Source organism: Amycolatopsis sp. NPDC088138 (genome assembly GCF_044741685.1).
Lineage (GTDB): Bacteria > Actinomycetota > Actinomycetes > Mycobacteriales > Pseudonocardiaceae > Amycolatopsis.
On sequence record NZ_JBIUTB010000002.1, the window covers coordinates 1,487,207 to 1,543,173 of the forward strand.

Sequence of the window (55,967 nt, forward strand, 5' to 3'; positions counted from 1 at the left end):
TATCGCGGGACCTGTACTGGTCCGGCGAGCGGAGGCGATCTAGGTTGGTGCCGGGAACCGCAGTCGGACGACCTCCGCGCTCGGTCCCGCCACCCCATCGAAGCGCGTCCCGGCCACGAACCGGACGCGGGAGACAAAGGAGTCACCACCGTGACCGAAGGAGTGTTCGCCCGGAGCTCCGGGCACGAACAGGTCGTGTACTGCCACGACGAAGCCAGTGGCCTGAAGGCCATCATCGGCATCTACTCCACGGCGCTCGGCCCCGCCTTGGGCGGGACGCGCTTCCACCCCTACGCCACCGAATCCGACGCACTCGACGACGTGCTCGCGCTGTCGAAGGGCATGGCGTACAAGAACGCGCTGGCCGGGCTCGACCTCGGCGGCGGCAAGGCCGTCATCATCGGCGACCCGAAGACGCTCAAGTCCGAAGCGCTGCTGCGCGCGTACGGGCGCTTCGTGCAGTCCCTCGGCGGCCGCTACATCACCGCTTGCGACGTGGGCACGTTCGTGCACGACATGGACGTCGTGGCCCGCGAATCCCGCTTCGTCACCGGCCGCTCGCCCGAGGACGGTGGCGCCGGCGACTCGTCCGTGCTGACCGCGTTCGGCGTCTTCCAGGGCATGCGCGCCTCGGCCGAGCACCTCTGGGGCAGCCCGGACCTGGCCGGCAAGCGCGTCGGCGTGGCCGGTGTCGGCAAGGTCGGGCACATTCTCGTGGGGCACCTGGTCGAGGCCGGGGCGCAGGTGACGATCACCGACGTCTACGCACCGGCGATTTCCCGCACGCTCTCGATCTACCCGACTGTGCAGGTCGCGTCCGATGTGGACACCCTGCTGCGCACCGAGCTGGACGTCTTCGCGCCGTGCGCGCTCGGCGGCGTGCTGAACGACGAGACCGTGCCGGTGCTCGGCGCCCGCATCGTGTGCGGCGCGGCGAACAACCAGCTCGCGCACGTGGGCGTCGACAAGCAGCTCGCCGACCGCGGGATCCTGTACGCGCCGGACTACCTGGTCAACGCCGGTGGCGTGATCCAGGTCGACGACGAGCGCCACGGTTTCGACTTCGCGCGCGCCAAGCGCAAGACGACCGCGATCTTCGACACGACGAAGGCCGTGTTCGCGCTGGCCGACGCCGACGGCGTGCCCCCGGCGACGGCGGCCGACCGGCTCGCCGAGCGCCGGATGGCGGAGGTCGGGCGGCTGCGGTCCATCATGACCGTGTGAGTCTTCCCGCTTTGTTCGAGGCGGTGGGCGTGCGGGGCTTCCTGCACGTCCGCCGGCTCGGTACGTCCGACTGTGTGAGTGTGGACGCCGACGAGCCGGTGGTGCTGGCGTCCGTGGTGAAGGTGGCGCTGGCGTTCGAGTTCGCCCGCCAGGTCGCGGCGGGCCTGCTCGACCCGGCGGACCGGGTCCGTGCCACGGCCGCCGACCGGCTCGGCGGCAGCGGCTCGGCCGGCTTCGCCGACGACGTTTCGTACAGCTTGCGGGACGCGGCCTTGCTGGCGTTGTCGGTGTCCGACAACACGGCCGCGGACCTGCTGTTCGACCGCGTCGGCGTGGAGAACGTCCGCTCGCTGCTGGCCGAGCTGGGCCTGACCCGCACGACGATCATCGGCGCCCCGCGCGACCTGCTGCGCACGATCATGGAGGACACGGCTTCCGGCGTTCCGTTGCGCGCCCTGGATCCGCTGCGCACCACGGCGAGCACCCCACGGGAGATGACGGGTCTCCTGTCGGCGATCTGGAGTGACGACGTCGCCGGCCCGCAGGTCCTCGGCTGGCTTTCGGCCCAGGTCAGCTGGCACCGCCTCACGGCGGGCTTCCCACCGGAGGTCACGGTCGCGGCCAAGACGGGCACGATGCCGGGCATCCGCAACGAGATCGGCATCGCAACCTACCCGGACGGCACGTCGTACGCGATCGCGGTGTTCACGGTCGGCGGCGCGGAAACGTTGCGGCGCCCGGACATCGACCGCGCGATCGGCGACGCGGCGCGGGCAGCGGTGGATCAGCTGCGCTCGTAGCCGGCGGTTGTCCACAGCCCCCTCGTGATGTGGACAACCCGGCTGCCCAGCGGCTCTCCGGGCGGTCTTGTCGGTGGGCGCCGATAGACTGGACAGGGGACGCCCCCCAGGGATGGGCGGGGGCACGCCGCAGATCAGCTGCGCTCGTAGAAGACGTCCCACGGCCGGGCCCCGCTCGGATCCGGTGGCACGATCCGCGAGACACCGTCGCCGCGCAGGACTTCCGCGGCGATCGCGGCCAGGGTCGCCGCCTGCGGGTGCGGGCTCGACGACGGCCACGCGAACGCCATCCGCGCGTCCAGCTGGTCCTTCAGCGGGCGCCAGACGACCCGGGGTTCCTTGCGGGCCGCCGGTTCGAACGCGACGCCGTGCCCGGCCAGGACCAGGCCCAGCGCGAACTCGGGGTTGCGGGCGTGGCGCACCGCCGCCGGGCGGAAGCCGTGCTCCCAGCAGGTGCGCAGCAGCGCGTCGTAGCTGCCGGGCGCGGCCGCGCGCGGGGCGTGGACCAGGCCTTCACCTGCCAAATCGGCCAGGGCGAGTGAAGCGCGGCGGGCGAGCGGCGAGTCGCGGGGGAGCACCACGCCCAGCGGTGTGTCGATCGCGGGCCCGAGGTCGAGCCCGACGATGTCCACCGGCAGTTGCAGCAACCCGGCGTCCAGCTCGCGGTCGGCCAGCAACCGGGTCTGTTCCGCGGTGGTCAGCTCCTGCAGGTCCAGGCGAACGCCCGGGCTCTGCTCGGCGAACGCCGTCAGGATCGCGGCCAGCACCCGGCCGGGCAGCTCCGGCGGCACCCCCGCGCGCAGCGCGTCCATCTCGCCGCGCTCGGCCTTCGCGACCAGCGCCGTCATCCGGTCCCAGCGAGCGAGGAGGTCGCGAGCCTCGGTCCGCAGCACCTCGCCGGCTTCGGTCAGCGTGACGCGGCGGCCGCGGTCGAACAGCTTCGCACCCAGCTCGGCTTCGAGCCGTTTGATCCGCTGGCTCAACGGCGGCTGCGCGATGCCGAGCCGGTCGGCGGCGTGACCGAAGTGCAGTTCCTCGGCGACCACGAGGAAGTAGCGCAGCGAGCGAAGGTGGTCCACGCTGCGACAATAGCCGTTTACATATCGACATGCCGACGTGCCGATCTTGGACAGCCGCGCCGGACTCGTGATCGGGTGGCGGCCATGAACACAGGACTCAGCAGGCGCGGGCTGTTCGGCGCGGGCGCGGCGGCGGCCACGATCCTGGCGGGGATGTCCACCGCTTCGGCGACCACGCGGGGGACGTCGCAGATGACGTTGCGGTGGTGGGGGAACAACGGCTGGGAGGTCCGCGTGCCGGGCTCGACCGGCACCAGGACGATCCTGATCGACCCGTGGCTGACCCGGTTCAAGACCGGGACCTACACGCCGGCGGGCGCGGACCCCAAGACACCGCTCTCGGTGAACAAGGCGCTGATCGACGGTTACGTCGACCGCGGCGAGCTGCGCGCGGACCACATCCTCGTCACCCACGGCCACTACGACCACCTGACCGACGTCCCCTACCTGGCGAAACGCACCGGAGCGACGGTGTTCGGGACCGAGACCCATTTGAGTCTCATGGCCGCGCTCGGCGCGCCGGAGGACCAGCTCGCGATCGCGAGCGGCGGCGAGGACCTGACCTTCGACGGCTACTCGATCCGGATCTTCCGGTCCCTGCACTCGGCGACGGGCGAGCGGGCGCGGGTACCGTTCCCCGGCTCACGGCCGCTGTCCCGGCGGGACAAGCCGAAGGTCATCGAGGACCTGTACGAGGGCGGCACGCTGGCCTACCAGGTGACCGGCGGCGGGGCGAGCGTGCTGGACTTCGGCGGCTCGAACTACGTCGAGTCCGAGCTGGCCGGCCTGCGCCCGGACGTCGTCCTGGTCCCGGCGGGCGGCGCGAAGGTGACGCAGTACGTGCCGCGGCTGCTGCGCACGCTGGGCAACCCGCGCTACGTGGCGGCGACCCACTGGGACGACTTCGACCTCCCGCTGGGCCAGGAGAAGGACCCCAACGGCGGCCTGGCGACCCTGCGCGCCGCGGTGGCGGCGGCGAGCCCGGCCAGCGAGTTCGTGGCCCTGGACCACCTGGGCACGTTGGTCCCGTAGCCGTTGTCCACAGCCTTGTCGTGATGTGGACAGCCGGCCTGCCCAGCGGCTTTCCGACCGGTTCCGTCGGTGGCCGCCGATAGACTGGACAGGGGACGCCCCCCAGGGACGGGCGGGGGCTGCTCGTCGCTATCTCTCTCTCCTGAACACACCGAAGGCCCCCATCGCGGGCGATGGGGGCCTTCGCAGTCGGGGAGTGCTCAGCCGCTCTTGCGGCGGAAGGTCCGCTTGTTCGCGGCCGGACCGTGGGCGTGCTGGTTCTTGCCGCCGCCGCTCTCGTGCGACGCTCCCGATCGGGCGTGCGCCTGCTTGCGCTCCAGCGCCTCGCGGAACTTGCGCTTGACGTCGTCCTCCTCCTCGCCGCTGGGCGAGGGATTCGGTTCACTCATGCTTACCTCCGGAACTGACGACGTGTGACCCCTCCAGCCTGGCAGTGGGAGGGGCCCTTGGCGAGTCGATTTGGTCACGCGGTCAGCGTTTGGGCGTGGGCACCCCGCCGAACTGCACGGACTTGCGGGTCAGCGGGCGGCCGCAGTGGTCGCACAGGAGGATCGGCTGCAGCCGGTTGCCGCATTCGACGTGGCTCAGCGTGATGTCGGGCTCCTGGCCGGCGACCTCGAAGCCGCGCGACCACTCGGCGATGAACGCCAGCGCCGGGAAGAACGCCAGGCCCTTCGCCGTCATCCGGTAGTCGCGGGCGTCCGTGCGGGTCTGCGCCGTGCCGGTGCGCAGCACGCCGACCTCGACGAGCTTGCTCAGCCGGGCCGAAAGCACGCTCGGCCCGATGCCCAGCTCGCGCTCGAACTCCGAGAAGTGGTGGCAGCCGAGCAGGGCTGAGACCAGCAGGCCGGTCGACCAGCGGTCGCCGAGCAGCTCCATCGTGTCCGGGAAGAACATCATCGGGTCGCCGGCCAGCGATTCGGCGTCCTTGCGGCGGAAGCGCTTGGACGCCGTCGCCGCCGCGACGCCGGTCGAGTCCAGCCGCGACGCCCGGACGTCACGCGCGTCGACCCGGCGGCCGCAGGCGCCGCAGCCGAGTGGCGCTGATGTAGCCAGCTCGCAGTCGAGGTGGATCAGCGTCGGCAGCACCTCACGGCGGCCGTCGACCCACTCGCGTTCCCAGGCCCAGATCGAAATCAGCAGCGGCCACAGCTCCAGGCCGCGCTCGGTGAGCCGGTACTCGTGCCGCGTGCGGCGGGCGTCCCGGTAGGGCACGCGCGTGAGCATGCCCGCCTCCACCATGTCCCGCAGGCGCCCGGACAGCGCGGTCGGCGAGATGCCCAGGCGCAGGCGCAGCTCCTCGTAGCGCCGGAAACGCAGGAAGAGGCTCTGCAGGATCAGCAGCGTCCACTGGTCGCCGACCAGTTCGAGCGCCCGGCGGAGGGGATCCCCCGCGGGCCTGACCCGCTGTGCAGTCGCTTCCGTCACCTAATTCCCCCTTGTTACTTCGTCGCCCAGCGTACACCTGGCTACAGTAAAAGAAGCCTATTGACACCTGGCTACACAAATCATAGTCTCGTCTCCATCAGCCAGCGCGGTGAGCCCGAGATCCAGGGAGAAGCCCGATGACCAGCACCTCCGAACAGCCGCTGATGGTGGCCCGTACGGCGGACGCGGACGAGGCCAACCCTTACCTCCTGGGGGTCTACGCCCCGGTCGGCACCGAGATCGACGCGGAAGACCTGCAGGTCATCGGTGAGATCCCGAAGGACCTCAACGGCGTCTACCTGCGCAACGGCCCCAACCCGCGGTTCGCCCCGGAAGGCCGCTACCACTGGTTCGACGGCGACGGCATGATCCACGCCGTCCACCTGGAGAACGGCAAGGCCCGCTACCGCAACCGCTGGGTCCGCACCAAGGCCTTCGAGGCCGAGTCCGAAGCCGGCAAGGGCCTCTGGACCGGCGTCATGGAGAACCCGAAGGGCAACCCGTTCGGCAACGGCCACGGCCTGGGGCTGAAGGACAACGCCAACACCGACGTCGTCTTCCACCGCGGCCGCGTCCTCGCGACCTGGTACCTGTGCGGCTCGCCGTACGGGATCGACCCGCTCTCCCTGGAGACGCTGGGTGCCGAGGACTTCCTCGGCACGCTGGTCGGCGACATGATGGCCCACCCCAAGGTGGACGAGGCCACCGGCGAGCTGTTCTGGTTCGACTACGGCCCGCGCCCGCCGTACCTGCGCTACGGCGTGATCAGCGCGGACGGCCAGGTCGTCAAGACCACCGAGATCGAGCTGCCGGGCCCGCGCCTGCCGCACGACATGGCCATCACCGAGCACTACGCGGTGCTGATGGACCTGCCGCTGGTCCAGGACCTGCAGGCCGCGAAACAGGGCCGGCACAAGCTGCACTTCGACCGCTCGATGCCGAGCCGGTTCGGCGTGATGCCACGCTACGGGAACGGTAGCCAGATCCGCTGGTTCGAGGCCAGCCCGTGCTACATCTACCACGTCGTCAACGCCTGGGAAGAGGGCGACGAAGTCGTCCTCGACGTCTGCCGCGTGAGCAAGCCGCAACCGCGGGCCGACGCCCACACACCGCTCGCGAAGATGCTCTCCTACCTGCGGCTGGACGCTCAGCTGCACCGCTACCGCTTCAACCTGCGGACCGGCGCGTGCCACGAGACGCCGCTCGACGACGACAACACCGAGTTCCCGACCGTCGACTCCCGAGGTGTCGGCGCGCGGAACCGGTACTCCTACACGGTGCACATCTCGCCCGAGTCGACGCTGAAGTTCGACGGGCTCGTGCGCTACGACAATCTTGCCGGCTCCAAGACCGAATACCGGTTCGGTCCCGGCCGGTGGGGCAGTGAGGCGCCTTTCGCACCCCGCGATGGCGCATCCGTCGACTCGGCGGACGGTTATCTGGTGACGTTCGTGCAGGACGAGCGTGAGGGACGCTCGGAACTGGACATCTTCGACGCCGCCGATCTCGCTGCCGGACCCGTGGCCAGGGTCCTGCTTCCCCAGCGTGTCCCGCTCGGTTTTCACGCGACCTGGGTCCGGGCGGACCAGCTGGAAAATCTCCGTTCATGAGATGCCATCGAGAGGGTCGTGCCCGGGATCTCCGGGCACGGGGATGGTGGAGTGCGGAGACGATCGACCGGCTCGTGAAGGAGCGGGTAGGTGCCGACCCGGAGGGTCTCGCGCTGGTCGATCCACCGAACACCACCGCACTGGTCGGACGCGACCCGGTGCGGTGGACCTGGAGCCGGCTCGACGAACGTGTCGACGTCCTGGCCGCTTTCCTGCTCGCCAGAGGGGTGCGAGCAGGTGACGTGGTGGCCGTGCAGTTGCCGAACTGCTCGGCCTTGGTCCAGGCGTTCCTCGCGATCGTGCGGATCGGCGCGATCGTCACCCCGTTCCCGGTGTCCTACCGGGAGCACGAGATGGGCCCGATGTGCCGGCGCACCGGGGCTGTCGGGGTGGTGACCGCATCCAGATACGGCGAGCACGAGCTCGCCGGGGCGGCCCTTGGGCTAGGCGCTTCGGCGCCGTCGGTCCGGTTCGTCGTCGCCCGGGGGGACGACGAACCGGCCGGCGCCCTGGCCTGGCCCGAAGAACCACTGTCCACGGCGGACAAGTCCGTATTGGACGAATACCTGTCCACACTGGACGTCGACGTCAACGACTGCGTGACGATCTGCTGGACGTCCGGCACCGAAGCCGAACCCAAGGCGGTGCCACGCTGTCACGGCGACTGGCTCGCCACTGCGGGCGGCTGCACGCAGGCCGCCGGCATCACGAGCGACGACGTCCTGCTGTCGCCGTTCCCGATGACGAACATGGCCGGCATCGGCGGGATGTTCCTGCCGTGGCTGCAGACCGGCGCGGTGTTCGTACCGCACCACCCGTTCGACCTGCCCGTGTTCCTCGGCCAGCTCGCGGCCGAGCGCGTGACCTACACGCTCGCGCCGCCCGCGCTGCTGACCATGTTGCTGCACAACGAGAAGATCCTGTCCGGAGTGGACATCTCCGCCCTGCGGAAGATCGGGTCCGGGTCGGCGCCGCTCTCGCCGTGGCTGGTGCGCACCTGGGCCGAGCGGTACGGGATCGACATCATCAACTTCTTCGGCTCGAACGAAGGCACCGCGCTGCTGTCCGGCCCGATCGACATGCCGGACCCCGGGCAGCGCGCGAGCTTCTTCCCGAACTACGCCTCCGACGTCACCTGGTCGACCCCGGTCGCCGGCTGGACGTCGGTGCGGCTGCACGACCCGGTGACCGGTGAGCACGTGACCGAACCCGGGCACCCCGGCGTGCTGCACATCGCCGGGCCGACCGTCTTCGCCGGATACCTCAAGCAGCTGGGCGAACCGCTCGACACCTCGGCCTTCGACGACGACGGGCACTTCCGCACCGGCGACGTCTTCGAGGTCGCCGGTGAACGCGGCGAATTCCTGCGGTACGTCGACCGCGCGAAGGACCTGGTCATCCGGGGCGGGATGAACATCTCGCCCGCCGAGGTCGAGGGCCTGCTGGCCGGGCACCCGGACGTCGCCGACGTCGGTGTCGTCGGCGTGCCCGACGACGTGATGGGCGAACGCGTGTGCGCGGTCGTCGTGCCGGGCGAGCGCAAGCCGTCGCTCGAGGACCTGGTGGCCTACCTGCGCGAGCGGAAGGTCGCCGCGTTCAAGCTGCCGGAACGCCTGGAGTACGCGGACGCCTTGCCCCGCAACCCGGTGGGGAAGATCCTGAAACGGCAGCTGCGGGAGAGTCTGGAGTGAGGCCATGACGGTGTTCGTGCTGGGCGGGGCGCAGACCGACTTCGCGCGCAACTTCGCGAAGGAGGGGCGCGGGATCCTCGAGATGTTCGCCGAGGTCGTGCCGGCCGCCCTCGCGGACGCCGGTGTGTCGGCGGCGGACGTCGGCGTCGCGCACGTCGGCAACCTCGCCGCGGAGCTGTTCACCGGGCAAGCGCAGCTGGGCGGGCTGCTGGTGGCGGCCGTCCCGGAGCTGGACGGCGTGCCCAGCACCCGGCACGAAGCCGCGTGCGCGTCCGGCAGCACGGCGGTGCTCGCCGCCTGCGCCGACCTGGAGTCCGGCCGGTACGACCTCGCGCTGGTCGTCGGCGTCGAGCTGATGCGCAACACCGACGGGCAGAGCGCCGCCGAACACCTCGGTTCCGCCGCGTGGGCCGGTCACGAAGCCGTCGACGCGAAGTTCCCGTGGCCCGCGCTGTTCGCCGACGTCGCCACCGCCTACGACGCGCGGTACGGACTCGACCCCGCGCACCTAGGCCTGTTCGCCGAGCACGCTTTCGCTTGTGCGGGGCGGAATCCGCTGGCGCAGGCGCGGGACTGGAAGTTCCCGGACGGCGCCTTCGGACCGGACGACGAGCTGAACCCGGTGATCGAGGGCAGCCTGCGCAAGCAGGACTGCGGCCGGATCACCGACGGCGCCGCGGCCGTCCTGCTGGCCTCGCCGGCGTTCGCCGAACGCCTCGGCGGCGACTTCCCGCGCATCGCCGGGTTCGGCCACCGCACCGCGCACATCGGGCTCACCGAGAAGCTCTCCACCGGCGGCGAGTACCTGTTCCCGCAGCTGCGCGGCGCCGTCGTCGACGCCTACCGGCGCGCGGACGTGGCCGGGCCGGACGCGCTCGACGTCGTCGAACTGCACGACTGCTTCACGATCACCGGGCTCGTCGCGCTGGAACACCTCGGCGTCGCACCGCCGGGTGGCGGCGGCCGGTTCATCGCCGACGGCGGCCTCGACACCGCCGGGATCAACCCGAGCGGCGGCCTGCTCGGGCTCGGCCACCCGGTCGGCGCCACCGGCGTCCGCATGCTGCACGACGCGGCGCGCCAGGTCACCGGGACGGCCGGGGAGACCCAGGTCGAGGGCGCGCGGACGGCGTTGACGTTGAACGTCGGCGGCTCGTTCACCACGGTCGTCACGACCATCGTGACCCGATGACGGCTTCGGTACTGCTGACCGTGCGCACGCCGCGCGGCAAGGCTTCCCCACGCGGCGGCCTGGCTTCGGTGCCGCCGCTGGACCTGGTCACCACGCTTCTGGACGCCCTGGTCGCGCGCGGTCTTGATCCCGCCGCGGTCGATCAGGTGATCCTGGGTTGTGCCTCCCAGACCGGCGAGCAGGGTGCGAACCTGGCGCGGACGGCCGTGCTGGCCGCGGACTGGCCGGTGTCGGTGGCCGGGATGACGGTCAACCGGTTCTGTTCGTCCGGTTTGGACGCGGTCGCCCTGGGTGCGGCGCTGATCCGCGCGGGCGAAGCCGAGGTCGTGGTGGCGGGCGGGGTCGAGTCCGTCTCGCGCGTCCCGATGTTCACCGATGGTGGTCCACTGTGGACCGAGGAACGGTTCGGTGCGGGCAACATGGGCATCGCGGCCGACCTGGTGGCGGCCGACGAAGACTTCGCGCGTGACGAACTCGACGCTTACGGCCTCCGTACACAGCAACGAGCCGCCGCGGCTTGGAAGGACGGCCGCTACGACGCGTCGCTCGTCCCGGTGGCCGGGCTGACGCACGACGAGCACGTCCGGCCGTCGACGTCCGCCGAAGCGCTGGCCGAGCTGCCGTCGTCGTTCGGCGGGCTGCACACACGCGGGACGTCACCTTCGCTGGCCGACGGCGCCGGGCTGGTCCTGCTGGCCTCCGACGCGGCCGCGTCGCGCCTGGGGCTGGCGCCGCGAGCGAGCGTGCTGGGTTCGGTGACCGCGGGCAGCGACCCGATCCGGATGCTGCTGTCGGGGCAGCTGGCCGTCTCGCGGCTGCTGGAGCGGCACGGCGTGCGACCGTCCGAAGTGGACGTCGTCGAGTTCGCCGAGGCGTTCGCCGCGCTGTGCCTGAAGATCCAGCGCGACCTCGGCTTCGGCGACGACGTCTTCAACGTCAACGGCGGCACGATCGCGATGGGGCACGCGTTCGGTGCCACCGGCGCGATCGTGCTGGCGGGTTGCGTCGACGAGCTGGCGCGCCGCGGCGGGCGTTACGGTGTCACGGCGGTCAGCGGAGCCGCGGGATCGGGAACGGCGGTACTCGTGGAGCGTGCGGCGTGAGGCTTTCGGTGTCACTCGGCCTGTGGCAGGACCGCCCGCCGGAGGAGGCCCTCGACACGGCGCGCGCGGCGGACGCGGCCGGGTACCCGGAGCTGTGGATCGGCGAGATGGCGACGTGGGACGCGTTCGCCCTGGGCACGGCGATCGGGTCGGCCACTTCTCTTGCGCTGACGTTCGGGCCGCTCGCGGTGACGGTGCGGGACCCGGCGACGATCGCGATGGGCGTCGCCTCGGTCGCGGCGCTGACCGGGCGTGACACCGGTGTCGCGCTCGGGACGTCCAGTGACGTCGTGGTGCGCGGCTGGCACGGGCGCTCCCGCGACCGCGCGGCGACGGCGCTGGAGGAGTCCGCGGTGGCGGTCCGCCAGCTGATCGGCGGCGCCAAGTCCGCGGTGGACGGCTCGGTGGTCGGCTCACAGGGTTACCGGCTGCGGTTGCCCGCGCCGAAGTCGTCGTTGACGATCGCCGCGTTCGGCCCGCGCGCGTTGGACGTCGCGGCCCGGCACGCCGACCGGATGGTGATCAACCTGGTCAGCCCGGCGGCCGCGGCCTCGCTCGTCCAGGGACTGCACGCGGCGTGTGAGCGGGCGGGGACCACGCCGCCGCCGGTGGCCGCCTGGGTGGTCGGCGCGGTGGACCCGTCGGAGGCCGCGATCGAGCAGCTCCGGCGGGGTGTCGTCGGGTACCTCGCCGCGCCGGGCTACGCGGACATGTTCCGCGCGGAGGGGTTCGGCGACCTGGTCGACTTCGCGCGGACGCGCCCGCACCCGCGTGAGCTGCTGGCGGCCGTGCCGGCGGAGGCGATCGCGGCGGTCGGCCTGCTCGGTTCGCGGGACGCCGTCGCACGGAAGATCGCCGACTTCGCCGCGGCGGGCGTCGACGAACTGGCGATCGTCCCGGCGGCTTCGGACGACGATCCCGGCGGCGCCCGGACCCTCACCGAAATTTTCTCGGCGGTTCGTGTCGATCCGGCGTCACGTCGTTCGACGCGTAGTCATGACTGAGCCGACGAAGACCAAGAACCTCGCCCAGGGCGGCTTCGCTCCGCTGGAGTGGAGCCGCGCCCGCGACATCCTCGCCACCGACAGCCCGACCGCCGACCTGACCTTCTTCGTGGCGACCGTCCGCCCCGACGGGCGGCCGCACTCCGCGGGTGTCGGCGGCGTGTGGGTCGACGACGCCCTGTACTTCAAGGCCGGGCCGGGCACCCGCCGGGCCAAGAACCTGGCCGGGAACCCGGCCTGCGTCGTTTCGGTGCGCCTGCGCGGCATGGACCTGACGCTGGAAGGCGAGGCCGTCCGCGTGACCGACCCCGCCACCGTCGAGCGCGTGGCGGCGGCCTACGCCGAGGGCGGCTGGCCCGCCACCGCGGTGGACGACACCCTCACCGCGCCGTACAGCGCGCCGAGCGCGGGCGCGCCGCCCTGGCACCTCTACCGCCTCACCCTGCACCGGGCCATCGCCGTCGCTTCCGCCGAACCCAACGGCGCCACCCGCTGGGACTTCGCGCACTGAGGGATTCGCCGACCCGACACCGTGTCGTCCCTCCCATCACGCGTGTCGACCCCCCAATCACGCGTGTCGACCGTCCGATCACGGGAGCCGGCGCCGGGATCACGACCTGCGGGTGCCGGTGTGGCGAATTCGCGTGACGGAGGAGTCAACTCGCGTGATTGAAGGGTCGACACGCGTGATCGGGAGGACGACACGGCGTCGTCAGGTGGGTGATGGGGAGCCGGGGACCAGTGCGGGCCGGGGCTCGGCTGCGGCCTCCGGGCGGCGGGGTGCCGGGATCCGCACCGGTGTCCGGGAGAGGACGGCCGTGAGGTGACCCAGGGCCAGAGACCCGGCCAGGATGAGCGCGGACCAGGCCGAGGCGGCGTCGAAAGCCAGCTCGCCGAAATGGCCCAGGATGAACCCCGCGTCCAGCGCCCAGGCGACCGCGAGCACGCCGAGGGCGGCCGGGAGAGTCGTCCAGCGGGCCGTCGCCAGCACCACCAGACCCAGCGTGACCAGCGCGTACCACGGACTCGGGCCGGCGATGTGCGCCGCGATCACGGCGGCCACCGCGGCCACGCAGCCGAACGGGAACCCGAAACCACCTGTCATGCCGCCAGTGCACCGCCGCCGGCGGCCGGCAAGAGGACTCAGGACGCGTTCCCTACGCCCTGACCACCCGTTTTTGACGCCTTATTGACCCGTCACGCGCCCGATCGCCTCGGCCAGCTCCGGCCAGACCACGCGCGGCAGGTTGTGGCCCATCCCGGGGATCACGAGCAGCTCCGCGCCCGGGATCGCCGCCGCCGTCGCCTTGCCGCCGCTGACGTTGATCAGCGGGTCGGCGTCGCCGTGGACGACCAGGGCCGGCAGGCGGACGTCGTGCAGCCCGGACGTCCGGTCGCCCGAGGCCATCACCGCCGCCGCGTGGCGCAGGGTGCCCACCGGGTGGCGGGCGCGGTCGAAGTGCAGGGTCGCCTTGGCCAGCAGGAACGCCTCGTCGTCCGGGTAACCGGGGGAGCCGAGGCGCCGGTAGCCCTCGACGCTGTCGGCCAGCGCCTGCTCGCGGGTGGTGGCCGGCGGCCGGGTCAGCACCGCCAGCGCCCACGGCTCGGCCTGCCCGACCGCCGGGTCGCCGGTGGTCGACATGATCGACGTGACGCTCAGCAGCCGGTCCGGGTGGTCGATCGCCAGCTGCTGCACGATCATCCCGCCCATCGACGCGCCCACGACGTGCGCCTTCGCGATGCCGAGCGCGTCGAACAGCCCGACGGCGTCGTCCGCGAGGTCCGAGAGCCGGTACGGCGCCGTCGACAGATCGCCGGCGAAGAGCGCGCCCAGGTCCGGCGCGGGCAGGTCGTCGAGGTACGTCGAGAGCCCGACGTCCCGGTTGTCGTAGCGCACCACGAAAAAACCGCGGTCCGCGAGCAACCGGCAGAAATCGTCCTCCCAGGTGATCATCTGGGCACCCAGGCCCATCACCAGGACCAGGGGCGGAGCCGCCGGATCGCCGAAGGTGCCGTACTCGAGCTCGAGACCGTTGGCCTGTGCGCGTGCCATGCCCCGATCTTGCCCCAGACTTGCGTCGCTGGCATCGCCCCGCCCCGTGCGGTTACCGTAACGCCCCATGCCGACCACATCGGGTACCGGAGAACGTCCCCGGTCGAGGGCCGCGGCGGGACTGCCGGCGATCACCGCCGAAAAGGTCGTCAGCGCGGCGACGCAACTGACCGCCGAAGCCGGCCTCGACAACTGGACGCTGCGGCAGCTCGCGAGAGCCGTCGACGCCTACCCGGCGGTCATCTACCACCACGTGGGCGACCGGGACGCGGTGGTCAACGCCGTGGTCGACCGGGTCGTCGGCCTCCTGCGGCTGCCGGACCCGGAGCTGCCGTGGCAGGAGTGGTTCAAGGACCTGCTCGCCGAGCTGCGCCGGGTGCTGCGGACCTACCCGGGCTGCGCGCGGCGGCTCGCGCTGTTCGGCCCGTCGGTCGACGCGGCCACCCGCAGCATCGACGCCGGGGTCGGGGTGCTGCTGGCCGCCGGCTTCGGCCGCGAGAGCGTGCTCGCCTACAACACGCTGGTGATGACGGCCTGCCAGTTCGTCGCGATGGAGGACGACCGCGAGTCGGCGCTCGCGCTGCGGATCGACAACACCGAGACGTACGCGACCTACCGCGAGCGCGCCGACCTGCCGGGGATGGCCGAACTGGGCTCGGCGATGCACGACCTGATGGGCGACCCGGACCTCGCGGCGGGGTACTACGAGCAGCTCTACGACTACGCCGTGCACCGCTGCCTCGACGGGCTCGCGCACCGGCTGGAAGAGCTGCGTGACCAGGGCTCCAACGGGTTGACAGCGACTTGACAGAGCCCCGGCGTACCGTGAGCTTGCGTCGGTGGTTCGTCCATCGACCCGAAGCCCCCGGCGCCCTCCTCCCCCTCGTGGCGCCGGGGGCTTCGGTCTGCCTGTGAGCCGGCCGTGACGTCAGCCGGGCTCGCCCCGGCGCGGGGCCGGCGGCTGCTGCTGGATCGCCGGGAAGATCTCGCCCACCAGCGTCACCAGTGACTTCGACAGCAGCAGGTGCACCTGCTCCCGGGTCAGCGAGCCGCGCACGAGCCATTCCCGCCCGGCCGACTTCACCATCCCGCCGAACGCGCGCACGAGCGCGTTCAGCTCGGGTCCGTGCTCGCTCTCGCTGGACAGCCCGACGGCTTCGAGCACCCGGTCGGCCGATTCCCGGTCGGCCTCTTCGAGGATCCGCTCCACCTCGAGGTCACGGCCGATGCCTTCGGGCGCGATCGCGGCCAGCCACATCCGCTCCTGGCTGGTGACCATGTCGAGGAACCAGTCGATCGCGACGTCGGCCCGCAGTTCGAGCGGCCCTTCGGGCAGGATTTCGACGGCCAGCCGCGGCACGGTCAGCGCGCGGCGGATGATTTCCAGGTACAGCTCGCGTTTGGTGCCGAAGTAGTGGTTGATCAGTCCGCGCGCCACACCCGCCGCGGCCGCGATGTCCGAAGTGGACACTTCCGAGTAGGGGCGGTCACCGAACAGCCGTGCCGCGCAGGTGAAGATCTGTTCCTTCCGTTCGTCCGGTTCCAGTCTTCGCCATCGCGGCGCCGGCTCGGTGTTCATGCGTCCTATCGTCGCATGACCCGTTGAGCCAGGCAGTTCAATCTCCGGCGATGGCAGATGGGGGACCACGATCGGGGCACGTCAGTCCGGCAGCGTGAGGGGCGCGATGTCGGCGAAGCCGTCGCCCGGGCCGGGGTTCGCCGGGTCCGTTTCGCCGCCGAAGTGGTGCAGCACGCCCCACACCGCGTTCAGCGCCGTCTGCACCGCGCCTTCGGCCCAGCCCGCCGTCCACGAGACGTCGTCGCCGGCCAGGAACAGGCCGCGGTAGCGCTCCGGGAGCTCGTCCTGCATGAAGTGGGTGAAGAGCCGGTGCTGGTAGCGGTAGTGCCCGGGCAGGTTGGCTTTGAACGCACCCATGAAGTGCGGCTCGGCCTCCCACGACACGGTCACCGGGTCGCCGATGATGTGCCGCCGGACGTCGACGCCCGGGTAGATCTCGCGCAGCGACTGCAGCATCACCTCGACGCGCTCGCCGACGGTCAGCGGCAGCCACTTCAATGAGTCGTCCGCCCAGGTGTAGGACAGGCAGATGACCGCGGGGGACGCCGGGTCGTCGCCGAGCAGGTAGGTGCCGCGCGGCATCCGGTCGGTGAGCGTCATGCTCATCGTGTCGCGCCCGGTCACCGGGTCCGGGTCCAGCCAGAACGGCCGGTCCACCGGCACGAACACCTTCGACGACTCCATGTAGTGCGTACGCTCGATCGCCGTCCAGTGGTCGATCGGGAACAGCGCTTCGTCGCATTCGATCTTCGACAGCAGCATCCAGCTCTGCGCGGTGAACACGGCGGCGGGGAACGTCCGGATGTGGCCCTCGGTGTCGGTCACGGTGATGTTGTTCGGCGCGGTGCGGTGCAGCCGCGTGACGCCGGGGTTCGGCCGGCCGCCGTGCAGCGTGCTCAGGCTGGTGCCCGCGGGCCAGAAAGCGATCTCCGCCGGCACGTGCTCCCACAGCCGGACCGGCAGCTGCCGGCTGCCGCCGACGATGCTGCGGTGCTCGTCATCGGCGCCGGTGTAGACCACGCGCAGGATCTCCAGGATGGAGTTCGGGAAGTCGGTGTCCCAGCCGCCGGTGCCGAAGCCGACCTGGCCGAAGATCTCGCGGTTGCGGAACGAGGCGAACGCGGGGGAGTCGCACAGGAAGCCGTAGAACGTCTGGTTGTCCAGCTTCGGGACGAGCTCGTTCCACAGCCGCTTGATCGTCTTCGCGTCGCGGTCGCGGATCGCCGTCTGCATCTCGGCGAACGACGCGTGCTCGGCCAGCGTCCGGTCCCAGGCCGCGGCGACCTCGCCGAACACCGCGGGCAGGTCGGCCGGCGTCCGCGCGTAGTGGCTCTGCCCCTTGAGGTCGACGACGGTGCTCGGCGTCCCCGGCGCGAGCGGGTTCGGGAACGGCGTCGTCGTCAGCCCGACCTTGTCGATGTAGTGGAAGAGCGCGGTCGAGGCGGGCGGGAAGCGCATCGCGCCCATCTCCGCGACGACGTCGTCGGGGCAGCCCGGGAACCGCACGGTGCGCAGCCGGCCGCCGATTTCGTCGATCTCGTAGACGACCGGCCGCAGGCCCAGCTTCATCAGCTCGTACGCCGTGACGATGCCGGAGAGGCCGCCGCCGATCACGGCCACCTCGGTGCCGTGGCGTTCGGGCGGCACCGAGCCCAGCCCGGCCGGGTGGGCGAGGTGGTCGTCGTAGGCGAACGGGAAGTCGGGGCCGAACATCGTGATCGGGCGGCCCGCCGGTTCGTCGTGGTGGATCGCGGTCGGGACGGCGGAGGTCATGCGGTGGTTCCCCGGTACAGGTCGGGCCGTCGGTCGGCCAGGTGGGTGTTTTCGAGCCGGGACGCGACGAGCGCGTCCCGGGTGATTTCGGCGTGGACGAGCGCGGGCCCGGCACCGGCGCGGGCCAGCACTTCGCCGGTCGGCGCGACCACGCAGGACCGGCCGCAGTAGGTGAGTTCCCGCTCGGTGTCGCACCGGTTCGCGTAGGCCACGAACAGCTGGCTTTCGTAGGCGCGGGCGGGCACCAGCGTGTCGGCGACCAGCTCGTACGGGCTCATCAGCGCGGTCGGCACGACCAGCAGCTCGGTGCCGCCGAGTGCGTGCGCCCGTACCATCTCCGGGAACTCGACGTCGTAGCAGATCAGCAGCCCGACCCGGACGCCGCCGAGGTCGGCCTGCACGACGGCTTCGGTACCCGGGGTGAACCAGTCCTTGTCGATCGCGCCGAAGAGGTGCGTCTTGCGGTAGTTCGCCAGGCGCCGTCCGGTGTTGTCGATCAGCTGGACGCTGTTGAAGACGTGGTCGCCGTCGGCCTCGGGATAACCGTAGGCCAGCGCGGCGCCGGTTTCCCGGGCCAGCGCGGACATCCGGGCCGCGGTGGGCCCGTCGGCGGGTTCGGCGAGTGCGTGCGTGCGCGCGCCGATGTGGTAGCCGGTGGTGATCATTTCGGCCGCGACGACGAGGTCGGCGCGGGACGCCGCGACGGCGTCAGGCAGCTCGGCGAACGGGCCCTGGTGGACGGCGACCCTCATGACAGCCGCGACTTCCGGATGCCGTAACCGAAGTAGATCAGCAGGCCCACGGCCATCCAGGCGCCGAAGACGACCCAGGTGGCGCCGTCGAGGCTGAACATCATGTAACCGCAGCACAGCACCCCGAGGATCGGGGTGACCGGCGAGAACGGCACGCGGAACGTGCGCGGGGTGTCCGGCTGGCGGCGTCGCAACAGCAGGACGGCCACGTTGACCAGGCCGAACGCGAAGAGCGTGCCGATGCTGGTGGCGTCGGCGAGCTTCCCCAGCGGGATGAACGCCGCGAGCACGGCGACGAACCCGGAGACGACCAGGGTGTTGGTCCGCGGCGCTCCGGTCTTGGCGTCCACAGTGGACAGCGCCTTCGGGACGAGCCCGTCGCGGGACATCGCGAACAGGATGCGTGTCTGTCCGTAGAGGACGGTCAGGACGACGCTGGAGATCGCCACGATCGCGCCGACGGCCAGCAGCGCGGCCCACAGCTTGTTGTCCGACACCGCCGCGAGCACGTGCGAGAGCGCGGCTTCCTGGCCGTCGAACTGCTGCCACGGCAGCGCGCCGACCGCGGCCACGGCGACCAGGCAGTACAGCACCGTGACGATGCCGAGCGAGAGCAGGATCGCCCGCGGCAGGTCGCGCTGCGGGTTCTTCGCCTCCTCGCCGGCGGTCGACGCCGCGTCGAAGCCGATGTAGGAGAAGAACAGCTTCGCCCCGCCAGCGCTCATCCCGGCCAGGCCGAGCGGCAGGAACGGCGAGTAGTTCTGCGCCCGCACGGCCGTGAACGCGATCGCGCAGAACAGCACCAGCGTGGCGATCTTGACCACGACCATGATCGTGTTGGCTCGCGCGCTCTCCTTCGCGCCCGAGAGCAGCAGCACCATCGCGAGCAGCACGACGGCGATGGCCGGCACGTTGACGATCCCGCCCGAGCCCGGCGGCTGGCTCAGCGCGTCCGGGATGGCGATCCCGAAGACGAGCCGCAGGAGTTCGTTGAGGTACTGGCCCCAGCCGACGGCCACCGACGCCACCGAGACGCCGTATTCGAGGATCAGGCACCACCCGCAGACCCAGGCGACGAGCTCGCCGAGCGTGGCGTAGGCGTAGGAGTAGGACGAACCGGACAGCGGGATCATGCCGGCGAGCTCGGCGTAGGACAGGGCGGAGAAGAGCGCGGTGATCCCGGCGAGCACGAACGACAGCACGACCGCGGGCCCGGCCACCGGGACCGCTTCGCCCAATACGACGAAGATGCCGCTTCCCAGCGTCGCGCCGATGCTCAGTGTGGTGAGCTGGCCCAGGCCGAGCGAGCGCTTCAACGTGCCATGATCACCTTCGGCGATCAGGTCGGCGACCGGTTTCCGCCGCACCGTCGCGGCTCGCAGAGTCATGCCGACGACCGTATCCGCCGTCGTGGGAGCGCATAACAGGGGAACATTGCGCGTAAAGATGAATCACAGGTGATTCATTGCACAACGCGGTCCATTCGTGGCGAATCATTCCATCGGGTTCGGTGTGCTGAGACGGGCATCACGCGTGCCTCGATGGGCATCACCCGTGATTGGCGAGGCATCACGCGTGACTGGGAGGGCATCACGTGATTGGAGGGGCATCACGTGTGTCTGGAGGGGCATCACGTGTGATTGAAGGGCCATCACGTGTGATTGGGAGGGCATCGCCCGTGATTGCGGAGACGACACGCCGATGCCCCTCGGATCACGAGTGATGCCCGGTGGATCACGGGTGATGCCTGGTCGGGCACGAGTGATGCCTGCCGGATCACGGGTGATGCTCGGCAGGGCGAGGTGCTGCCAGGCGAGGCGCGGGAGCGTGGCTGGTGGGGCGCGGGTGCCCCGTTCCGTCAGGGTGGGGTGGCGGCGGGGAGGAGCAGGGTGAACGTCGGCGGGGACGGGCGGCTCAGGCGCAGCCGGCCGCCCTCGGCTTCGGCGAGGCTGCGGGCCAGGCGCAGGCCGATGCCGTGGCCGCCGGCCGCCGTCGCGAACGGGTCCGTTTCGCCGAGGCCGGGGCCCTCGTCGGCGACGTCGATGGCCAGCGCGTCCCCGGCGTCGCGCGCCAGCACCGTGACCGTGCCGCGCCCGTGCGTCGCGGCGTTGTCCAGCAGCACGCCGAGCACCTGGCGGACCGCGGCGGCGGCCGCGCGGGCCGGCGGCGGGTCCTCCCGGGTGATCCGCATCGCCCGCCCGTGCGGCGCGAGCAGCGCCTCCCCGGCCTGCCGGACCTCTTCGAGCAGGACGTCGAGCGCCAGCTCGGCCCGCGGCGCCCGGCGTTCGCGGCCCAGGGCCAGGAGGTCCTCGATGGTGCGTTCCAGCCGGTCGGCGGACGCGATCCCGGCGCGGATCGCCGCGTGCGGGTCGCTCCCCGGGGTCTCCAGCGCGGCTTCGAGCTGCAGCCGCAGCCCGGTCAGGGGCGTTCGCAGCTGGTGGGACGCCACCGCGGAGAACGCGCGCTCGCGCTCGAGCGTCTCGCCGATCCGCGTCGCCGTGGCGTCGAGAGCCTCGCCCACCTGGTCGATCTCGGCGATGCCGGCTCGGGGGCCGCGGGCGGTGAAGTCGCCATCGCCGAGCCGCTCCGCCGCCGCGGCGAGCTCCTCCAGCGGCCGGACCAGCCGGGACGTCGACCGCCGGGCCATCAGCCAGCTCGCGCCGATCGCGGCCACCGCCAGCGCGGCCATGGTGAGCCAGGTCAGCCCGATCCGCAGGTAGAGGTCGGACACCGGCAGCGCGGCACGCACCACGCCGATCGTGCGCGCCCCGTTGACCACCGGGACGGCCAGGACCAGCTCGTCGCCCTGGCGGCCGGTCACGACGTCCTGGGTGCCCCTGGCCGCCTGCAGCTCGATCGCGCCGCCGGCGGACGGCCCCTGCCCGGCGAGCAGGCGTCCGTCCGGGGCGTAGACCCCGACCGTCCCCTCGCCTTCGTCGCCGTCGAGCGGCGGGACGACCGGGGGCAGCCCGGCGGTCAGCTCGTGGGCGACGGCCAGCGCGGCGGCGTCCGCGGCACGCTCCAGGTCCGACGTCGTGTCGTCGCGGTAGTACCGCATCACGGCCAGGCCCAGCGGGAGTGCGAACAGGACGGTCGCCACCAGCGCGGCCAGCACCGTCAGGGAGATGATCCGGCGGCGCACGGCTACCTTTCGGCCACGGTCCGGGCGGGGTCCTCCAGGCGGTAGCCGTGCCCGCGCAGGGTGGCGATCCGCGGGGCCTCGGCTCCGGCGCCGGCCGCCGCGCCGAGCTTGCGGCGCACCGCCGCGATGTGCACGTCCAGCGTCTTCGTCGAGCCGTACCAGTGCGCGTCCCAGACCTCGGCCATCAGCGTCTCGCGGCTGACCGCGACGCCGGGCTGCTCGGCCAGCCGGGCCAGCAGGTCGAACTCCTTCGCACGCAGGACGACCTCCTGGCCGTTGACGCTGGCGCGGCGGCTCGCGACGTCGACGGTCAGCCCGCCGACGGTCACCGGCGGCCGGGCCGTGACCGGCGCGCCGCGGCGCAGGTGCGCGCGCACCCTGGCCAGCAGCTCGCCCAGCCGGATCGGCTTGGTGAGGTAGTCGTCGGCGCCGGCGTCCAGGCCGACGACGACGTCCATCTCCTCCTGCCGGGCGGTCAGGATGACCAGCACCGTGGCGGGCAGCGCGACCCGCAGCAGGCGGCAGACCTCGACGCCGTCCAGGTCGGGCAGGCCCAGGTCGAGCAGGACGAGGTCGTACTCGCCGTGCCCGGCGGCCTCCAGCGCCGTCCGGCCGTCACGCCGCCAGGACACCTGGTAGCCGTGCAGGCGCAGGGTCGAGTCGAGCACGCTGCCGATCGCCGCGTCGTCTTCCACCACCAGCAGGTTCGGCATGCAGGGCAGCCTAACCGGACCGCCGCCAATCCACGTCAGGGCTGGTCGGGACGGGTGCCGAAGCCGATCCGGGAGACGCGCCGCGCGGCGCCGGTCACGGCCGCGGCGAACCCGTCGGCTCGCGGCCCGGTGAACCGCGTGGTCGGCCCGGTGATCGCGAGCGCGGCGAGCACCCGCCCCTCGCCGTCGTGCACCGGGGCGGCGACGCTGGACGCCCCGGCCTCCGGTTCGCCGTGGCTGGTCTCGGCGCCCCCGGTCGCGGCCGGGGCGAGCACCAGGCCCACCGCGCCGCAGGTCAGGGGCAGCTCGTCACCCACGCGGCCGACGTGCCGGATGGCCTGCGGGCCCTCCTGCTGGGCGACGCAGACGAGCACCTCGGTGCTGCGGACGTAGAGCCCGGTCGTTTCGCCGCACTCCAGCGCCAGCTCGCGCAGGACCTGGCGCACCGGTTCGGGCAGCTGCCACGCGGTGTTCGCCAGCTGGGCCCAGCGCAGCAGGCCCGGGCCGACGGTGACCCGCCCGTCCGGGCGCGTCCAGAGCAGGCCGCGCTGCTCGCAGGTGGCGACCAGCCGCAGCACGGTGGTCTTGGCCAGGCCGCTCGCCGCGGTGAGGTCCTTCACGGCCCAGGTCCGGCGGTGTTCGGTGAAGAGCGCGAGCAGGTCGAAGGTGCGCAGCACGCTGCGGACCGCGCCGTCGTCGTCCGTCTTCACCCAGCGACCCCCCCGTCCGCCTGACGGCTTCAGGGTATCCACGGACGGGGGTGTTCAAGCCACGTGTCGCTCGAACGCCACGAGGGTCTCGGCCAGCACGTCCGCGCCGGGCCGGGCCCACAGGTCGCCGTTGAACACCTCGACCTCGATCGGGCCGGTGTACCCGGCGGCCTCGACGCGGGCGCGCAGGTGCCGGTGGTCGATCGGGCCGTCGCCCGGCAGCGCCCGGCCCAGCAGCGGGTCGGGCAGCGGCACGAGGACGTCGCACACGTGGAACCCGGCGATCCGCCCGGCGGCCGCGGCGATCGACTCCTCGATCCGCGGGTCCCACCACACGTGGAACTCGTCGACGATCACCCCGACCTGCTCCACCGGGTGCTCGAGCGCGATGGCCAGCGCCTGGTCCACTGTGGACAGTACGGACCGGTCCGCGCACTGCATCGGGTGCAGCGGTTCCAGGCCGAGCCGCACCCCGCGTTCCCCGGCGTAGGGCGCCAGCTCGCCGACGGCGTCCGCGACCCGCTGCCGGGACGCCTTGAGGTTGTTGCCCGCGACCCCGCCGACCACCAGGACGAGGACGTCGGCACCCAGCGCGGCGGCTTCGTCGATCGCCTCCCGGGTCTGCGCCACACCGTCCACAGGGGACCCTTCGGGCGTCACGCCGGTGAAGAACCCGCCGCGGCACAGGGAAGAGACGTGGACACCGTGCTCCTTCAGCAGGCGCGCGGCCTCGTCGACGCCGGTCTCGGCGACCTTGTCGCGCCACAACCCGATCCACCCGACACCCGCTTCGGCGCACCCGGCCACCGCCTCGGGCAGCGACCAGGCCTTGGTGGTGATCTGGTTGAGGCTGAACCGGGGATCCATCACGCCACCCCGGCGGCCAGCAGCAGCGGCCGCATCCGGGCGACGGCCAGGTCCGGGTCGGCCAGCACCCCGGCCTCGTCGGCGAGCCGCAGCAGGGTGGCGAGGTGCGTGATCGTGCGCGCCGACTCCTGGCCCGCGATCATCCGGAAGTGCTCCTGGTGCCCGTTGAGGTAGGCGAGGAAGACGACGCCGGTCTTGTAGTGCCGGGTCGGCGCGCGGAAGATCTCCCTGGCCAGCGGCACGGTCGGGTCGAGCAGCGCGGCGAACCCGGCGCGGTCGCCGTCGTCGAGACGGGCGAGCGCGGCCCCGGCGACCGGTGCGATCGGGTCGAAGATCCCGAGCAGTGCCTCGCTGTGCCCGTGTTCGTCGCCCGCGATGAGCTCGGGGTAGTGGAAGTCGTCGCCGGTGTAGCACGCGACGCCGCCGGGCAGGGCCCGCCGGAACTCGGTCTCGACGGCGGCGTCGAGCACGGAGACCTTCACCCCGGCCACGGTGCCGGCGTGCTCGGCGCAGAGCGCGCCCAGCTCGCGGGCCGCGGCCCGGACGTCGTCGTGGCCCCAGTAACCGGCCAGCGCCGGGTCGAACTGCTCACCCAGCCAGTGCAACAGCACCGGCCCGCCGGCCTCGGACAGCAGCTTGCCGTAGGCCGCGTGGTAGTCGTCCGGGCCGGACGCCGCCGCGGCGAGTGCCCGGCTGGCCATCACGACCGGCACCGCGCCCGCGCCGCCGACCAGGTCGAGCTGCTCCCGCCAGGCGTCCACAATGGACGCGATCGTGGCCGGGCCGCCGGCCAGCTGGTCGGTGCCGACGCCGGCGACCCACGGCCGCCCGTGCGCGGCCGCGCCGGTGCGCGTGACCAGTTCGCGGGTCGTCGCCCAGTCGAGGCCCATTCCGCGCTGCGCGGTGTCCATCGCGTCGGCGACGCCGAGCCCGCACGCCCAGAGGTGTTCGCGGAAGGCCAGCGTCGTGTCCCAGTCCACGGTGTAGGGCTCGTCGGCCAAGGCATCGGCCACGACGTGCGCGGCGGCGTAGGCGATCCGCGACGTCGGCGGGGCGGCCGGCGGCGAAGGCGGTCTCGGTCCGGACGGCGACCACGTCGTGAGCCCGCCGCCGGAGGTGGGGAGCACGAGCACGGGAACCTCCGGGGGTCGTCAGAAAGCGCTTTCTCACCGGCTACGGTAGGGCCTGTGCCGAGGCTCGACAAGGTCCGTCCGGGGCAGCGAAGGCCCGCCGGGGTCAGCGCTTGGGCCGCGCGGTGCTGTCCCGCAGCACGACCTCGCCCGAGAGCCGGATCGTCCGCGGCCGGCTCGCGCCGCCGCCCTTGACCGCGAGGTCCATCGCCCGCTCGCCCAGCTCCTCCAGCGGCAGCCGCACGGTGGTGAGCGCCGGGCAGAGGTCGCGCACCACCGGGATGTCGTCGAAGCCGGCGAGCGAGACGTCGCCGGGGACGGACAGGCCCGCCTCCCGCAACGCCGTCATCGCGCCGACCGCCATCACGTCGGTGACGGCGAAGATGCAGGTGGGCAGCTTGCGCTTGCGCCCCGCGAGCAGGCGTTTCGTGGCTTCGTAACCGCCGTCGCGGGTGAACGAGGCCTCGACGACGTCGTCCTCGCGCAGGTCGATGCCGTGCGCGGCGAGGCCGTCGGTGAAGCCGGCGAGCCGGTCGATGACGGTGCTCAGCCGCCGCGGCCCGGCGAGCACGGCGAACCGCTTGTGCCCGAGGCCGACCAGCGCCTTCGCGAGTTCGGCGGCGCCGCTCTTGTTGTCCGGCTGCACGGTGTCGATCTTGAGGCCGCGGTGGCGGCTGACCGCCGCGACCTGCCCGCCGCCCCGGCGGTAGGGCTCCAGCTCCGCGGCCATCGCGCGCTCCCACGCCCGGTCCTCGAACGCCGAGCCGATCAGCAGGATGGCCGCGGCCCGCTGCGCGCGCAGCGTCGAGACGTAGGCGACCTCGCGATCCGGGTCGCGGAACGTGCCGGCCAGCATCACCAGCAGCCCGTTGTCCGTGGCCACCCGCATCACGCCGCTCGCGATGGCGGCGAAGTACGGGTCGCTGACGTCGTGGCAGATCACGCCGACCGTCCGGTGCGTGCCCCCGGCGAGGGCCTGCGCGTGCGCGTTCGGGGCGTAGGCCAGCTCGGCCGCCGCCGCGGAGACCCGTTCCCGCAGGTCGGCGCGGACGGACGCGGTGCCGTTGAGCACCCGCGACGCCGTCGCGAGCGAGACGTTCGCGCTGCGTGCCACGTCTTCGAGCGTCACGTGCGGCCGGGCCTTCATGGATCCTCCAAGATCGGTCTCGGGCGTGCGGCCCGCATACCTTGCTCCTCGGGCTCGCCGGCCGCGTGGTGCTCGGTTCCGCGGGCGACGGGAACGCAATCTACTGGGGAGGAGTGCGGGAACGGAGAGGGTAAGCCCGCTCCGGTTCGCCCAGGTGGTCCGGGTGGTGGTCAGAGCCTCGGCGGTCGCCAAAACTTGCCCCGATCGAGTGAAGGGGGTGCGGGGAAGATCGGCGGCCGGCCGGGTGTTGTCCCCCAGGAGAACTCTGACGTGGTGAGTTCGCCACGTCCCGAAGATCGTGAGAGGAAGCGCCCATGCTGTTCGGTGACGAGCACGTCCGCCGCTACGAGGAGACCGACGGCGAAGTCGGCCACGACTGGAAGGACGGCGTCCCGGCGCTGGTGCTGACCACCACGGGCCGCAAGACCGGCCAGGAGCGCAAGTTCGCGCTGATCTACCAGGAGGTCGACGGCAACGCCGTGATCGTCGCGTCCAAGGGCGGCGCGCCGAACCACCCCGGCTGGTACTTCAACCTCCTCGAGCACCCCGAGGTCGGCGTCCAGGTGAAGGCCGACAAGTACCAGGCCCGCGCCCGCACGTCGTCGGGTGAGGAGCGCGCGAAGCTGTGGGACAAGCTCGCCGCCGTCTGGCCGGACTACAACGAGTACGCGAAGAAGACCGACCGCGAGATCCCCGTGGTCGTGCTCGAGCGCCTGTGATCTGCGCCGCGTTCCGCGCGCGGAGCGGCCGATCCGGCCTGCTGTCGGCTACGAATTACCTTCATGACCGACCGCTGGACCGCCCTCGACCTCGAGGGTGAGCTGCTCACCCGACGCCAGATGATCGCCTACGGCCGGCGCTTCGCCCGCGCCGGCCGTGGCGCCTGGTATAGCTTCGCGATCGAGGTCGTCTGGCAGTTCCTCGCGCAGACGACCCGGTTCCGGGTGCGGGGCTCGCGGAACATCCCGAAGACCGGCGGGGTGCTGGTGGCCTCCAACCACCTGTCGTTCGCCGACCCGACGACCCTCACGGCCTTCTGCCTCGCCGCCGGCCGCGTGCCGCGGTACCTGGCCAAGGCTTCTCTCTGGAACCTCCCTGTCGTCCGTTCGGTGATGCGCTCCGGCCGGCACATCCCGGTCTACCGCGGCGCCGTGACCGCCTCGGAGGCCTTCCGCGACGCGGTCGCGTCCGTCAACGCCGGCGAGTGTGTCGCGATCTTCCCGGAGGCGACCTTCTCCAAGGACCCCGCCGGCTGGCCGATGCGGGGCAAGACCGGCGTCGCCCGGATCGCCCTGGAGACCGGCGCGCCGGTGATCCCGGTGGCCAACTGGGGCACGCACCGCCTGCTGCCGGCCACCGCGTGGTTCCCCCGCGGCCTGCCGCGCAAGACCGTCGAGCTGGTCGCCGGGCCGCCCGTCGACCTCTCCGATCTCGCCGGCCGCGAGCTGACCCGCGCGGTGCTGGAGGAGGCGACGGCCCGCATCATGGCGGCGGTGACCGACCTGCTCGTGACGCTGCGCGGCGAGCGCCCGCCGGTCGCCGCCTGAGGCCCGGGTCACCCCGCCGGGCGAGGCGCGGGAGGGTAGTTTCGGACGTATGAGTGCACAACACTTTGATGTCGTCGTGCTGGGGGCCGGGGTAGGTGGCTACGTCGCGGCGATCCGGGCGTCCCAGCTGGGGCTCAGCGCCGCCGTGGTCGAGGAGAAGTACTGGGGCGGGGTCTGCCTGAACGTCGGGTGCATCCCGTCGAAGGCACTGCTGCGCAACGCCGAGCTGGCGCACGTGGTGACGCAGGAGGCGAAGGCGTTCGGCATCTCGTCCGACAGCCCGATCCGTGTCGACTACACGGCCGCCTACGAGCGCAGCCGCAAGGTCGCCGACGGGCGCGTCAAGGGCGTGCACTTCCTGATGAAGAAGAACAAGATCACCGAGTTCGACGGGCACGGCACGTTCGTCGACGACCACACCCTCGAGGTGAACGGGGATCGCCTCACGTTCGGCCACTGCATCATCGCGACGGGCGCGACGACCCGCCTGCTGCCGGGGACATCCCGCAGCTCCCGCGTGGTCACCTACGAAGAGCAGATCCTCTCCAGTGAGCTGCCGTCGAGCATCATCATCGCCGGGGCCGGCGCGATCGGTGTCGAGTTCGCCTACGTGCTCCACAACTACGGCGTCGACGTCACTATCGTCGAGTTCCTCGACCGGATGGTCCCGCTGGAGGACGCCGACGTCTCGGCGGAGCTGGCCAAGCGGTACCGCAAGCTCGGCATCAAGGTGCTGACCTCGACCCGCGTCGAGTCGATCGACGAGTCGGACGCGTCGGTGCACGTGACGGTGTCCTCGGAGAAGGACGGCACGCAGGTCCTCGAGGCCGAGAAGGTCCTGCAGGCCATCGGCTTCCAGCCGCGTGTCGAGGGCTACGGCCTGGAGAACACCGGCGTCGCGCTGACCGACCGCGGTGCCATCGCGATCGACGGCCGCGGCCGCACCAACGTCGACCACATCTTCGCGATCGGCGACGTGACGGCGAAGCTGATGCTGGCGCACGCTTCGGAGTCGATGGGCGTGGTCGCGGCGGAGACGATCGCGGGCGCCGAGACGATGGAGCTCGACTTCCCGATGATCCCGCGCGCGACCTACTGCCAGCCCCAGATCGCCAGCTTCGGCTGGACCGAGGCGCAGGCCCGCGAGAAGGGCTACGACGTCCAGGTCGCGAAGTTCCCCTTCACCGCCAACGGAAAGGCCCAGGGCTTGGGCGACGCCGGCGGTTTCGTGAAGCTGATCAGCGACGCGAAGTACGGCGAGCTGATCGGCGGTCACCTCATCGGGCCGGACGTCACGGAGCTGCTCCCGGAGCTGACGCTGGCGCAGCAGTGGGACCTGACCGTGCACGAGGTCTCCCGCAACGTGCACGCGCACCCGACGCTGGGTGAAGCGGTGAAGGAAGCCCTGCACGGCCTCGCGGGGCACATGATCAACATGTAGTCCGGTGCCCTGCTCCGACCGGCCCGGCCGGTCGGAGCAGGGAGCGGTCACAACCCGGCCGTGCGGGCCATCCTCGCCACCTGATCCGGCTGAGCCGCGTCGCGGGCCGTCGGTGCTCCGGACTTCCCCCGCACTCCCAGCGCTTTCGCGATCAGGGCCGCTTCCGCTTCCATGCCCGCCCGGTACGGGTGGAACGCCGCCGCCGCGAACAGGTTCGTCGACTGACCGGCGACCCAGGCCGCGTCGCCCGCGCACGCGTCGTGGCCCAGGCTCGGGCCGTACGTGTCCACGAACTGCGCCTTCTCCTGCTTCGCCGCCGACTCGATCGCCGCGTTCAGCGCGCGCTCCACCTGATCCGCCCAGGCGTAGTCGCCATCGGACAACGGCACCACCGACGGGCAGTAGCCGTGCGGCGGGACCAGCCGCGGGTAGCCGACCAGCACGATCTTCGCGCCGGGCGAGTGCTCGCGGACGCCTCGGATCACCTTCGCCACGTTGTGGCCCGTGTGCTGGACCGCTGCCGTCATCGTGTCCACGCCGCCGACCGTGTAGTGCGCCTTGCACGGCGAGCCCGCCGGATCCGCCGCGCGCAGCGTCGGGCACGTGCCGACCAGGGAACCGAAGACGCCGTAGTCGTTGCCGCCGATGCCGATCGTCACCAGGTCCGTGTCGAGGGTCAGCGCGTCGAACTGCGGGCTCTGGGTGCTCAGCGGGATGTCCGGCGACGGGGTCACCTGGGCCGCGGTCATGTTCGTCGTGTCCGCCGACGAGCAGCTCGCGTCGGTGAACCCGCCGGGTGCGTCGTAGAGCCCCAGCCGGGTCGCCAGCCACGACGGGTAGTTGTTGTTCGAGCGGAAGCACCAGCTCGCCCGCTGCCACGGGATCAGCGGCCCGGCGGTGTAGGAGTCCCCGAGCGCGACGTACCTGCCGAACGAGGGCGCGGCGGAAGCGGCCGGGGCCGCGGCGGTGAGGCCGACGAGACCGGCGAGCACGAGCGACAGGACGGCGACCGGGGAACGGCGGCGCATGGGCGACCTCTTCGTCGGCGGCGAGTGGAACGATCACCGCACCCTGGCTCACCGGGTCACCTGCTCACAAGAGACATGAGATTCTTTCACGTTAAAGTCTCCCGCAGGTGGGGGATGGTGAAGACGACCTCGGGTCGCGCCCAGGTGATCTTCGGGGGTCTCGGCGGGATCGTGCCGGTGCGCCGCGCGCCCATGCGGAGGTAGAACCCCAGGGCGGGCGGGTGCGAGACGACGCGGACGGTCCGCATCCCGCGCGAGCGGGCTTCGGCGAACATGTGCGTGACGAGCCGGCCGCCGAGGCCGAGCCCCTGGGCGGTGTCCGCGACGAACATGATGTCGAGTTCCGGTGGTTCTTCGAGGAGCGCGTAGAAACCCAGGAGTTCCTCGCCGGCCATGGCGGCGAAGGCCGGGTTGGTCTCGACGTAGGCGGGCGTGACGGAGTAGCCGTCGAGGATGGACGCGTATTCGCCTTGGTAGGCGGAAGAAGCGTGCATCAGGGCGGTGAAGGACGCTGCTTGGGATCCGGTGGCCCGGACGATGTCGACCATGCTGCGCACCCTACGAACGACGTCCGACAGTTTCGGTAGGGTCGGGAGATGGCGGATCTCGATCGGCTCCGGGATGTGTTGCGGCACAACGGAATACTCGGCGAAATTCTCGAACGGGTGACAGTTCTCGGGCTGCCGGACTGGTACCTCACCGCCGGGTGTGTGGTGCAGACCGTGTGGAACGTCCTCACCGGGCGTGAAGCCGCCGAGGGGATCAAGGACTACGACCTCTTCTACCACGACGCCACGGACTTGAGCTGGACCGCGGAGGACCGCGTGATCAAGGCGGTCGCCCGGGTGTGCGGAGACCTGCCGGTCGAGGTGGAAGTCCGCAACGAGGCTCGCGTGCATCTCTGGTACGAAGACAAGTTCGGCGTTCCGTGCCCGCCGTTCGCCAGTACGGAAGCCGCCATCAACGCCTTTCCCGCGGTCTGCTCCTGCATCGGCGTGCGGCTCGAACCCGATGGGCGAACGCACGTCTACGCACCTCATGGCTGTGACGACCTCTTCGCGCTCGTCGTCCGGCCGAACGACGTGCTCGCACCGAGGGAGGTCTTCGAACGCAAGGTCGCCAGGTGGCGGCGGCGCTGGCCGGAACTCACGGTGTTGACCTCCAGTTAGCTCGAAGTACCAAGCTGAAGGCCGACAACCTGGAGGGATCCATGAAAGCCGCAGCGTTCACCGAGTTCGGCGGTCCTGAAGTGCTCCGCGTGCTCGAACTGCCCGAGCCGCACGCCGGGCCGGGAGAGGTTCGGGTGCGGGTCAAGGCCGCCGGGGTGCAGCCTTACGATGCCGCCGTGCGGGCCGGGTGGGAGCCGCCCGGCCTGGCCTTGAGCTGGCCGCGTGTGCCCGGGAACGAGTTCGCGGGGATCGTCGACGAAAGCGGCTCGGACATCGCCGTGGGCACCGAAGTGCTCGGTTTCACCGCCGTGCGGGCCGCCGCCGAATTCATCGTTGTGCCCGCTTCCGACGTCACGCCGAAACCGCCCGAAATGCCGTGGGAGGTGGCCGGCGGGTTCACCGCGGGGACGCAGACCGCCTCGATCGCCCTTGAAGCGCTGCAACTGAAAGAAGGGGAAACGCTGCTCGTCCACGGCGCCGCCGGGGCGGTCGGCACCGCGGCCGTCCAGCTGGCGAAACTGCGTGGTGCCACCGTGGTCGGCACCGCGAGCGAGGCCAACCAGGACTACGTCCGTTCGCTGGGCGCGACCGCCGTCGTGTACGGCGACGGGCTGAAGGAACGTGTCGAGGCCGCCGCGCCGCAGGGGATCGACGTCGTGCTCGACGGGGCCGGCGGGGTCGCCCTGGAGCTGTCACTCGAACTGGTGAAGCGACGCGACCGCATCCTGACGCTCGTCGAGCACGGGAAAGCGGCGGAACTGGGCGTGCTCGTCTCGAAGTCCGGACGCTCGTCGGCGCGGCTCGCCGAACTGGCCGCGCTCTACGCCAAGGGTGACTTGCGGTTCCACGTTCGCCGTACATACCCGTTCAGCGAGGCGGCCGCCGCGCATCGCGAGATCGAGACCGGGCACGGCCGGGGGAAAATCGTTCTCATGTTTCCCTGATCGTTCCACGATGTGGACGGGCGGACGTTCCCGACTTTGGTCGCTGGACCGGTGATCGGTGACTCCTTAGATTCTCCCCATTACACCCGGTTGGGTGTCATACGGCCGGGTGGCCAAGTACCACAGGGAGAAATCGATGGTGAGATTCAGCCGGGTCGCCGCGCACGCGGTTCCGCTGACGGTCGGGGCCTTGCTGCTCTCGACGGGGGTCGCCGCGGCCCAGCCGTCCACGGTGGACGCCGCGACCGCGCGCACCGAGGCGGGCATCAGCGCGCTGCAGGGCATCAAGAAGAGCCTGACCCCGGCCGAGCGCAAGCAATCGAGCCAGCTGGTCGTCGAGAAGCGGTTGCGGGCCGACCGTTCCCTGGCGGCGAAGCTGCCGGAATACCGCTCCGGCGTCGGTGTCAGCACCGCCGGCACCGTCTCGGTCGACATCGCCTCCTTCCGTGACCAGGCCGTCTCGGACGCGGTCAAGGCGGCCGGCGGCACCGTCCGCTACGCGGCGGCGAATGCCGTCCGTGCGGACCTGCCGCTGTCCGCCCTGGACACGATCGCCGGGCGCGCGGACGTCGCCGAGGTCAAGCCCGCCGCCCAGGCCACCACCTGGAGCGAGCCGGGCAACCGCGACCTGCGCCAGACGCTCGCCGCCAAGGCCGCCGCCGCGACCGTGGTGTCCGAAGGGGACAAGGCCCACGGCACCGACACCGCCCGCACCACCTACGGCGTCAGCGGCTCCGGCGTGAAGGTCTGCGTGCTCTCCGACGGCGTCGACTCGCTCACGAAGTCCCAGACCGCCGGTGAGCTGCCCGCGGTCGACGTCCTGTCCGGCCAGAAGGGCAGCGGCGACGAGGGCACCGCGATGCTCGAGATCGTCCACGACCTCGCGCCCGACGCCACCCTCGGCTTCGCGACCGCCTTCACCAGCGAAGCCAGCTTCGCCGCGAACATCCGCGCGCTGCGCACCACGAGCCACTGCCAGATCATCGTCGACGACGTCTCCTACTTCGACGAGTCGCCGTTCCAGGACACCCAGGTCGCGCAAGCCGTCAACGACGTCACCGCGGCCGGCGTCCTGTACTTCTCCTCGGCCGGCAACTCGGGTAACGCGACCGACGGCACCAGCGGCTACTACGAGGGTGACTTCCGCGCGTCCTCGGCGAAGATCACCGGCGTCACCGGCACGCCGCACGACTTCGACCCGAGCGCCACCACGCAGAACTTCGACGCCCTTTCGGCGGGCTCGCTCGGCAAGCCGGTGACGCTGTTCTGGTCCGACCCGTGGGGCCGCTCCGCCAACGACTACGACCTGTTCATCCTGAACTCGGCGGGCAGCGTCGTGGCCTCGAGCGAGAACGGCCAGTCCGGCTCGCAGAACCCGTACGAGATCGCCAGCGTGCCCACTACCGGCTCCGGCTACAAGGTCGCCGTCGTGAAGTACAGCGGCGCCGACCGGTTCATCGCGCTCAACGTGATCCGCGGCCGGTTCGTCGCCTCGGGCTCACTCAAGGCGTTCAGCACCAACGGTGTCACCAACGGGCACTCGTCCGCCGCCAGCGCGTTCAGCGTGGCGGCTGCCCCGGCGGCGGGCGCGTTCACCCGGCCGCTGGAGACCGGCGACCCGGCGAACCCGGCCGGCCCGTACCCCGGCGTGTTCACCGCGTCGAGCAAGTGGGAGCGGTTCTCCTCCGACGGCAAGCGGCACCTGTTCTACAACGCCGACGGCACCGCGATCACCGCGGGCAACGTGTCCTCGACCGGCGGCACGACGCGCGACAAGCCGGACATCACGGCGGCCGACGGCGTGTCGACCTCGGTGACGGGCTTCCAGCCGTTCTTCGGGACGTCGGCGGCGGCCCCGCACGCGGCGGCCATCGCGGCGCTGCTGCTGGCGGGTAAGCCGACGGCGACCCCGGCGCAGATCCGCACGGCGCTGGTCTCGAGCGCGATCGACCTGGGCACACCCGGGTTCGACACGGTGACCGGCAACGGCCTGATCATGACCGGCCCGGCGCTCGCCGCGCTCGGGGTCCAGCCGAAGTAGATCCTTCTCGCGAAGAGGGCCCGGCACTCGCCGGGCCCTCTTTTCGTTAGGGTCGGCGGCATGGTGAAGACAGCGGTGGTGACCGGGGCCGGTTCGGGGATCGGCCGGGCCGTGGCCCGGGCTCTGCTCGACGACGGCTGGCAGGTCGCGCTCGCCGGGCGCCGGGCCGACGCGCTGACCGAGACGGCCGCGGGCTCTCCGAACGCCCTCGCCGTGCCCACCGACGTCTCCGACGAAGACTCCGTCGAAGCGCTCTTCGACGCCGTCCGCGACCGGTGGGGGCGGCTCGACCTGCTGGTCAACAACGCCGGGATCGGGGCGGGCGGGACCGTCGCCGACCTGTCCGTCGCGGACTGGAAGCGGACCGTCGACGTCAACCTCACCGGGATGTTCCTCTGCGCCCAGCAGGCCGTGCGGCTGATGAAGGACCAGGACCCGCGGGGCGGCCGGATCGTCAACAACGGCTCGATCTCCGCGCACGCGCCGCGGCCGGCGAGTGTCGCCTACACCGCCACCAAGCACGCCGTCACCGGCCTGACCCGGTCGATCTCGCTGGACGGCCGGGCCTGGAACGTCGCCTGCGGGCAGATCGACATCGGCAACGCCGCCACCGAGATGACCGAGCGGATGGCCGCCGGCATCCCGCAGGCCGACGGCCGGATCCTGGCCGAGCCGACCTTCGACGTCCGGCACGTCGCCGACGCCGTGCGCTACATGGCCGGCCTGCCGCTCGACACGAACGTCCAGTTCCTCACCGTCACCGCGACGGCCATGCCGTTCATCGGCCGGGGCTAGGGGATCACCCGCGCCTTCCGGAACTCGTCGAAGAGCCGGTAGAACATCTGCTCCGTCTCGACGTAGGTGTGGAAGCCCGCGCGGCGTGACTTCGACGTGTCGGCGAACACGTCGTAGTCCCAGCCGAACACGAAGTCGCCGAACGCCCAGGACGCCGAGACGTCCGCGTAGGACGCCGTGAGGCCGTGCTTCCCGGCCATCGACGTCCACAGTGGACCCTTGTCGGCCATCACGTCGGACAGCGACATCCGCAACGGCGGCGCGACGTCGAGGTCGAAGTACGCGGCCAGTTTCGGCCAGAGCTCGCGCCAGCGGAACAGGTCACCGTTCGCGATGTTGAACGCGCCCCGCTGCCCGGTCGCCCAGACCGTCGCCTCGGCCAGCAGGCCCGCGTCCGTCATCTCCAGCAGGCTGTCGTACGCGCCGGGTTTGCCCGGGAACCGCAGCGGCAGGCCGAGTTCCTTCGAAATCGACGCGTAGACCGCGATCACCAGCGCGAGGTTCATCGGGTTGCCCAGCGCGGTGCCGCCGACCACCGACGGCCGGATCGCCGACCACGTCCACGGCCCCTGCCGCCGCTCCAGGACCTGCTGCTGGTCGACGTTGAACTCCGGCGGCATGTGCCCGGCGTCGGACTCGCGGGCCGGCGTCTTGAACGGGCCCAGGTGCGCGCCGTAGACCTTGTACCCCTGCATCAGGCTGACGTGCTCGAGGGCGGACGGCGCCAGGGCGTCGACAAGATTGGTCAGCATCGCCACGTTCGGTGCGACCAGCTCGCTCCACGACGGTTTGTCCTGGTAGGCGGCGTAGAACAGGTGGGTCGTGCCGGTCAGTTCGCCGACCTTCGCGCGGGTGTCGGCCGGGTCGAGCAGGTCGACGGCGACGTTCCCGGGCCCGCCGCGCCGGGAGAGGCCGACGACGTCCCAGCCGCCCGCCGCGCGCAGGTGCTCGACGAGGTTCTTGCCGATGATCCCGTTCGCCCCGGCCACCAGGGCTGCCTTGCGTTCCATGAGACCAGCCTGCGCAACCTCGTGAGATAAGTCCAAAGCTTAGTTGTCAGGCCAGCGATAAGCTGTGTTCATGACGAGTCTGCGGCAGCTCGAATACCTGGTCACGGTGGTCGACACCGGGTCGTTCACGCGCGCGGCGGAGCAACTGCACGTGACGCAACCCGCGTTGTCGCACCAGATGCGGGCGCTGGAGCAGAGCGTCGGCGGCTCGCTGCTCGAACGGCTGCCGCGCGCGGTCCGGCTCACGCCGATGGGCCGGGCGATGCTGCCGCACGCGCGGGCGGCCCTGGCCGACGCCGAGCGAGCGCGCTGCGCCGCGCGGCTCGCGTCCGGCACGACGGCGGGCGAGCTTCAGGTCGCGACGGTGTACTCGGTCAGCCTCGGCGTGCTGCCGCCCGCACTGCGGGTGTGGCGGCGCGACCGGCCCGGCGTGGACGTCCGGCTGATCGAATTCCGGCACGCCGACGAGCTGCGCGACGCGATGGCCGCGGGCGAAGCCGACGTCGCCCTCGGCCCGCTGCCCGCCGGCTGGACCGGGCCGGTGCGCACGCTGGGTGTCGAGGAGTTCGTGGTCGTGCTGCCCGCCGACGGCGCTTCGGAGGATGACACGACCGGCGTCGTCGATCTGGCGACGCTCGCCGACTGCGCCTGGGTGCACTACGCGCCGGGCAACGGCCTGGCCGAGCTGGTCGACACGACGTGCGCGGCGGCGGGCTTCCGGCCGCGCGCGGCGGTCCGCACCGAGCAGACGGCGGCCGCGCCGATCCTCGCGGCGGCCGGGCTGGGGCCGGCGCTGGTCCCGGCGAACGTCCTCCCGGCGCGGTTCGACGGCCGGGTGCTGCGGCCGTCGGTGCCGGTGCGGCGGACGTTGGCGGCGTACACGCGGACGGCGCCGGATCCGCTGACCGCGGCGTTCATCGAGACGCTGGTCGAGCACGCCACGGTCTAGCGCAGGCGGTCGTGCCATGGGTGCGTGTTCCGAGCGCGTCCGCGAGCCACCGCCGCTGAGCGACGTCCAGCACCGGCAGGGCAGCAGCGAAATCCTGCTCGTCCTTGGGCGGGGCCGGCCGGACTTGGAGCCGCAATCCACCATGGTGCCCGGACCTGCGAAAACAGTTCGACCACCTCGGACAGCGGCGCCGGGTCCCAGGGGCCGGTCAGGACGTGGTGATCCCGGCCAGGACCGGGCCGGTGAACGGTGTTGTCGTGACGGCGCGGACCCGTTCGCTCCAGACCGCGTGGCCGTGGCCGGACCAGAGTGGGGCCACTGGAAGGTCGCGCAGCAGCTGGTTCTCCGCCAGGCGGTAGAGCTCGCCGGCCTCGTCGGCCGTGGCCGCCGCGTCGGCGAGGGACAGGTTCTGGCGGAAGATCTCGTCGGTGTAGCCCGATGCCTCGGCGAGCGTCGACAGCAGCTCGTACGGGCTCGGCGTCGCCAGCTTGACGTCCAGTGTGGACGGTCCGTCGAGCGGTCCGGCGGCCGGCCGTGCTTGCGCCGTCACCGAAACGTCCAGTGCCTTGTGGAGGCCGACGGCCAGGGTGCGAGTCCACTCCTCGGCGCCTGGTCCGAAGTAGACGGTCGCGCCGCCGGGGAAGGACGCCTGCTTGAGCAGCGCCTTGCCGGCCGGTGCGTCGAAGCTGCACGGGCGGCACGTGCCCGTGCGCTCGCCCGGCGCGTCCGCCGGGGGCAGCAGGGCCTTGGCCGGGTCGACCTGGTGGGCCAGCGGTCCGGCCTCCAGGGCCGCGCGGTCGACGCCGAGCGCGAAACCGTGGCGGACGGTCGCGTCGGCGAAAGCGGGTGAGGTCACCGGGAAGGCGAGGTAACCGGCCTGCGGCAGCGCCCACGTCGCGTGGCGGTCGCCGAACTCGTGGATGGCCTCGTGCTTCTCGCCGGGGACCTCCGTCGCGAGGTCGAGCGTGCCCGCCTTGACCGCGTCGTACTGGGCTGCCGGCTCGCCGACGCGCAGGTCGATCTCCGCGGTACCGCCCTCGCCGACGCGTTTCAGCGTGCCGCCCGAACCGGGCTTCCACGGTCTGTCGAGACGGTACGGGCCGTTGCCGACCGGCGCCTTCGCGAAGCCGTTCCAGTCGCGGGAGGCGAGCACCGACGCGGGCAGCGGCACCAGGCCCGGTGCCGACAGCAGCGCCGGGACCTGGCCGGACGGGCGGTCGAGGGTCAGCGTGAGGACGTCCGGGCTCGTTGCCTTGATCTCCTGGGCGCGCAACAGCTTCGTGAGCACCGGTGACGACACCCAGTGCTCGGCGGCGACCGCCTTCCAGGTGTCCACATAGGACTGCGCCGTGACGGGGGTGCCGTCGTGGAACTTCGCGGGCCGCAGCTTGACCGTCCAGCGCACCCGGTCGGTGCTCTCGATCGACGCGGCCGCGCGAGGAGTCACCTTGCCGGTGGCGGCGTCGTAGTCGGCGAGTGGGGTCCACAGTGCGCCGGTCACCAGCCGGCCCGCCTGGTCGGCGAGGTCGGCGGGCAGCAGCGTCGCGGGCTCCCGGATGCCGACGGACAGGACGCCGGGGGCCGGGCCGGGGTCGGAGCACCCCGCGACGGCGAGGGCCAGGACGGCTAACAGGGCGAGCAAGCGCATGCGCCAGTCCTACCAGTCAGGAGGCAACCAAAGGCGGTTGTGTCCGGTTGATCTCCGTCGTACGGTTCGGGAGATCACGCCCTTTGGGAGGTTTCGTGCGCACCTGGCTACGGACGTGTTTCGCCGCCGTCACCGTCAGTGCCACCCTGGTCGCGACCGGGTTGCCGGCCGCCGCCTGCGGCGAGGACGACAAACCCGCGACCCCGGCCACGCGGACGGCGGGTGACCCCGGCGCGATCAAGAACGTGAAGGCCGTGGGCAACGTGCCCGACGCGGCCGGCGCCATCTCGATCAACTTCCTCGACTACGGCCGCCGCGACGTCATGGTGGTCTCCGGCGAGTTCGGCCTGAAGGTCTACGACCTGACGAAGAACCCGGCCGCGCCGAAGCTGGTCGGGCAGGTCAGCATGCCCGGGCTGTGGGAGACCGAGGACACCGAGGTCGACCGGAACCGCAAGCTGGTGTTCCTGTCGCGCGACCCGCGCGCGTTCGAGGGCAACACCCACACCGGCGAGTCCGGCATCTACGTCGTCGACGTCTCGAAGCCCGAGGCGCCGTCGATCCTCAGCTACGTCAAGGTCCCGGCCGGGCACACCACCAGCTGCGTCGACGGCTGCCGCTACCTGTGGACCGGCGGCCCGGCGAAGGCCGACGACCAGCCCGCGGACTGGGGCGGGCGGCCGATCTGGGTCACCGACATCCGCGACCCGCGGCACCCGAAGGTGAACCCGGAGCCGATCGAGCTGGCCCGCAACGACGGCAAGACCGACTACGTGCACGACGTCCAGGTGGACGACAACGGCGTGGCCTGGGTTTCTGGCCGCGGCGGGGTCCGCGGTTACTGGACGTCCGGGCTGCACCGCGACCCGCTGTCGAACCGGGTCCGCCGCGCGACGGCGCACGAGCCGATCCCGTACGCCGGTGGCGGTATCGCGGAGACGGCCGCGCCGTCCCGGTTCATGCACAACAGCTTCCACCCGGCCGGCTCCCGCGCCGGTGACGGCGCGTGGCGCGGGCAGGACCTGATCTACGCGACGGAAGAGAACTTCGTCGACGGCTGCGCGGGCGACGGCGTCCTCACGATCTCGTCGCTTTCCGGGTCGTACCACGGCGAAGGCTGGCGTTCGACGCCCGAGCAGCCCTTCCGGCTGCAGAGCGTCGGCACCTGGGGCGTCAACGGCCAGGAGGGCAGCGACCCCGCCTCCGACGACTGCTCCGCGCACTACTTCGACGTCCGCGGCAAGATCCTGGTGCAGTCGTTCTACGCGCAGGGCACGCGGTTCCTCGACGTCAGCGACCCGACGAACCCGCGCCAGATCGCCTACTACCGGCCGGGTGACGCGAGCGCGTGGGCGCCGTACTGGCACGGGAAGTACGTGTACGTCGCGGACAACGTGCGCGGGGTCGACGTGCTGCAGCTGACGAAGTAACCGCAACTTTCGGTGGTCCCGCGTGGGCACCTTCCGCCGTAGCGGCGGCGGGTGCCCGCGCGTTTTGCTGAGGGCATGGTCAAACCACGTTCGAAGGGCACCCGGGTCGTCGCACTCGCCGTCGCGGCCATGCTGATCAGCGGCGGAGCGGCCGGCCTGACCGCGGGCAACCACCAGGCGGCCGCCACGATCAGCTCGGCCGTCGCGATCCTGGGCGGGCTGGTCATGCTGCGCATCGCCGCTGCTCGCCCGGGCAAGTCCTAAAGCCGTGAATGGCCCATTGAGGGACTCTAAGTCCCTCAATGGGCCATTCACGGCACTTGTCAGGAGGTGCGGAGCCAGACTGCGGTGTCCGTGGGGAGCTCGGTCGAGATCGGGCCGCTCGCCAGCAGGACTTCTCCGGCAGGTAGCGGTACCGGGGAAGCCGAGAAGTTCAGCACGAACGTGAAGCCCGGCTCGCGGGTGAAGGCCAGGACACCCTCCCCGAGGGACAGCCACTCCAGGCCGCCTGCGCCCAACGCTGCCTGCTCTTCCCGGATGCGCAGGCCGTCGCGGTACAGCGACAGCATCGACGTCGGGTCCGCCGCTTCCGCAGAAGCCGTGTAAGCGCTCCAAGCGGCAGGCTGCGGGAGCCACGCGTCACCCGTGCCGAAGCCGAACGGGGGCTCGGAGCCCGACCACGGGATCGGGACGCGGCAGCCGTCGCGGCCCGGGTCGGTGCCGTTCGTGCGGGCCCACACCGGGTCCTGGCGCAGCTCGTCCGGGATGTCCTGGATCTCCCAGAGTCCCAGCTCCTCGCCCTGGTAGACGTACAGCCCGCCGGGCAGGGCCAGCGTCAGCAGCGCCGCCGCCCGGGCCCGCCGGGTGCCCAGCTCGCGGTCCACCGGCAGCTCGTGCAGGCGGTTCGCGAAGCTGAACCCGGTGTCGCCCTGGCGGCCGTACCGCGTGACGTGCCGGGTGACGTCGTGGTTCGACAGCACCCACGCCGCCGGGGCGCCGACCTCGTCGTGCGCCAGCAGCGTGCGGGTGATGACGTCGCGGAAGCGCCCGGCGTCCCACGGGCAGACCAGGAAGTCGAAGTTGAACGCCGAGTGCAGCTCGTCGCGGCGCAGGTAGCGCGCCGCCCGGGACATGTCCGGCAGCCACATCTCGCCGACCAGCACGCGCTCGCCCGCGTAGCTGTCGGCGATCTTGCGCCACGACCGGTAGATCTCGTGCAGGCCCTCCATGTCGGAGAACGGCGTCTCGTCACCGTCCTCGACGTCCGGCAGCCGCGGGTCCTTGACCAGCCCGTCGGCGACGTCGATGCGGAAGCCGTCGACCCCGCGGTCGAACCAGAACCGCAGCACGTCCTCGAACTCCGCGCGGATGTCCGGGTTCTCCCAGTTGAAGTCCGGCTGGCGCGAGCTGTAGAGGTGCAGGAACCACTCGCCGTCCGGCACGCGCGTCCACGCGGGCCCGCCGAAGCGCGACTTCCAGTTGTTCGGCGGCTCGGCGCCGTCCGGGCCGCGGCCGGGCCGGAACCAGAACCGCTGCCGCTCCGGCGAACCCGGGCCGGCCGCGAGCGCGGCCTGGAACCACCGGTGCTCGTCGGAGCAGTGGTTGGGCACGATGTCGATGATCACCCTGATGTTCCGGGCGTGGGCTTCGGCGAGCAGCTCCTCGGCCTCGGCGAGGGTGCCGAACAACGGCTCGATGTCGCGGAAGTCGGCGACGTCGTAGCCGCCGTCGTCCATCGGTGACGGGTACCACGGGGTGAACCAGATCGCGTCGATCCCCAGCTGCGCCAGGTGGTCCAGGCGGGCGCGGACGCCGGCGAGGTCGCCGATGCCGTCGCCGTTGCCGTCCGCGAAGCTGCGGATGTAGACCTGGTAGATCGCCGCGCTACGCCACCAGCCGGTCTTGTCGGTCACGGAAGTGCCCTCCTAGTAGTCGTGGAAACCCCGGGCGCGGCTCAGCCCTTGACGGCGCCGGCGGTCAGCCCGGCGAGGATCTGCCGCTGGAACGCCAGGAACAGCGCCACCATCGGCAGGCTGGCCAGCACCATCCCGGCGACGAGCACGTTGAGCGGCATGTCGATCGCCACCCGTTGCAGCATCACCGAAAGGGTCTGCTTTTCGGTGTCCGGGAACACCAGCAGCGGCCAGATGAAGTCCTTCCACGCGGTGACCACCGCGAGGATCGACACCACGGCCAGGATCGGCCGCGAGATCGGCAGGATGATCCGCCACAGCGTGCGCACCGGCCCGGCGCCGTCGATGCGCGCCGCTTCGATCAGCTCGTCCGGGATCTGGTCGAAGAACCGCTTCAGCAGGTAGATGTTGAACGCGTTCGCCGCCGCCGGGAGCCACACCGCGGTCGGCGAGTTGATCAGGTTCAGGTGCACCAGCGGCAGGTCCGTCACCGTCACGTACGTCGGCACCAGCAACGCCGTGGCCGGCAGCATCAGCGTGGCCAGCATCAGGCCCAGCACGACGTTGCCGAACTTCGGGCGCAGCTTCGACAATGCGAACGCGGCCGGGACGTCGATGGCCAGCTGCGCCAGCCACGCGCCGCCGGCGACGATCAGCGTGTTGAGGAAGTACTTGCCCAGGCTCAGCTGGTCCCACGCTTCGCCGAACGTCTCGGGGTGCCACTCGTGCGGGATCAGCGTGGCCGGCGTCTGCGCCAGTTCCTGCGGTGACTTCATCGCCCCGGTGACGACCCAGTACAGCGGGAACATGAACGCCAGGACGAACACGACGAGCGTGCAGGCGAAGATCACGCCGTAGACAGCCTTGCCCCGGCGGCTGCGCAGCGAGCCGGGGGAGACGAGGGTCCTCATGTCTGGTCCGCCTTCCGCGTCAGCCGGACGTACCACGCCGAGAACACGCCCAGCGCGATGAACAGCAGCAGGCTCATCGCACTCGCCGAGCCGAAGTCGTTGTAGACGAAGGCGTACCGGTAGAGCAGGAGCAGCACGGTGACCGTGGAGTCGTCCGGGCCACCGCCGGTCATCACGTACGGCTCGGTGAACACCTGCATCGTCGCGACGATCTGCAGCAGCAGGAGCACCAGCAGCACGAACCGGGTCTGCGGGAACGTGACGTGCCGCAGCCGCTGCCACATCCCGGCGCCGTCGAGCTCCGCGGCTTCGTACAGCTCGCCGGGGATCGTGCCCAATGCGGCCAGGTAGATCAGCGTGGTGCTGCCCATGTTGGCCCAGGTGGAGACGAACACCAGCGACAGCATCGCGGTGGTGGAGGAGTCGAGCCACTGGCCACCGGGCAGGCCCACCGCGCCGAGCGCGGAGTTGAACAGGCCGGGACCCGGGTCGTAGAACCACTTCCACATCAGCGCGGTGACGACCGGCGGCAGCATCACCGGCAGGTACACCGCGAGCCGGAAGAACGCCTTCGCGTGCCGGATCTCGTTCAGCAGCACCGCCGTGAGGAACGGGACGGCGAAGCCGAAGACCAGCGCCAGCCCGGTGAACAGCAGGGTGTTGCGCCAGGCGACACCGAACAGCGGGTCTTCGAACAGCCGGCTGAAGTTGTCGAACCCGACCCACGTCGGCGCGTTGACGAAGTCGACCTGCTGGAAGCTCAGCAGCACGCCCCGCACGATCGGGTACCAGGAGAACAGCGCGAACACCACGAGCGCGGCGCAGAGCAGGCCGTAAGCGGTGAGGTTCTCCTTCAGCTTGCGCCGGAACCTCGTCCGGCGGCGGTCCTCCGGGGAGGCGGCCGGCCGCCTGGCCCGCGACGAGGACGTCGCGGGCCAGGCGAGAAGGCTACTTGACCTGGGCGAGGACACTGTTGACCTTCGACGACGCGGACGACAGCTGCTGGTCGATGTTCGCGTTCTGGTCGGTGAGCACCGCCTGCATGACGCTGTCGAGGGCGGCGTAGACCTGCTGGGCGTTGGGCGGCTCGATGCTGCCCTTGATGTTGCTGGTCGTGTCCACATAGGACTTGTAGTTCTCGGCGGGAACGTTGGCGTACTTGGCCTTCAGCGCCAGCTGCTGGTCACGCACGGCGCCCTGCCAGACGTCCGGGGTGGGCTCGGCCGGCAGCCCGACCGGCTGCTTGCCGTCGACGTACTGCTTGATGTGCTTCTCGAAGCGGTCCGGGTTCAGGTACTTCCACTGGATCCACTCGAGGCCGGCCTTGATCTTCTCCGGCGAGGCCTTCGGGTTGAGCATGTAACCCTCGCCGCCGAGCAGGGTGCCCTGCCCGCCGGGCATGCCCGCGACGCCGTAGTCCTCGTACTTGCCGTTGAACTGCTTGACCAGCACCGGCACGTTGTCCGGGGCGGCCATGTACATGCCGAGCTGGCCGGCACCCATCATCCGCTGCACGTCCGTGGCTTCCAGGAGCTGCTTGGCGCCCATGGAGTTGTCGGTCCAGCGCATGTCGTGCAGGTACTGCAGGGCCTGCTTGCCCTTTTCGTTGTCGAAGTCGGCGACCCACTTGTCGCCGTCCTTGCGGGCGATGTCGCCGCCCATCGAGTACAGCCAGCTGGTCATGTGCCAGCCACCCTGGTTGTTCTTGCTGTAGTCGGCGTACCCGACGGTGCCGTTGCCCAGCGCGGAGATCTTCTTCGCGTCCTCGCGGACCTCGTCCCACGTCGCCGGCGGCTTGTTCGGGTCGAGCCCGGCCTTCTGGAACAGCGTGCGGTTGTAGAGCAGGCCCATCGTGTAGTTCATCGTCGGCAGGCCGAACAGCTTGCCGCTCGCGTCACGGAAGTTGTCCAGCAGTTCCGGCTTGATGTCGCCGATGTGCGGGACGCTCTTCGCGGCTTCCGTGATGTCCGCGGCTTGATGACGCGTGATGATCTGCGCCGGGTCGGTGAAGTAGACGTAGTAGACGTCCTCGAGCTGGCCGCCGGCGAGCTTCGCGGAGAACGTCTTCGGGTCCATGAACCCCTCGTGGGGCTCGATCTGGATGTTCGGGTGCGACGCCTCGAACTCCTTGACGTCGGCGTCGAACACGCTGCGCTCGAACGGCTGGCTGGTGGGCGGCTGGCCGGTGACCGTGATCTTCACCTTGCTCCCGGGCGCGGCGGTGTTGCCGTCGTCGCCGCAGGCGGCCACCCCCAGTGCGAGGCCACCTGCGGCCAGTACGCAGAACAAGCGACGGGGTAAGGATCGGGACCAGGGACTGCTCATCTCAAGCCTCTTCTCGGGGTCGCGACGGCTGTCACGTGATTGCGGTCACTCTAAAGTGTGAGACCGGATCGACGCAATAAGACGACGAGACTTTGCAAGTTACGAACAGGCTGCAGTCGGACCCCGAGAGCGAGCGGGGACGAGTGGGTACCGCCGAACGCCTCAGCGCGCCCTGGGCGCGCGAAAAGGCGCGACGGCTCGGAAGTCGTCGCGCCTCGGGGGAACGCGGGGGTCAGGCGATGCGGCGGGCTGTTGAGCCCCGGACCACCAGCTCCGGCGCGAACAGCAGCTCCTCCGCCGCCACCTCGCCACCGTTGATGCGCTTGACCAGCAGCTCGACCACCGCACGGCCCATCGCCTCGATCGGCTGGCGAGTGGTCGTCAGCGGCGGGTCGGTGCAGTTCATCAGGGCCGAGTCGTCGTAGCCGACCACCGAGACGTCGTCGGGTACCGACAGGCCCTGCCGCCGGGCCGCGCGGACCGCGCCGAGGGCCAGCAGGTCGCTCGCGCACAGCACCGCGGTCGCGCCGCGCGGGTACAGCCGGGCCGCCGCCGCGTGGCCGCCTTCGATGGAGAACATGCCGTGCTCGACGAGCTCGTCCAGCACCGGCAGGCCGAGCTTCGACGCGTACGCCTGGAACGCCTCGAGCTTGCGCTTCGACGGCACGTGGTCGGTCGGCCCGAGGACCAGGCCGATCTTCTCGTGCCCGAGCGAGCTGAGGTGCCCGACGACCTGCTCGACGGCGACCGCGTCGTCGCACGAGACCTGGGGGAGCCCGAGGTGGTCGACGGCCGCGTTGATCAGCACCGTCGGGAGCCGACGCTCGACCAGGTGGTGGTAGTGCGAGTGCACCGCGTCGGACTGCGCGTAGAGGCCGCCGGCGAACACCACGCCCGACACCTGCTGCTGCAGGAGCAGCTCGACGTACTCCGCCTCCGACACCCCGCCCGCGGTCCGGGTGCACAGCACCGGGGTGAACCCCTGCTGCGCGAGCGCGTTGCCCATGATCTCGGCCAGCGCCGGGAAGATGGGGTTCTGCAGCTCGGGCAGGACCAGCCCGACCAGGCGGGCGCGCTCCCCGCGCAGCTGGGTGGGCCGCTCGTAGCCCATCACGTCGAGCGCGGTGAGCACGGCGGCGCGGGTGCTGGCGGACACCCCCGACCGCCCGTTGAGCACCCGGCTGACCGTGGCTTCACTGACCCCGACCTGGCGGGCGACTTCGGCAAGACGACGCGTCATGAGTGAAACTTTACAGCAACTGCGCGCAAAAGAGCGACGAGCCTCGTCGGGGCGTTGGTGGCCGAACCGGCGCGGAACCGGTGATCAACCGTCGCGTCGCCCGCACATCCCGTTCCTAGCTTGGGACCCAGGACGACCACCTGGGGAGCTCGATGATCATCAGAGAACGGGTGCACGCACCGGACCACCGCACCCGGCCCGGCCGCACGGTGGCGGTGTTCGCCGTCGCCGTGCTCGTCGCCGCCTACACCGGCTTCCGGCTGCCCGGGCCGTGGGTGGCGACGCTCGACACGGTGTCGGTCACCGACGGCTTCCACCGCCGGTTCCTGGTGGGCACGCTGCTGCGGCCGGTGGCGCTGGCGACCGGGTTCGACGTCCGCGTCTTCGCCGCGGCGAGCTTCGCCGTGCTCGCGATGCTGCTTGCCGTGGTGGCGATCGCGTTCGTGCGAGCCGGCAACGCCAGCCGCCGGCTGGTGATCCTCGCGTGGCTGCTGCTGCCCACCGGCGGCTTCCTCTTCCACGAAGTCGGCTACTACGAACAACTCCTGTACCTGCTGCTGTTCGGCGCGCTGTGGCTGCTGCCCCGGCGCCCCGCCGCGGCGTCCGGCCTGCTGACGGCCGGGGTGCTCGTCCACGAGATCACGCTCCTGACCGTGCTGCCGATCTTCGTCCTGGCCCTCTCGGCACGCTTCCCCCTCCGGCGGGTGGTGCGCCTCGCGGCGCCGCCGGTGTTCTTGGAGCTGGTCGTGCTCGGTGTCCCGGCGTCCGCGCCGGGTTCGGCCGACCGCCTGCTCACGGCGTTGCGGGGCGCGGGCTTCCCGGTCCGGGCGGACGCGCTCGCGCTGTTCGAGCGGACCCAGGAGCAGAGCTGGGCGCTGTACTCGATCGGCGCCGTGCTGCTCACCGTCGTGCCGATCGCCGTCGTGGTGCTGGCCGGTTTCCGCGCCCTGCGCGGGCCTGCGGGACTGCTCCAGAGCACCGCGATCGGCGCGCCCGCGCTGCTGGCGTTCGCGGGCTGGGACAGCGCCCGGTGGGGGTTCCTGCTGGTCACGAACTTCGCCGTCGTGCTGTGGCTGTGGCTGGGCGAGCGCGAACTGGACGGACGCCGGCTCGTCGTCCTCGGCGCGACGCTGCTGGTGCTGGCGCACGTGCCGTTGCCGTACTTCGACGGTCACGCCCCGCGCGAGCTGAGCGGGCCGGGTGTCGTGTCGTTGTTCTCGGCCTGAGCGGCGTTCCGGGGCAGGGTGAGGGTGAAGACGGCGCCGCCCTCGTTGTGCGCGGTCAGCGTTCCGCCGTGGGCCCGGGCGTTCCCGGACGCGATGGCCAGGCCGAGCCCGCTGCCGTCGGTGGCCCGGCGGGCCCGGTCCCCGCGGGTGAACCGGTCGAACAGGATCGGCAGCAGGTCGGCGGGGACGCCGGGGCCGGAGTCGTGCACCCGCAGGACGACCTCGGATTCGCTGCCCGTCAAGAGAACCGTGACCGGCGCGGCGCCGTGCCGCACGGCGTTGGTCAGCAGGTTGGCGACGATCGTGTGCACCCGGCGGGGATCGGCGACGACGGTGGCGTCCCCGGTCACGGTGACGTCGACGCCGGACACGTCGGCGGCGTCCTCGACGAGGTCCCGCAGGCCGGCGGTCTCCGTGCGGAGGTCGGCCTCACCCGCGTCGAACCGGGCGATCTCCAGGAGGTCTTCGACGAGCCGGGCCAGCCGGCGCGCCTGGGTGCCGAGGATCTCGCCGGCGCGGGTCCGGGTGGCCGGCGCGGCGTCGTCGAGGGTGTCGACGACGGCGACCATGGACGCGAGCGGGGTGCGGAGGTCGTGGGCGACGTCGGCGACGAACCGCTGCTGCTGGCGGTCCTTCGCCCGCAGTTCCTCGATGGACTCGCCGAGCCGGTGGGCCATGGCGTTGAACGACTTCGCGAGGTCGGCGACCTCGTCGTGTCCCTTGACCGGCACGCGGACGTCGAGCGCGCCCGCGCCGAGGTCCTTCGCCGCCGACGACACCCGCAGGATCGGCCGCCGGATCCGGCGGGCGATCAGCAGCGCGGCGCCGACCCCGAGCACGCTCACGAGGAGTGCGGTGCGGACGAGGCTCCAGCGCAGTGCGCTCAGATCGCCGTCGTACCGGCTGAAGTCGTGGAACTGGACGAGGTGGTAGCCGGGGTACGCGAGGTTTTCGTTGACCACGAACACCTTCCGGCCGGTCAGCGGAACGTTCGCGTAAATCGTCGACGCCCGGCCGGGGCCCAGTTCGGGCTCGAGGAGCTTGCTTTCCACGGCCCGCAGCAACGTGAGCTTGTCCGGCCCCGGGATGGGCGGCACGTCGGAAGCGCCGCTTTCGGGGGTGGCGCGCACGATCTCGAGCGGCCTGCCGGGATCCTTGCGCACCATCGCCCAGTCCGGGTCGGCGCCGAGGCGGGTCGGGAGCTCGTCGAGCCACCCCGCGGACCCCACCTGCGAGAACTCCTCCACGACCTGCCGATCGGCCGCCGAGGTGGCCACGGCCGACCCGGCGAACCGCCCGACGGCTTCGTCCGCCTGCAGCTGGTAGGCCGCGTACGCCATGACGGCGGTAGCTGTGGTGGTCACCAGGACGACCGCCGCCGTCACCCGGGTCCGCAGTCCGAAACGCGGGCGGCTCACTTCGTGACCAGGCGGTAGCCGATGCCGCGGACGGTCCGCAGCAGCACCGGGCGGGCCGGGTCGTCCTCGACCTTCGCGCGCAGCCGCGCGACCGCGGCGTCGACGATCCGCGAGTCGCCGACGTAGCCGTAGTCCCAGACCCGCTTGAGCAGGACCTGGCGGCTCAGCACCTGGCCGGGGTGCTGCGCGAACTCGGCCAGCAGCCGGATCTCGGTGGCGGTGAGCGGCAGCTCCGCGCCGTCCCGGGACGCCACCATCGCGCCCAGGTCGATCTCGAGGTTCCGGCGCGCAGCACCGTCGAGCCGGATCCCGGCGCGACGACGGCGCGGCGGCCGATCGCCTTGATCCGCGCGTCGATCACCCGCGGCTCGACCGGCTTGACCACGTAGTCGTCGGCGCCGCATTCGAGGCCGGCCACGATGTCGATCGGGTCGCCGCGGGCGGTCAGCAGCACCAGCGGCAGCCGGCTGCGGGCCCGGATCCGGCGGCACACCTCGAAGCCGTCGAGGCCCGGGAGCATCACGTCGAGCAGCACGAAGTCCGGGTCGAGCCGGTCTTCGAACAACGCCTCCAGCGCGCGTTCCCCGGTCGGGGCGTGCACGACGTGATGTCCCAAGGCCACGAGGGCCAGCGAAAGCGCTTCGGCGAGCGCTTCGTCGTCCTCCACCAGCAACAGCCGCGCCACCGCACCCCCCGTCGTCCGGCCGGAGCCTACCGAACGACAGGGGGTGCGGCGCCCGCGTGCGAAACCGTCGGGAAGCCGTGCGGTTTCGTCACACGGGTTACGAGGCCGCCACCTCGAACTCGGACACCTGGCCCGCGGGCCAGCCGGTGTTGCCGGTGAACGTCAGCCGCACGAAACGCTGTGACGTCGCCGAGAACGACGCCGACGCCGTGTTGCCCGACGCCGGGTCGAACGCGTAGCCCCGCGATCCCACCAGCGTCGTGTAGGAGCCGCCGTCCTGGCTGCCCGAGATCGTCACCGTCTCGGTCCGCGCGCCCCACGCCGAGGACGGCGGCAGCTTGAGCGTCACCTTGTTGATCGACGCCGCCGCGCCCAGGTCCACGGTCAGCGTCTGCGGGAACGCGTTGTTCGCGCTCTCCCAGTAGCTGTCCGCGTTGCCGTCGTTCGCGTTGCCCGGCGGGAACCCGCCCTGGGACGACGACGAGCTGATCGCCTTGCCCCGCGCGATGTTGCTGCCGGACTGTGGCGGTTGCTGCGGGCCCGAGTTCGGCGCGGGCCAGCTCGAGCAGTCGGTCCAGGTGCCGGTCCAGCCGCTGTTGCCCGAGCCGCCGAAGGTCATCTTCGGGATCGAAGACGGGTACGGGCAGTTGTACGTGCCGGTGACCCCGACGCCGGACGCGCTCAGGTTGCTGATCGACACCGACCCCTGCGTCTGCGACTGCGCCACGAACGTGCCGACGCCCTGCACCGAGACGCCGTCGATCGTGATGCCCTGGATCTGCTTGCCGGCCCCGTTGCCGTCGATGAACTGGATCGCCTCGTACGGGCTCTGGATCGCGGTGAACCCGGTGACGCGGATCGTCACGCCGGTGATCGCCTGGTCACGCGCGTCGAACCACAGCGCGCCGACGCCGAACTGCCAGTTCGGGTCGAGCGCCCCGGCCCGCAGCGCGGTGTTGTTCGACAGCGTCACGGTCCCGCCCAGCGGCACCGAGTTGAACCGGTTCGCGACCAGGTAACCGCCGCCGAGCGCGTTGGTGTCCTGCACCAGGTTGCCGCTGACGGTGTTGTTCGACCCGCCGTAGAGCGCGATGCCGTTGGCCAGGTTCGGCTGCACCACGGTGTTGTTCGCGATCGTGTTCCCCGAGTCGGCCTGGCCGTTGGACCAGAGCGCGAGGCCGTCGTCACCGTTGTTGCGCAGGTAGTTGTTGCGCAGCGCCGAGTTCGTCACCGCGCCGTCGAAGTTCACGCCGTCGGCCTGGGTGTCCAGGATGCGGTTGTTCTCGATGGTGAGGTTCGACGACGCGCCGCTCATCAGCCACAGCCCGCACTTGGTGTTCTGGATCCACAGGCCGCTCACGACCGAACCGTTGCCCAGGACACCGTGGAACGCGTTGTCCGGGCTGCCGTCGTTGCGTTCGGTCACGTCGCCGAACACCGCGAAGTCGTACAGCTTGATGTTCCCGGACGCGCCGCCGTTGTTGAAGATGTTGTTGCCGTGCAACACGGTGTACCACGGCCCGGCGCCCCGGACGGTGGTCTGGTCGATCTGCAGTGCCGAGCCGATTTCGAACCGGCCGGAGGGCACGAACAGCTCCTTGCCCTGCGATCGCGCCGCCGACAGGCCGTTGCGGAACGCCTGCGAGTCGTCGGAGGAGTCGTTGGCCGTGGCGCCGTAGTCGGTCACCGACAGGGCGTTGGCCGGCTTCGAGCCCGCGCCGCCGACCTGCTCGAAGTCGGCCAGGTCGATGGTCGCCTGCCCGACGTCACCGGAGTCGATCTGGACGCGGACCTTCGTGCCCTGTGCCGCGTTCTGGCCGAAGAGCAGCCGGGCGTCGTCGAAGAAGTGGTGCGTCTTCGAGCCCGTGATGAACCCGGTGTCCACATAGGAGTACCGAGACGTCACGGACAGCCCGCTGCCGAGCTTGGTGCCGCCGACGTACACCGAAAGCCGCCCGGACGAGCCGTCGGGGATGTTGTAGTGGACGTTGATCGAGTTCGCCGCCGCGGGCAGCGTGAACTCGACGTACTGGCCGGACCCGATCCGGACGGCCTGCCGCCCGGACGCTTCCGAAGCGATGGTGGCCTGCGTGTAGTCGGGGCCGACGGCCGAGCCGTTGGTCGCCGAGCACTCGGCCTCGACCGTCCGGAACGGCACGCTCGCGCCGCCGGACGCCGTCGTCGGGCAGGTCGCCGCGGCCGCGGGAGTTCCGCTGAACAGGACAGTCAGGCCGGACGCGGCCAAAGCCGCGGCCAGCAGCGCCGCACGGCGCCGTGGTGATGGGGACATCGTCGTCACCTCTCCAGCTGAGTTCAGGACGAATAGGCTTCGAGTTCGGACAGCTGTCCCGCGGGCCAGCCGGTGTTGCCGGTGAAGGTCAGCCGCAGGGTGCGCGCGGACGTCGCCGGGAAGGTGATGGTCGCGGTGTTGCCCGAAGCCGGGTTGAACGTGTAGCCGGCCGCGGCCTTGACGCCGTCGACCGCGATCGTCTCCGTGCGCGTACCCCACGCCGAAGACGGCGGCAGCTTCAGCACCAGCCGCGAAACCGACACCGTGGCGCCGAAGTCGACGGTCAGCGACTGCGGGAACGCGTTGTTCGCGCTCTCCCAGTACGAGTTCGCGTCGCCGTCGACCGCGTTGCCCGGCGGGAAGCCGCCCTGCGACGCCGACGCGCTGACCGCCTTGTGCAGCGCCAGGTTCCCGGTCGGCGGGGCCGTCGTCGTGGTGGTCGGCGGCGTGGTGGGCGTGGTCGGGGTCGTCGGCGTGGTCGTGCCGCCGTTGTCCGAGCCGTAGACCGGCGTCGGCCACGAGCCGCAGAACGTCGTGCTCCAGCCCGAGTTGCCGCCCTGGTCGGCCAGGCCGGTCAGCGCGTCCGGGCCCATGCAGTTGTAGACACCCGCGCGGCCGATGCCGGTCGCGACGACGTTCTTCACCGTGCCGGTCGGCTTCGCCTGCAGCTGCCAGGCGAACGTACCCGCGCCGGTGATGCGCACGTTCGTGAAGTGCACGTCGGTGGTCTGGCTGTCGATGAACTGGATGCCCTCGTAGTTGTTGTCCAGCAGGTCGAGGTCGGTGACGTCGACGCGGCCGGTGATGGCGCCGTCGCGGCCGTCGAACCACAGGGCGCCGACGCCGAACTGCCAGTTCGAGTCGAGCACGCCGGTGCGGATCGCGGTGTTGCGCGCGACGGTCGTGGTGCCCGCGAGCGGCACCGCGCTGAACCGGTTGGCGATGTGGATGCCGCCACCCTGGTCCTGGTTGTCGGCCACGACGTTGTCGGACACGGTGTTGTCGCGCCCGCCGTAGATGGCGATGTTGTTGGCGAGGATCGGCAGCAGCACGGTGTTGAACGAGAACGTGTTGTTGTGGTCGGCGTCGTGCTCGGACCACATGGCCAGGCCGTCGTCGCCGGTGTTGCGCAGGAAGTTGTTCGTGACGGTGACGTTGCTGATGCCCTGGTGCAGGTTCAGCCCGTCGGCGGTCTGGTCGAGGATCCGGTTGCCGGACACGGTGAGCCCGTCGAACGGCCCGTCGAGCCACAGCCCGACCTTCGTGTGCTGCAGCCACAGGTTCTGCACGACCGAGCCGCCGCCCAGGGCGCCGCCGATGGCGTTGGACTGGTCGCAGTCGACGCGGGCGTCGACCTGGCCGATGATCGCGAAGTCGTACAGCTTGACCGCGCTGCTCGTGCCCGGGACCGCGCCGTTGCCGGGGTAGGTCGACGTGCCGCAGCTGGCCGGTTCGCCCTTGCCGAAGATGCCCGCGCGCGGGCCGCTCAGCACGGAGTACCACGGGCCGGCGCCGCGGATCGTCACCTGGTCGACGGTGATGTGGTGGCCGAGGGTGAAGGTCCCGGACGGGATCCAGACCTCTTTGCCTTGACTGCGAGCGGCGGCGACGGCGGCGTCGAACGCGCTCGCGTCGTCGCTCGTGTCGCCCGCGGTGGCACCGTAGTCGGTGACGGACAGGGCGTTCGCCGGCTTGGCCGCGGCCGCGCCGACCTGCTCGAAGTCGGCGAGGTCGATGGTCGAGGTCGTGACGTCGCCCGCGTCGACCTGCAGCTTGATCTTGGTGCCGGCCGGGTAGTTCGTGCCCAGCAGCGCGCGCGTCTCGTCGTAGAAGTGGTGCGCGTGGCCGTCACCCGGGGTGTTGGTGAACGGGTACGAGCCGTAGTACCAGGCGTACTTCGACGTCAGCGCGACGTCACGGTTGTGGGAACCGTTGACGTACAACGAAAGCGAGCCGCTCGTGCCGGTGCCGTTCCCGGAGTCCGGCAGGCTGAACCGGAAGTCGATCGAGTTGGCCGGCGCGGTGAGCGTGAATTCGACGTACTTGCCTTGACCGCCCAGCGTCACGGCCTTGCGGCCGGACGCCTCACCGGCGAGCGTGCCGGCGTTGCGGTCCGGGCCGATGACCGTGCCGTTGGTCGCGGCGGTCTCGGCCTCCTGTTCGAGGAACGGCACGGTCGCGCCGCGCCCGGCGGCCAGCGCCGAACCGGTGGCGGGGGACGCGGCCAAGGTGACGACGGTCAGGCCGGTCGCGGCGGCGATCGCGGCGGCCAGCGCGCCGAATCTGACGCGGCGACGCGGTACTGGAGAGTTTGAGGGCGCGCTGAAGACAGGGTGGGGAGACATGGAGCAGCAACTCCTCGTCGAGTACGGGTGGGGACCCTTGTGACCTGGATCATACGAATCGGGGACAAGATAACGCAATAGATGAACGAACTTACGCAAATTTGCGACAGAAACTGACCGCTGCGCCGGATGCCGGACGTCGGTTTCCGTCGCGCGGAGCAGCGCCACCCGCGTTGATTCCCCGAGACCCGCTGCTAGTTTTGAAGCCATGAGCGAGCGACGCGCCGACGGAAGCGCCGGTGACGCCGACTACGGCGCGATCGGCGGGGTGTACACGGACTACCGCGTGCCGGACCCGCGGATCGGCCGGTACATCCTCGACGCGCTCGGCGAAGCGCGGACCGTCCTCAACGTCGGTGCGGGAGCGGGGGCCTACGAGCCCGGCGACCGCGAGGTGACCGCGGTCGAGCCGTCCGCGTCGATGCGCGCGCAGCGACCCGAGGGCCTGCCGCCGGCGATCGACGCCGTCGCCGAGAAGCTGCCGTTCCCGGACCGGTCGTTCGAGGGCGCGATGAGTACGTTCAGCGTCCACCAGTGGAACGACCTGTGGGCCGGGCTCAAGGAGGTCCGCCGGGTGACCCGCGGCCCGGTCGCGATCCTGACCTGCGACCCGGCGCTGCTGCGGCGGTTCTGGCTGCTCGACTACGCGCCCGAGGTGATCGAGACCGAGGCGCGGCGCTACCCGCCGGTCGACGACATCGCCGACGGGCTCGGCGGGCACACGTCGATCATCGGCGTCCCGGTCCCGATCGACTGCACCGACGGCTTCAACGAGGCTTACTACGCCCGCCCCGAGCGGCTGCTCGACCCGGGCGCGCGGCTGTCGTGCTCGGCGTGGAGCTTCGTCGACGACCGCGTGCACCACCGGTTCGCCGCCGAGCTGCGCCACGACCTCGACGACGGCACCTGGGAACGTCGTTACGGCCGCCTTCGCGAGCAGCCGACGTTCGACGGCTCGCTCGTCCTCGTCGTCTCGGTACCCGAAGGAGCCTGACGTGACGCCACCGCCGTTCGACCCGGAGCTGGCGCCGATCGTCGAGGAGCTGCGGGCCCTCCGGCCGCCGCTGGCGTCCCTGGCCGACATCCCCGGCCGCCGCGAGCTGAACGCGGCCGACCACCGGACCGTCGAGGAGCTGGCCGCCGCGTACCCGCGGTTCGCCTTTGCGGAAGAGCACGCCGGTGCGGTGCCGCTGCTGGTCGCGCGTCCGGCCGAGAGCGCGGGTGTCCTCTACTACGTGCACGGCGGCGGCACGATCGTCGGCAGCCACCTCGGCGCGGACGTGCCGAACCTGCTCGACTGGGCGGGTGAACTGAACCTGACCGTCGTCTCGCCGGGCTACCGGCTCGCACCCGAGCACCCGTACCCGGCGCCGGTCGAGGACTGCTACGCCGGTCTCCTGTGGACGGCGTCGCGGTGGGACGGCCCGATCGTCGTCGGCGGCATCAGCGCGGGAGGCGGGCTCGCGGCCGCCACGGCGTTGCTCGCCCGCGACCGCGGCGGACCGGTGCTCGCCGGGCAGCTGCTGATCTGCCCGATGCTCGACGATAGGAACAACACACCGTCCGCCGTCGAGCTCGACGGC

50 protein-coding genes and 1 pseudogene (1 of these 51 cut by a window edge) are annotated in these 55,967 nt (G+C 71.4%); 23 read left to right on the forward strand and 28 right to left on the reverse strand.

Translation table 11 applies throughout. The annotated features are described in order from the left end of the window. Positions 1 to 150 precede the first annotated feature (150 nt). Together ACIOD2_RS14620 and ACIOD2_RS14625 are read left to right on the forward strand one after the other, a co-directional pair. On the forward strand, positions 151 to 1,224 hold the full coding sequence (locus ACIOD2_RS14620) for a Glu/Leu/Phe/Val dehydrogenase dimerization domain-containing protein (RefSeq protein ID WP_400537820.1): 1,074 nt from the start codon (positions 151 to 153) through the stop codon (positions 1,222 to 1,224). Next, positions 1,221 to 2,024 (forward strand): serine hydrolase, encoded by an 804-nt coding sequence (locus tag ACIOD2_RS14625; RefSeq protein WP_400537822.1) that lies wholly within the window; start codon positions 1,221 to 1,223, stop codon positions 2,022 to 2,024. Before ACIOD2_RS14620 ends, ACIOD2_RS14625 begins: the two co-directional genes overlap by 4 nt. 134 nt (positions 2,025 to 2,158) lie before the next feature. Here the strand turns inward: ACIOD2_RS14625 and ACIOD2_RS14630 are convergent, their stop codons facing one another. Beyond that, complete coding sequence (locus ACIOD2_RS14630; RefSeq protein ID WP_400537824.1) at positions 2,159 to 3,103, reverse strand: LysR substrate-binding domain-containing protein; 945 nt, start codon at positions 3,101 to 3,103, stop codon at positions 2,159 to 2,161. Positions 3,104 to 3,187: 84 nt separating this feature from the next. On the opposite strand from ACIOD2_RS14630, the gene ACIOD2_RS14635 reads away from it, so the two are divergent. Then, positions 3,188 to 4,135: an MBL fold metallo-hydrolase gene (locus ACIOD2_RS14635; RefSeq protein ID WP_400537826.1), complete on the forward strand. Its 948-nt coding sequence runs from the start codon at positions 3,188 to 3,190 to the stop codon at positions 4,133 to 4,135. Between the two features lie 200 nt (positions 4,136 to 4,335). Here the strand turns inward: ACIOD2_RS14635 and ACIOD2_RS14640 are convergent, their stop codons facing one another. After that, positions 4,336 to 4,524 (reverse strand): DUF5302 domain-containing protein, encoded by a 189-nt coding sequence (locus tag ACIOD2_RS14640; RefSeq protein WP_392777915.1) that lies wholly within the window; start codon positions 4,522 to 4,524, stop codon positions 4,336 to 4,338. A gap of 82 nt (positions 4,525 to 4,606) precedes the next feature. After that, positions 4,607 to 5,563 (reverse strand): winged helix-turn-helix transcriptional regulator, encoded by a 957-nt coding sequence (locus ACIOD2_RS14645; protein ID WP_400537828.1) that lies wholly within the window; start codon positions 5,561 to 5,563, stop codon positions 4,607 to 4,609. 137 nt (positions 5,564 to 5,700) lie between these two features. Here ACIOD2_RS14645 and ACIOD2_RS14650 point away from each other — a divergent pair, with 137 nt between their 5' ends. Genes ACIOD2_RS14650 through ACIOD2_RS14675 form a run of 6 tightly spaced genes read left to right on the forward strand, consistent with a single transcriptional unit; the run spans position 5,701 to position 12,674 of the window. Continuing rightward, positions 5,701 to 7,173 carry a carotenoid oxygenase family protein gene (locus ACIOD2_RS14650; protein ID WP_400537830.1) on the forward strand — a complete coding sequence of 491 codons (1,473 nt, stop codon included), beginning with the start codon at positions 5,701 to 5,703 and terminating at the stop codon, positions 7,171 to 7,173. Further along, positions 7,170 to 8,864, forward strand: coding sequence for a class I adenylate-forming enzyme family protein (locus tag ACIOD2_RS14655; RefSeq protein ID WP_400537832.1), 1,695 nt, complete (start codon positions 7,170 to 7,172; stop codon positions 8,862 to 8,864). The genes ACIOD2_RS14650 and ACIOD2_RS14655 overlap by 4 nt, the downstream gene beginning before the upstream one ends. Positions 8,865 to 8,868: 4 nt before the next feature. After that, positions 8,869 to 10,056: an acetyl-CoA acetyltransferase gene (locus ACIOD2_RS14660; protein ID WP_400537834.1), complete on the forward strand. Its 1,188-nt coding sequence runs from the start codon at positions 8,869 to 8,871 to the stop codon at positions 10,054 to 10,056. Next, positions 10,053 to 11,159, forward strand: coding sequence for a thiolase family protein (locus ACIOD2_RS14665; protein WP_400537836.1), 1,107 nt, complete (start codon positions 10,053 to 10,055; stop codon positions 11,157 to 11,159). The genes ACIOD2_RS14660 and ACIOD2_RS14665 overlap by 4 nt, the downstream gene beginning before the upstream one ends. Continuing rightward, a complete protein-coding gene (locus ACIOD2_RS14670) occupies positions 11,156 to 12,163 on the forward strand; it encodes an LLM class F420-dependent oxidoreductase (RefSeq protein WP_400537838.1) in 1,008 nt (335 codons plus the stop codon). Before ACIOD2_RS14665 ends, ACIOD2_RS14670 begins: the two co-directional genes overlap by 4 nt. Beyond that, positions 12,156 to 12,674: a pyridoxamine 5'-phosphate oxidase family protein gene (locus ACIOD2_RS14675; RefSeq protein ID WP_400537840.1), complete on the forward strand. Its 519-nt coding sequence runs from the start codon at positions 12,156 to 12,158 to the stop codon at positions 12,672 to 12,674. Before ACIOD2_RS14670 ends, ACIOD2_RS14675 begins: the two co-directional genes overlap by 8 nt. A 201-nt stretch (positions 12,675 to 12,875) precedes the next feature. On the opposite strand, the gene ACIOD2_RS14680 is transcribed toward ACIOD2_RS14675, so the two are convergent. Then, positions 12,876 to 13,268 carry a hypothetical protein gene (locus tag ACIOD2_RS14680; RefSeq protein WP_400537842.1) on the reverse strand — a complete coding sequence of 131 codons (393 nt, stop codon included), beginning with the start codon at positions 13,266 to 13,268 and terminating at the stop codon, positions 12,876 to 12,878. 81 nt (positions 13,269 to 13,349) lie between these two features. Beyond that, positions 13,350 to 14,216, reverse strand: coding sequence for an alpha/beta fold hydrolase (locus ACIOD2_RS14685; RefSeq protein WP_400537844.1), 867 nt, complete (start codon positions 14,214 to 14,216; stop codon positions 13,350 to 13,352). 67 nt (positions 14,217 to 14,283) lie between these two features. Here ACIOD2_RS14685 and ACIOD2_RS14690 point away from each other — a divergent pair, with 67 nt between their 5' ends. Beyond that, complete coding sequence (locus ACIOD2_RS14690; protein ID WP_400537846.1) at positions 14,284 to 15,024, forward strand: TetR/AcrR family transcriptional regulator; 741 nt, start codon at positions 14,284 to 14,286, stop codon at positions 15,022 to 15,024. Positions 15,025 to 15,144: 120 nt separating this feature from the next. On the opposite strand, the gene ACIOD2_RS14695 is transcribed toward ACIOD2_RS14690, so the two are convergent. The 10 genes from ACIOD2_RS14695 to ACIOD2_RS14740 all read right to left on the reverse strand — a co-directional run bounded on the left by ACIOD2_RS14695 (position 15,145) and on the right by ACIOD2_RS14740 (position 26,029). Continuing rightward, positions 15,145 to 15,795 (reverse strand): TetR/AcrR family transcriptional regulator, encoded by a 651-nt coding sequence (locus ACIOD2_RS14695; protein WP_400537848.1) that lies wholly within the window; start codon positions 15,793 to 15,795, stop codon positions 15,145 to 15,147. Between the two features lie 81 nt (positions 15,796 to 15,876). After that, the gene (locus ACIOD2_RS14700) at positions 15,877 to 17,568 is read right to left on the reverse strand and encodes a flavin monoamine oxidase family protein (protein WP_400537850.1); all 1,692 of its coding nucleotides are present in this window, start codon (positions 17,566 to 17,568) and stop codon (positions 15,877 to 15,879) included. Continuing rightward, positions 17,565 to 18,320, reverse strand: a complete 756-nt coding sequence (locus ACIOD2_RS14705) for a carbon-nitrogen hydrolase family protein (RefSeq protein WP_400537852.1) — start codon at positions 18,318 to 18,320, stop codon at positions 17,565 to 17,567. Before ACIOD2_RS14705 ends, ACIOD2_RS14700 begins: the two co-directional genes overlap by 4 nt. Next, positions 18,317 to 19,708: an amino acid permease gene (locus ACIOD2_RS14710; protein ID WP_400537854.1), complete on the reverse strand. Its 1,392-nt coding sequence runs from the start codon at positions 19,706 to 19,708 to the stop codon at positions 18,317 to 18,319. Before ACIOD2_RS14710 ends, ACIOD2_RS14705 begins: the two co-directional genes overlap by 4 nt. A 470-nt stretch (positions 19,709 to 20,178) precedes the next feature. Further along, entirely contained in the window at positions 20,179 to 21,462 is a 1,284-nt protein-coding gene (locus ACIOD2_RS14715; protein ID WP_400537856.1) for a histidine kinase dimerization/phospho-acceptor domain-containing protein, read from the reverse strand. A gap of 2 nt (positions 21,463 to 21,464) precedes the next feature. Then, the gene (locus ACIOD2_RS14720) at positions 21,465 to 22,175 is read right to left on the reverse strand and encodes a response regulator transcription factor (RefSeq protein WP_400537858.1); all 711 of its coding nucleotides are present in this window, start codon (positions 22,173 to 22,175) and stop codon (positions 21,465 to 21,467) included. A gap of 35 nt (positions 22,176 to 22,210) precedes the next feature. After that, positions 22,211 to 22,885: an IclR family transcriptional regulator gene (locus tag ACIOD2_RS14725; protein ID WP_400537860.1), complete on the reverse strand. Its 675-nt coding sequence runs from the start codon at positions 22,883 to 22,885 to the stop codon at positions 22,211 to 22,213. 54 nt (positions 22,886 to 22,939) lie between these two features. Further along, positions 22,940 to 23,752, reverse strand: a complete 813-nt coding sequence (locus ACIOD2_RS14730; RefSeq protein WP_400537862.1) for a sugar phosphate isomerase/epimerase family protein — start codon at positions 23,750 to 23,752, stop codon at positions 22,940 to 22,942. Then, complete coding sequence (locus tag ACIOD2_RS14735) at positions 23,752 to 24,885, reverse strand: dihydrodipicolinate synthase family protein (protein WP_400537864.1); 1,134 nt, start codon at positions 24,883 to 24,885, stop codon at positions 23,752 to 23,754. Before ACIOD2_RS14735 ends, ACIOD2_RS14730 begins: the two co-directional genes overlap by 1 nt. A gap of 103 nt (positions 24,886 to 24,988) precedes the next feature. Continuing rightward, positions 24,989 to 26,029 carry a LacI family DNA-binding transcriptional regulator gene (locus tag ACIOD2_RS14740; protein ID WP_400537866.1) on the reverse strand — a complete coding sequence of 347 codons (1,041 nt, stop codon included), beginning with the start codon at positions 26,027 to 26,029 and terminating at the stop codon, positions 24,989 to 24,991. 314 nt (positions 26,030 to 26,343) lie between these two features. On the opposite strand from ACIOD2_RS14740, the gene ACIOD2_RS14745 reads away from it, so the two are divergent. From ACIOD2_RS14745 to lpdA, 3 genes are all read left to right on the forward strand, one after another. Beyond that, the gene (locus ACIOD2_RS14745) at positions 26,344 to 26,748 is read left to right on the forward strand and encodes a nitroreductase family deazaflavin-dependent oxidoreductase (protein WP_323334221.1); all 405 of its coding nucleotides are present in this window, start codon (positions 26,344 to 26,346) and stop codon (positions 26,746 to 26,748) included. Positions 26,749 to 26,811: 63 nt separating this feature from the next. Beyond that, positions 26,812 to 27,576 (forward strand): lysophospholipid acyltransferase family protein, encoded by a 765-nt coding sequence (locus ACIOD2_RS14750; protein ID WP_400537868.1) that lies wholly within the window; start codon positions 26,812 to 26,814, stop codon positions 27,574 to 27,576. Between the two features lie 49 nt (positions 27,577 to 27,625). Continuing rightward, entirely contained in the window at positions 27,626 to 29,017 is a 1,392-nt protein-coding gene (gene lpdA, locus ACIOD2_RS14755; protein WP_400537870.1) for a dihydrolipoyl dehydrogenase, read from the forward strand. A 47-nt stretch (positions 29,018 to 29,064) separates the two neighbouring features. Here the strand turns inward: lpdA and ACIOD2_RS14760 are convergent, their stop codons facing one another. Then, positions 29,065 to 30,045, reverse strand: coding sequence for an SGNH/GDSL hydrolase family protein (locus ACIOD2_RS14760; RefSeq protein WP_400537872.1), 981 nt, complete (start codon positions 30,043 to 30,045; stop codon positions 29,065 to 29,067). An 86-nt stretch (positions 30,046 to 30,131) separates the two neighbouring features. Beyond that, positions 30,132 to 30,593: a GNAT family N-acetyltransferase gene (locus ACIOD2_RS14765; RefSeq protein ID WP_400537874.1), complete on the reverse strand. Its 462-nt coding sequence runs from the start codon at positions 30,591 to 30,593 to the stop codon at positions 30,132 to 30,134. 48 nt (positions 30,594 to 30,641) lie between these two features. On the opposite strand from ACIOD2_RS14765, the gene ACIOD2_RS14770 reads away from it, so the two are divergent. The 4 genes from ACIOD2_RS14770 (at position 30,642) to ACIOD2_RS14785 (ending at position 34,994) form a co-directional block, all read left to right on the forward strand. Beyond that, positions 30,642 to 31,214, forward strand: a complete 573-nt coding sequence (locus tag ACIOD2_RS14770) for a nucleotidyltransferase family protein (protein ID WP_400537876.1) — start codon at positions 30,642 to 30,644, stop codon at positions 31,212 to 31,214. A 41-nt stretch (positions 31,215 to 31,255) separates the two neighbouring features. Further along, on the forward strand, positions 31,256 to 32,158 hold the full coding sequence (locus tag ACIOD2_RS14775) for an NADP-dependent oxidoreductase (RefSeq protein ID WP_400538058.1): 903 nt from the start codon (positions 31,256 to 31,258) through the stop codon (positions 32,156 to 32,158). 136 nt (positions 32,159 to 32,294) lie between these two features. Next, entirely contained in the window at positions 32,295 to 34,199 is a 1,905-nt protein-coding gene (locus ACIOD2_RS14780; protein WP_400537878.1) for a S8 family serine peptidase, read from the forward strand. 60 nt (positions 34,200 to 34,259) lie between these two features. After that, entirely contained in the window at positions 34,260 to 34,994 is a 735-nt protein-coding gene (locus ACIOD2_RS14785) for an SDR family oxidoreductase (protein WP_400537880.1), read from the forward strand. Here ACIOD2_RS14785 and ACIOD2_RS14790 read toward each other — a convergent pair. After that, a complete protein-coding gene (locus ACIOD2_RS14790) occupies positions 34,991 to 36,004 on the reverse strand; it encodes an SDR family oxidoreductase (RefSeq protein WP_400537882.1) in 1,014 nt (337 codons plus the stop codon). The genes ACIOD2_RS14785 and ACIOD2_RS14790 overlap by 4 nt on opposite strands. 70 nt (positions 36,005 to 36,074) lie before the next feature. On the opposite strand from ACIOD2_RS14790, the gene ACIOD2_RS14795 reads away from it, so the two are divergent. Further along, entirely contained in the window at positions 36,075 to 36,953 is an 879-nt protein-coding gene (locus ACIOD2_RS14795) for a LysR family transcriptional regulator (RefSeq protein WP_400537884.1), read from the forward strand. Between the two features lie 208 nt (positions 36,954 to 37,161). On the opposite strand, the gene ACIOD2_RS14800 is transcribed toward ACIOD2_RS14795, so the two are convergent. Further along, a complete protein-coding gene (locus tag ACIOD2_RS14800) occupies positions 37,162 to 38,601 on the reverse strand; it encodes an ABC transporter substrate-binding protein (RefSeq protein ID WP_400537886.1) in 1,440 nt (479 codons plus the stop codon). A gap of 95 nt (positions 38,602 to 38,696) precedes the next feature. On the opposite strand from ACIOD2_RS14800, the gene ACIOD2_RS14805 reads away from it, so the two are divergent. After that, positions 38,697 to 40,031: an LVIVD repeat-containing protein gene (locus tag ACIOD2_RS14805; RefSeq protein ID WP_400537888.1), complete on the forward strand. Its 1,335-nt coding sequence runs from the start codon at positions 38,697 to 38,699 to the stop codon at positions 40,029 to 40,031. Between the two features lie 75 nt (positions 40,032 to 40,106). After that, a complete protein-coding gene (locus tag ACIOD2_RS14810) occupies positions 40,107 to 40,295 on the forward strand; it encodes a hypothetical protein (protein ID WP_400537890.1) in 189 nt (62 codons plus the stop codon). Positions 40,296 to 40,354: 59 nt separating this feature from the next. On the opposite strand, the gene ACIOD2_RS14815 is transcribed toward ACIOD2_RS14810, so the two are convergent. The 5 genes from ACIOD2_RS14815 to ACIOD2_RS14835 all read right to left on the reverse strand — a co-directional run bounded on the left by ACIOD2_RS14815 (position 40,355) and on the right by ACIOD2_RS14835 (position 46,420). Beyond that, on the reverse strand, positions 40,355 to 41,944 hold the full coding sequence (locus ACIOD2_RS14815; RefSeq protein WP_400537892.1) for a glycoside hydrolase family 13 protein: 1,590 nt from the start codon (positions 41,942 to 41,944) through the stop codon (positions 40,355 to 40,357). Between the two features lie 41 nt (positions 41,945 to 41,985). Next, positions 41,986 to 42,855 (reverse strand): carbohydrate ABC transporter permease, encoded by an 870-nt coding sequence (locus ACIOD2_RS14820; protein ID WP_392773505.1) that lies wholly within the window; start codon positions 42,853 to 42,855, stop codon positions 41,986 to 41,988. Further along, positions 42,852 to 43,826 carry a carbohydrate ABC transporter permease gene (locus tag ACIOD2_RS14825; protein WP_400537894.1) on the reverse strand — a complete coding sequence of 325 codons (975 nt, stop codon included), beginning with the start codon at positions 43,824 to 43,826 and terminating at the stop codon, positions 42,852 to 42,854. Before ACIOD2_RS14825 ends, ACIOD2_RS14820 begins: the two co-directional genes overlap by 4 nt. Continuing rightward, positions 43,804 to 45,180 (reverse strand): ABC transporter substrate-binding protein, encoded by a 1,377-nt coding sequence (locus tag ACIOD2_RS14830; protein ID WP_400537896.1) that lies wholly within the window; start codon positions 45,178 to 45,180, stop codon positions 43,804 to 43,806. The genes ACIOD2_RS14825 and ACIOD2_RS14830 overlap by 23 nt, the downstream gene beginning before the upstream one ends. Positions 45,181 to 45,412: 232 nt before the next feature. Beyond that, a complete protein-coding gene (locus tag ACIOD2_RS14835; protein ID WP_323334255.1) occupies positions 45,413 to 46,420 on the reverse strand; it encodes a LacI family DNA-binding transcriptional regulator in 1,008 nt (335 codons plus the stop codon). Between the two features lie 152 nt (positions 46,421 to 46,572). Here ACIOD2_RS14835 and ACIOD2_RS14840 point away from each other — a divergent pair, with 152 nt between their 5' ends. Further along, the gene (locus tag ACIOD2_RS14840; RefSeq protein ID WP_400537899.1) at positions 46,573 to 47,646 is read left to right on the forward strand and encodes a hypothetical protein; all 1,074 of its coding nucleotides are present in this window, start codon (positions 46,573 to 46,575) and stop codon (positions 47,644 to 47,646) included. Here ACIOD2_RS14840 and ACIOD2_RS14845 read toward each other — a convergent pair. From ACIOD2_RS14845 to ACIOD2_RS14860, 4 genes and pseudogenes are all read right to left on the reverse strand, one after another. Then, positions 47,592 to 49,010 (reverse strand): sensor histidine kinase, encoded by a 1,419-nt coding sequence (locus ACIOD2_RS14845; RefSeq protein ID WP_400537901.1) that lies wholly within the window; start codon positions 49,008 to 49,010, stop codon positions 47,592 to 47,594. The genes ACIOD2_RS14840 and ACIOD2_RS14845 overlap by 55 nt on opposite strands. Before the next feature lie 50 nt (positions 49,011 to 49,060). Continuing rightward, positions 49,061 to 49,749: pseudogene (locus tag ACIOD2_RS14850) on the reverse strand (winged helix-turn-helix domain-containing protein). Between the two features lie 97 nt (positions 49,750 to 49,846). Then, the gene (locus ACIOD2_RS14855) at positions 49,847 to 52,039 is read right to left on the reverse strand and encodes a discoidin domain-containing protein (RefSeq protein WP_400537903.1); all 2,193 of its coding nucleotides are present in this window, start codon (positions 52,037 to 52,039) and stop codon (positions 49,847 to 49,849) included. Positions 52,040 to 52,062: 23 nt separating this feature from the next. After that, positions 52,063 to 54,384: a discoidin domain-containing protein gene (locus tag ACIOD2_RS14860; protein ID WP_400537905.1), complete on the reverse strand. Its 2,322-nt coding sequence runs from the start codon at positions 54,382 to 54,384 to the stop codon at positions 52,063 to 52,065. A 208-nt stretch (positions 54,385 to 54,592) separates the two neighbouring features. Here ACIOD2_RS14860 and ACIOD2_RS14865 point away from each other — a divergent pair, with 208 nt between their 5' ends. Further along, positions 54,593 to 55,378, forward strand: a complete 786-nt coding sequence (locus tag ACIOD2_RS14865; protein WP_400537907.1) for a class I SAM-dependent methyltransferase — start codon at positions 54,593 to 54,595, stop codon at positions 55,376 to 55,378. A 1-nt stretch (position 55,379) separates the two neighbouring features. Beyond that, positions 55,380 to 55,967, forward strand: the 5' portion of a protein-coding gene (locus ACIOD2_RS14870; RefSeq protein WP_400537909.1) for an alpha/beta hydrolase fold domain-containing protein. The gene runs 342 nt beyond the window's last position; the window shows 588 of its 930 coding nt (coding positions 1-588); the start codon lies at positions 55,380 to 55,382; its stop codon lies beyond the right edge, outside the window.

Coding starts and splice junctions, on each gene's coding strand:
- ACIOD2_RS14635 (WP_400537826.1), top strand. CDS start 3,188: ATGAACACAGGACTCAGCAGGCGCGGGCTGTTCGGCGCGGGCGCGGCG.
- ACIOD2_RS14640 (WP_392777915.1), bottom strand. CDS start 4,524: ATGAGTGAACCGAATCCCTCGCCCAGCGGCGAGGAGGAGGACGACGTC.
- ACIOD2_RS14650 (WP_400537830.1), top strand. CDS start 5,701: ATGACCAGCACCTCCGAACAGCCGCTGATGGTGGCCCGTACGGCGGAC.
- ACIOD2_RS14655 (WP_400537832.1), top strand. CDS start 7,170: ATGAGATGCCATCGAGAGGGTCGTGCCCGGGATCTCCGGGCACGGGGA.
- ACIOD2_RS14660 (WP_400537834.1), top strand. CDS start 8,869: ATGACGGTGTTCGTGCTGGGCGGGGCGCAGACCGACTTCGCGCGCAAC.
- ACIOD2_RS14665 (WP_400537836.1), top strand. CDS start 10,053: ATGACGGCTTCGGTACTGCTGACCGTGCGCACGCCGCGCGGCAAGGCT.
- ACIOD2_RS14675 (WP_400537840.1), top strand. CDS start 12,156: ATGACTGAGCCGACGAAGACCAAGAACCTCGCCCAGGGCGGCTTCGCT.
- ACIOD2_RS14680 (WP_400537842.1), bottom strand. CDS start 13,268: ATGACAGGTGGTTTCGGGTTCCCGTTCGGCTGCGTGGCCGCGGTGGCC.
- ACIOD2_RS14685 (WP_400537844.1), bottom strand. CDS start 14,216: ATGGCACGCGCACAGGCCAACGGTCTCGAGCTCGAGTACGGCACCTTC.
- ACIOD2_RS14690 (WP_400537846.1), top strand. CDS start 14,284: ATGCCGACCACATCGGGTACCGGAGAACGTCCCCGGTCGAGGGCCGCG.
- ACIOD2_RS14695 (WP_400537848.1), bottom strand. CDS start 15,795: ATGAACACCGAGCCGGCGCCGCGATGGCGAAGACTGGAACCGGACGAA.
- ACIOD2_RS14700 (WP_400537850.1), bottom strand. CDS start 17,568: ATGACCTCCGCCGTCCCGACCGCGATCCACCACGACGAACCGGCGGGC.
- ACIOD2_RS14705 (WP_400537852.1), bottom strand. CDS start 18,320: ATGAGGGTCGCCGTCCACCAGGGCCCGTTCGCCGAGCTGCCTGACGCC.
- ACIOD2_RS14710 (WP_400537854.1), bottom strand. CDS start 19,708: ATGACTCTGCGAGCCGCGACGGTGCGGCGGAAACCGGTCGCCGACCTG.
- ACIOD2_RS14720 (WP_400537858.1), bottom strand. CDS start 22,175: ATGCCGAACCTGCTGGTGGTGGAAGACGACGCGGCGATCGGCAGCGTG.
- ACIOD2_RS14730 (WP_400537862.1), bottom strand. CDS start 23,752: ATGGATCCCCGGTTCAGCCTCAACCAGATCACCACCAAGGCCTGGTCG.
- ACIOD2_RS14740 (WP_400537866.1), bottom strand. CDS start 26,029: ATGAAGGCCCGGCCGCACGTGACGCTCGAAGACGTGGCACGCAGCGCG.
- ACIOD2_RS14745 (WP_323334221.1), top strand. CDS start 26,344: ATGCTGTTCGGTGACGAGCACGTCCGCCGCTACGAGGAGACCGACGGC.
- ACIOD2_RS14750 (WP_400537868.1), top strand. CDS start 26,812: ATGACCGACCGCTGGACCGCCCTCGACCTCGAGGGTGAGCTGCTCACC.
- lpdA (WP_400537870.1), top strand. CDS start 27,626: ATGAGTGCACAACACTTTGATGTCGTCGTGCTGGGGGCCGGGGTAGGT.
- ACIOD2_RS14760 (WP_400537872.1), bottom strand. CDS start 30,045: ATGCGCCGCCGTTCCCCGGTCGCCGTCCTGTCGCTCGTGCTCGCCGGT.
- ACIOD2_RS14765 (WP_400537874.1), bottom strand. CDS start 30,593: ATGGTCGACATCGTCCGGGCCACCGGATCCCAAGCAGCGTCCTTCACC.
- ACIOD2_RS14770 (WP_400537876.1), top strand. CDS start 30,642: ATGGCGGATCTCGATCGGCTCCGGGATGTGTTGCGGCACAACGGAATA.
- ACIOD2_RS14775 (WP_400538058.1), top strand. CDS start 31,256: ATGAAAGCCGCAGCGTTCACCGAGTTCGGCGGTCCTGAAGTGCTCCGC.
- ACIOD2_RS14780 (WP_400537878.1), top strand. CDS start 32,295: ATGGTGAGATTCAGCCGGGTCGCCGCGCACGCGGTTCCGCTGACGGTC.
- ACIOD2_RS14785 (WP_400537880.1), top strand. CDS start 34,260: ATGGTGAAGACAGCGGTGGTGACCGGGGCCGGTTCGGGGATCGGCCGG.
- ACIOD2_RS14790 (WP_400537882.1), bottom strand. CDS start 36,004: ATGGAACGCAAGGCAGCCCTGGTGGCCGGGGCGAACGGGATCATCGGC.
- ACIOD2_RS14795 (WP_400537884.1), top strand. CDS start 36,075: ATGACGAGTCTGCGGCAGCTCGAATACCTGGTCACGGTGGTCGACACC.
- ACIOD2_RS14800 (WP_400537886.1), bottom strand. CDS start 38,601: ATGCGCTTGCTCGCCCTGTTAGCCGTCCTGGCCCTCGCCGTCGCGGGG.
- ACIOD2_RS14810 (WP_400537890.1), top strand. CDS start 40,107: ATGGTCAAACCACGTTCGAAGGGCACCCGGGTCGTCGCACTCGCCGTC.
- ACIOD2_RS14820 (WP_392773505.1), bottom strand. CDS start 42,855: ATGAGGACCCTCGTCTCCCCCGGCTCGCTGCGCAGCCGCCGGGGCAAG.
- ACIOD2_RS14830 (WP_400537896.1), bottom strand. CDS start 45,180: ATGAGCAGTCCCTGGTCCCGATCCTTACCCCGTCGCTTGTTCTGCGTA.
- ACIOD2_RS14835 (WP_323334255.1), bottom strand. CDS start 46,420: ATGACGCGTCGTCTTGCCGAAGTCGCCCGCCAGGTCGGGGTCAGTGAA.
- ACIOD2_RS14840 (WP_400537899.1), top strand. CDS start 46,573: ATGATCATCAGAGAACGGGTGCACGCACCGGACCACCGCACCCGGCCC.
- ACIOD2_RS14855 (WP_400537903.1), bottom strand. CDS start 52,039: ATGTCCCCATCACCACGGCGCCGTGCGGCGCTGCTGGCCGCGGCTTTG.
- ACIOD2_RS14860 (WP_400537905.1), bottom strand. CDS start 54,384: ATGTCTCCCCACCCTGTCTTCAGCGCGCCCTCAAACTCTCCAGTACCG.
- ACIOD2_RS14865 (WP_400537907.1), top strand. CDS start 54,593: ATGAGCGAGCGACGCGCCGACGGAAGCGCCGGTGACGCCGACTACGGC.